The following is a 57,671-nucleotide window of genomic DNA, read 5'->3' as shown; positions in this document are numbered from 1 at the left end:
TTCAGCTTGCCTGGCTTGCTGCTATCATTTACAAGCAGCAAGCCATTCCTTTTTTATTACTTTCTGTATTGATCCATTTGTGGGTATCACCAAGTCGAAAACAAGATGCCATGATGATCACGGTTATTGGTATTATTGGTGTTATTAGTGATTCCTTCTTATCGTTAATCGATATCTTTTCTTTTGCCAATAATGCCATTATTCCTATTTGGTTAATTATGGTTTGGGCTCACTTCTCTATTGCGTTAAATCACAGCTTGAAATGGTTAAGCCGTTTTCATATCGTCGCTATCTCTTTATTTGGTGCCATTGCGGGGCCTTTAAACTATCTTGCAGGACAACGACTTGGCGGTGTTGAGTTTGTCTATTCATTAAATATCACTTTATTTGCCGTTGCGGTGATCTGGGCTGTCAATTTACCCGTATTTATTATTATTCAGAAACGAATAAATCAAAGAATACAGGAAAGGGGGAGTTCACATGTCGAAGCAAATCAACATGCTCATTCTAGCGGGGCTGTTAATAACAAGTAGTGTTCAATCCGCGCCATTATCTGGGTTAGAAAGTAGCGGTAAATCGGAATTAACTTGGTATCTCATTTCAGTTTATCAGGCACAACTTTTTACTTCATCAGGTGAATTTACTTATGGTGAATACCCACAGGCCTTAGAAATAGAGTATTACCGTAATATATCCAAAGAAAACTTAATAAAAGCGACAAAAGAGCAATGGCAAAAACAAGCCATCAACCATCCAGACTTAAATAGTTGGTTAGAGCAATTAGAGAACGTTTTTCCTGATGTGAAACCAGAAGATAAACTGGTATTTACTATTGATGAAAACGGAACCAATGCATTCTTTTTAAATAATAAACCCATAGGAAGCATCGCAAATTCCGATTTCTCACAGCTGTTCTTGGATATTTGGGTGTCAGAAAAAACAACGTATCCCGATCTGCGATTAGAACTGATAGGAGCCGAGTAATGAAAAAGCTTATTTTTGTGCTGCTCAGTTTCGTTTTAATGGGGTGTTCATCTCAAGAGGTCAGTGATTACGCTGAAGTAACCCCATCATTTTCAATGAAAGATTTTTTTCAGGGTGACTTAAAAGCTGAGGGAATAGTAAAAGGATTTGATGGCAAAGTAATAAGAACATTCACGGTTGATTTGCAAGCCAGTTGGAAAGAAAACACGTTAACGTTAGATGAACAGTTTTTATTTAACGATGGTGAAAAACAAAATCGCACTTGGGTTATTCAAGATTTAGGTAACCAAACCTATACAGGAAAAGCCAATGATATTCTTGAACAAGCCACCGGAGAGAGTGCAGGTAATGCGCTACATTGGAAATATGCCATGGTATTGGAGGTGGATGATTCACTGTATGAAGTTGAATTTGATGATTGGATTTATCAAATATCAGAGTCAGTGGTGATCAATCAAACTGCCATTTATAAATGGGGAATACAAGTAGGTGAAGTTGTACTTGTTATCCGAAAATAGCGCACTCAAAAAATACCAAAACCACTTACCTTTTTACTCCCCCGTCAAAGGTAGGTGGTTTTTTTATTGAGCGTTATAACAATGCAGATAATTGGTTTACGTATTTATTTAGTTTTCTGATTTAGAAAATAGAGTTCATTAAAGCGGTCTATGTCGTATGACATGAACTATCTCAATGGACAATGAAGTGATACAATAGTGATACTTTATTCTTTTGATAACGGAAACAGAGCATGAAAGTTGAATTAGTTACTACATTAAAGCGTCAAGCTACCAAAATTCTTTCTGAGCTTCATGCCTCAAAAGAACCTGTTTTGATAACAGAGCATGGTCAACCATCAGCTTATTTGTTAGACGTTGAAGACTATGAATTCATGCAAAAACGTATTGCAATCCTTGAAGGTATAGCTCGCGGTGAAAAAGCAATTTCAGATAATCGTGTTGTTTCACATGACTTAGCAAAAGAGAAAATGAATAAATGGCTGTAATTAAGTGGACTGAATCAGCTTTATTGGATTTGGACGAAATTGCAGAATATATCGCTATAAATAATATCTTGGCTGCCAAAACGTTAGTACAAACTGTTTTTCGTAATGTTGAGCACTTAGAAAACTTTCCATTATCTGGTCGTAGTGTTCCTGAATTACCACATTTGGATTATCGAGAGCTTGTATTGCCACCATGTCGAATTTTCTACAAAGTAACAGAAGATGATATTGTTTATATCATATATGTCATGAGAGAAGAGCGTGAGTTACGCAAGTTTGTTCTTAACGACCGTGGGTTACAATAAAGCATTTATTTAATAAGCAGTTTAGAGGAATTCCCAACGATGGGCATTTTTATTCCATCGTTGGGTTTTGCATTTTAGCTAGGTATTTATTGAGAATGGTATTATTTACACACCAGATCTTTATTACGGTTTTTTAGATCTTTATAAGCGTTCATCATGTTCTCTTTTTTAATGAAACGCTTAGGCGGTGTTAATACCTTTAATTGATAATCTTTACTCTCTGGGCTTATCGCTTCAGTTGGTGTCACCACAGCCACGTTCAGGTTTGGGTTCAGTTTTAGAATCTGCGTTGCGATCCCTAATCCGTTTTCAATATGAAATTTACCAGCAATATGCATGACTTGTGAATTTGGGTGTTGATCGATGTAGTTAACAATGCTTTCAGCCATAGTTGCGTCCCATGTTATTTGAGCTGCATACTGTTTTTTGGTTTGAGATTCATCTCCATGGTGCATTGAATTAAAGAATTTCGTTTTATATGCAGAATTAGCCGTATCTATGTTAGCGGCAAGCCATGTACGCTCGGTGTCATTGAGTTTATCGAGATAATCAATACCTTGCTGACCGATACATTTTACAATCGGTTTTGGTGCGTTTGATGCAATAACATCACGTTGATAATATTTGGCTAATTCAACTAACGGACGGTAATCACTTTCATAATTTGGCCAAGCGTTCGCTTCTTTCATTAAGGTTTGTTCACCAATTTCCCCAGACAGATATTGAGTGAGGATATCTTGTTTATCACGGGTAAATTGTTCCATCGATAACGCTAAATTTGGGTTTTCTTGCGCTAATTGTTTAAATAAATCCGTTTGGAAACGATGGACACCCGCATGTGTGTGCCATTCACCAATCAAAACAACATCAGCATTGCGTATTTCATCAGGTAGAGAGGTAAGCGCAATGACGTCACTACTAGGAGAAAGCAGTTGATAATCGTAAAAGCTTTCTACAGAAGGTTCAACTTCAGCCTTTTGGTGAATGTTTTGACTACATCCTGACAAAAGCAGTAATGAAATAAGTGACAGTAGTGGTGTGGATTTCATAATAAGAATTCATTAGATAACAAACCTATAGCTTAGGTTAAATGGAAATGATTATCAATATAAATAAGAATCATTCTCAGTATGTGTGATGAATTTAAAATTTACAGAATGGTAGTTTTAACTCTGTCACAGTAATGTCATAGCAGGTTTGTATAATCAGAACACTCATATACTCAAATAAGGAAATGATAGATGAGTAATAATTATCTCGATAAAATAAAATATCGTGAAGAGATGGAATTAGAATGGCTAGATGCAATTGAAGCCGGTCTGTATTTCCATAATTCAATGGAAGTTGAGTGCGACTTAGACGCAACACTCAACGATTAATTTCCCCAAGCTAGTTTTCTAGCGTTTATTTAGGCAAGAACGAGATAGATTTTCCTTCTGCAGTCAGAATGGATATCTGTGTTGGCTTGCCTTTATCATCTAACTTTAACTCTCCAATCGCACTTTGATTAATCAACTTATGCTGATTTGATGTTGATGGATCTCGTTTTGATACCAATAGATTTTTTCGCTTTGTAAACCAGTTTAAAGGTGAGTGCGGACTATAAAGAATACGGTCCATAAAATCACAAAAACGTAAGAGAGCATTAGGGAATTCATTTTTGAATCCACTGCACGTAATTTGGTAAATATCAGGGCTTGATTTGCTGTGACGTACATTAATATCATAGGCAAATGAGTAGTGCACATCGCCAGATAGAATAACAAAGTTTTGTGGTGTTTTAGGGTGAGTTAAAATACTCAGTAAGGTATTTGCAGAGCCTGGGTGTGCCATCCAGTTTTCAGCATCAATAACCAAAGGTTGACCTAGTAATGTCATGGTTTTTTGTAATGCTTCAATAAATTTAACCCCAAAAATGGGTGCCGCTGACACAATAATGATCGACTCTTGATCAATTAACTCATGTTGTAAATCGAGTAAAGCCTCCCAATCCATTAATCCAGAAGGTTTATTGGTATTTGATTCTGATCGCCAACGACGAGTACGAGTATCCAGAACCACAACTTTCGGAGTGGTATGAATTGAGTAATGCCATTGTTCAAAGCGAGTTAGAGTCCAAATTAATTTTTGATGTTGTTCATTGTTATATTGAGAAAAAAGATCTCTAAATGCATCTAAAAATTCAGCATCAAACTGCTCTGGGTTATTTCCCCAACCTTGACAGAGAAAGTAGCTAATTAACCCATTACCAATGACTTGAGAGGCGAGTGGATGGCCGTTTACGGCATTCTCCCAACCAATGGTTAGATTCCAATCGTCAGTAACATCATGGTCATCAAAAATCATATAAGTCGGTATGTGCGCAAATAATTGCTGCGCATCAGTTAGTCCATCGACAAAAAGATCAATTTGTTGCTTCTCTTGCTGCCACATCTTTTGCCATTTACCGTCTAAATTAGGGTGTTTTTCTGGTAAAGAAATCGTTTCCCAAAGCGTTGGAGACCATACTAATAAGTACATAACAAAGAACTCAGAGATACTTATTAAATGATTTTCATGCTTAGTCGAACTGAATATTGGACGAGAGCGATACAAATTGCAGCGGGATAAGAAATTATTCTTCTCTACATAATGAGGTAGGATTTTATCTCTATGATACAAATTATGAGGGTGCACAAAGAGTTCTGAGCAATTTTGTATTTCAGAATGGGGCAAGGTTTCTTCAAATAAGCCCAGTTTAGGTATCACTTGCTGAATAGCGTAAAGCATTGGTCCTGCCACATCATCGGCATAGATTTGGTCACCACTCATCATCAATAGGCTTGCTCTTTCTTCTGGTTGCCGCGCTTGATGCTGTTGATTAGCAATAACTAAACTGTCTTTACTTGCATAGTGTGGGTTGCGGCACGAGCCATGTAACACGTAGTCGGCTGTATTTTTGATGATGAGTGTAAATGAAGATTCATTATCATACAGAGCATGAGGTAATAGTTTTGAGAGCAATCCATATTGAGTATCAATATCGTAAGAGATAGCTTCGTTTGCAGGGAATGTGGCTTGGCAATGTAAAAGATAAACCCATGCGTTGGTTCCTAATTGGATGCCTTGCGATGGGGTTATATCGAAGCATTGCTGATGCCCTTTAACAGTAATGAGTACTTTCCCTGTTAATTTTTGAGATGTTGAAATCCACAAATTAATTTCACTTTCTGAGGATTTTCGAACAATAGGACCTGCGAGAACAAAAGGTAAAGGCATCGATTAATACATCTCTTAGTAATAGATGTATTAATCATACTCAAGCGTGGTTAACTTGCAATATCCAGTTGTTTTGCCTGCTTATAAACCTCGATAACTTTGATTCTTTGCTGAGCGTGATCAACAATTTGATCAGGATAGTTATCCGATTTCAATAACGGTGCAGGATTAGGATTGTGAATTTCTTTGTTGCTCAGCGTTTTTAATTCAGGAAGCCAATGCTTAATAAAGGTGCAATCTGCATCAAACTTTTTCCCCTGAGTTATTGGGTTAAAGATGCGAAAGTAAGGAGAACTGTCACATCCAACAGACGCACACCATTGCCAACCACCATTGTTCGATGCAAAATCACCATCAATTAACTTTGACATAAAGTATTGTTCGCCCCAACGCCAATCAATGTGTAAATCTTTAACTAGAAAACTGGCGGTGATCATGCGTAATCGGTTATGCATCCAACCTGTGGTATTTAACTGTTTCATTGCTGCATCAACAATCGGGAAGCCCGTTTCACCTTTACACCAACGTTCAAAATTGTCTAGGTTGTTATCCCACTTAATGTATTTATCATAAGAAAGAAATGCCTGATTTTTTGATAAATTAGGATAAAAATGAAGTAGGTGCGTATAAAATTCACGCCATATTAACTCATCAAGCCAAATGTCCTCTCCTTGATTTAATTCATAATTCGCTTCTAGGTGCAAACGCAACGCACATTGTTTTGCAGATATAGCGCCGATGGCCAAATAAGGGGATAACTGACTTGTGCCTTGTATCTCGGGATAATCTCGATTGTTATGGTATTGGCTTACTTTTTGACGGCAAAATTGACGTAATATATCAATAATTGCTTTTGTCGAAACCGTCCAACTTTTACTTTCATTTGAAGATGAAAAAGCAAAAGAATCATCATTATTTAGGGATAGCTTTTTAATCAATTTGGGGTCACACAGAACGGATCTCCCGGTTTTGGTAATGTGTGGCTGTTGTTGATAAAACGAGGCTTTCCACGCTTTTTTAAATGGCGTGAACACTTTATAAGGCTGTTGAGTTCGGTTAATGATAGTACCAACGGGTAGTATGCATTTGGCGTCGAAAAAAGAGCAGTTTGTATTGAGTAATGATTCGTATACTTGAGTATCACGAAGTCGTTCATCATGCTCGTATTCTTTGTTTGCAAATAATGCATTAACACTGAGTTCGCTAAATAGCGCAGTTATCTTTGCTGGTATCTCTGAAAATAAAGGGCTAGAAATAACGATCAACGGAATATTGAGTTGCTCTAATTCATTTTTTAATTCCACTAACCGCCTTTTGATTAAATCGATTTGAATCGGCGCTTTATTGTGTTTTTTCCATTGAGATTCAGAATAAATAAATAGAGCAAAAGTAGGCTGCTGATTCTCAATAGCAGCCTGTAATGCTGGGTTATCAATGGTTCGCAAATCGTGTCGGAACCAAACACATTGTAAGTTGTGTTTATAATCCATAGCGTAATCTTAGCTCTTGTGGGTAAGGGTTTAAGAAGGATTGTTGTTTTAAGTAATCATTATTGTGCATACTTAAATGGTGTTTAATCAAAGTGATAGGAGACAATAAAGGCAATAAACCTTGATTATACTCTTGAATGAGCTCAGCTAAAGCCTGCTTCTGAGGTGAATCTAGATCTTTCTTGAAATAACCTTGTAAGTGCATTAATACGTTGGTGTTATTTTTACGGGTAGCTCGAATACTCATGGTTTGCATTAGCTGAGTTCGGTATAGATTGAAAAATTCGTGAATATCGTATTCAGCAACACGAGCCACTAATTTACCAAGGTTTTTATAGCCGACAGTAGAGTGGGACATTAATGTGTATTTATAACGAGAATGGAAAGCGACAATTTTTCCTGCGGTAGGTTGTCCATCCATAGATTGATATAAATCGTGTAAGCAAAAAACACGTGTAATGAAGTTTTCTTTTAAAACGGGATCATTTAATCGACCGTCTTCTTCAACAGGTAACCACGGCATTTTTTTCATTAGCGTTCCGGTATACAAGCCAATGCCATTTTTAGTGGCATTGTTCTTACTGTAAACTTTAACGCGTTCCATGCCACAACTTGGTGAATTGGCACAGACAATGTAGCCACATAGCTCTGCATCCATCAGGGCATCAACGGTTTTATTTGAGAATTCAAGCATGGAATCCGTGTAATCAATGCTTGAATCTTTAGAATCAACTAAGGCTATGCGTTCATCGTTTGTCATTAATCTGATGGTTGGTCGTGGTACAGACATACCGCTGCCTACTTCTGGGCAGATTGGTATGTAATTAAAATATGGTGATAATACTTTTGATGCGAATTTATTGCTTTTGTGTCCGCCATCAAAACGAACACTTTCTCCGATAACACAAGAACTGATGCCAACATTAATAGTCATGATAATTTCCCCCCATCCATGTACTAAAAAGTATAACGAATTAAAACAGTTTTTAGATCACTTCTTTCTTGACTCTTTTTTTTCTCTCACGCAAACTGGTGTAAACATATTTTGACACCCTTATTATTGAGGAATTTTTGTGCGTCTTGAAGTGCAATGCAAGGATCGCTTAGGTCTTACTCGTGAGTTATTAGACATTTTAGCTTCTCAACATATTGATTTACGTGATATTGAAATTGATAAGTCTGGCTTAATCTATCTTAACTTTCCTGAAATCGATTTCGATGAGTTTAGTCAATTAATGGCGAAAATTCGTCGACTTGATGGTGTGATGGATGTCAGAAAAATTCAATTTTTACCAAGTGAACGTCGAAATACTGAGTTATTAGCCGTATTAAGTACCTTGCCAGACCCTGTTTTCTCTATCAATTTAAAAGGCAAGATAGACACAATTAATGATGCGGTAGTGTCACTCTTTAAATTGGATAAAATGTCGCTTATTGGCCAATCAGCAACGGTTTTATTGCCAGACTTTAATGTTCAATTATGGTTAGAAGAATCTCGTATTCGACAGCGTGAACCTATGTTGATTGATGGTATGAACTACATCATGGAGATCATGCCGGTTTATATTACAGATGACAGTAATACCTCCATTTTGACCAGTGCGGTTGTCATTATCAAACCCGCTATCGAAGCGCAAAACGCACGCCCATTTATACCTGAATCATCAAATTTAGGTTTTGAGCACTTTGTCGGTTCATCAACTAAATATAAACAACTTATTTCTCAAGCTAAAAAACTGTCTGACATTGATCAATCATTATTGATCCAAGGTGAGACAGGAACGGGTAAAGAGATGTTGGCTCGCGCATGTCATAATGCATCTATCCGTTCAGGTAAGGCTTTTATGGTAGTGAACTGTGCAGCGATGCCTGATGATGTGGCTGAAACTGAGTTGTTCGGTTATGCACCAGGTGCGTTCCCTAATATGCCAGAAGGTAAGAAAGGCATCATTGAACAAGCTGATGGTGGTACGGTTTTCTTTGATGAAATCAGTGAGATGAGTCCGCTACTTCAAATTAAACTTTTACGCTTTATTCAAGATGGTAATTTCCGTCGAGTAGGTGAAGAAAAAGAGATCCATGTTGATGTAGGTATCATCGGTGCAAGTAAAAAAGAGCTACTTGAGTTGGTAGAGCAAGGCTTATTCCGTGAAGATTTGTATTACCGTCTAAACGTGCTGTTTTTAGAGATACCGCCATTGCGTGATCGTATTTCTGATGTGGCAACCTTGTTTGATTTTTTTGTAGCGCAACTAAGTAAAGAGCTAGGAATTGTTAAGCCAAGCATAGACGAAGAAGTATACGATTATTTAGTCAGTTACACATGGCCGGGTAATGTACGCCAGCTTAGAAGCACAACATTAAAAGCATTAACGCAAATGGATAGAAATCAACTATCTACCTCTCATTTTATGCTTCCAATTGTTGATAAAAATGCGCCAAGAAGTCTTAATATTAATACTGATGGTTCACTGGATGAAATCATGAAATCTTATGAGTCGAGTATTTTATCTAGTTTATATAATGAGTTTCCATCAAGTCGTAAGTTAGCCAAGCGTTTAGGTGTATCACATACTGCAATTGCAAATAAATTGCGTGATTATGGAATTGGTAAAAAATAGAGAGAAACGACATGGATGTAAGTTTTGAGTTTGAGCATTACCAAGTTCGTTTAATAAAAAGCAGTGACGCAGTGACGATTGCCAACTATTTTATGCGTAATCGTCATCATCTTGCTCCGTGGGAGCCTAAACGAAGCCACGCTTTCTTTACTCCTGAAGGCTGGAAGCAGCGTTTATTGCAGCTTGTGGAATTGCATAAACATAACTTGGCCTTTTATTTTGTGGTGGTTGATAAAAATGAGCATAAGATAATAGGGACGGTGAGTTACAGTAATATCACTCGTTTTCCTTTTCATGCTGGGCATGTTGGCTATTCTTTGGATTCAGAGTATCAAGGAAAAGGGATCATGCGACGAGCGGTGAATGTCACTGTGGATTGGATGTTTAAAGCTCAAAATTTACATCGAATCATGGCCGCTTATATTCCACGTAACGAAAAGAGCGCAAAAGTACTTGCTGCACTTGGTTTTGTTAAAGAAGGTGAAGCGAAAAAGTACTTATATATTAATGGTGCATGGGAAGATCACATCTTAACGTCTAAAATTAATGATGATTGGAAGCCAGAGTAATACGTCATAAAAGTAAGAAAAGTCGCTTCTAAAGGAAAAGATAAAGCATCTTATTGAAATTAATCATTATGTCATCACTGTTTTGGTGTACTCTATAAAGGTTGATTTCAATTATTTAAGATAATGATAAAGAAGGAATTTAAATGCTGAAGTTTATTAAATTTTTACAGCTGTTGATTTTAGGCGTAGTTGGCGCGTTTGTTATTCAATCAACAATCTTACACGGTATTGGTGTTTTTGCTGAGCGCTACGTGATCATGAGCTTGATTCTTACTGCATTACTCGAGCTTGCTATCTTTATTATTTATAAGTTAGTAGAAGATGATTTTACTAATGAGCCTAAAGTTAAATAACGACAAATATCGACGTTGAATTTGAGCGTCTAAAAAACCGATACCTTTATTGTAAAGGCATCGGTTTTTTTATTATTAGAACAGAGTTTCTAGGGCACTATCAATGGCGTTAACAAGCTTAGTAATGTGCTCAGGTTGAGAAATGAATGGAGGCATCATATAAATGAGTTTCCCAAATGGCCTTATCCAAACCCCTTGTTCAACAAAGTGTGCTTGAATTTTCTCCATATCAACAGGCGTGGTTAGCTCTACCACACCAATAGCGCCTAACCATCTAACATCTGCAACAACGTTATGTTTTTTAAGTTGAGGTAATAATTCAGAAAAGCAGGTTTCTATCTGTTTGGTTTGAGTTTGCCAATGATTTTGTTGGATTAGATCTAGGCTGGCATTGGCAACGGCACAAGCAAGTGGGTTGCCCATAAATGTAGGACCATGCATAAAACATCCTGCATCACCACTGCATACCGTGTCTGCAACCACTTTACTGGTGAGTGTTGCTGAAAGCGTCATGTAGCCCCCAGTGAGTGCTTTACCAATGCACATAATATCGGGTTCAATCTCGGCATGCTCGCAAGCAAATAACTTTCCTGTTCGACCGAAGCCTGTTGCTATCTCATCTAAAATCAAAAGTAAGCCATATTTATCACACAAGCGGCGTACTTCTTTTAAATATTGAGGGTGGTATAAACGCATTCCGCCAGCGCCCTGAACAATAGGCTCAAGGATCATGGCGGCGATCTCTTCATGGCGTTCTGCCAGCATTTTTTCTAAAGGAAGAATATCTTCAGGGTTCCATTCACCATCAAATTTACTGGTTGGTGATTCAACAAATAGATGCTCTGGTAAAAAACCTTTATATAGACCATGCATTGAATTATCGGGATCAGTTACCGACATCGCGGCAAAGGTATCACCATGGTAACCATGTCGAACGGTAACGAATTTCGAGCGAGGTTGTCCTTTGGCGTGCCAATATTGCAGAGCCATTTTTAAACTAACTTCAACCGCGACTGAGCCAGAATCGGCTAAAAAGACTTGCTCTAATCGAGAAGGGCTTAATTCAACTAATTTTTTACATAGATCAACCGCAGGTTGATGCGTAATACCACCAAACATCACGTGTGCCATTTTATCGGTTTGATCTTTAAGCGCTTGGTTAAGGTGAGGATGACAGTAACCGTGAATGGTAGACCACCATGACGACATGCCATCAACAAGTTCAGTCCCATTTTCTAGGTAAATATTAACCCCTTTTGCATGAGTGACTGGATAGCAAGCCAGTGGGTTTAATGTTGAAGTATATGGGTGCCAGATGTGTTGACGGTCAAAATCCAAATCGATGCTAATGCTCATTTATTCACCAGTTGTAAACTTTATTCTTTTCTTTAGGTTGACAGTGTATCGTTTAACCGTAGACTAGCCAAGTATAAAAACAGTCATTATATGGTTGTTGAGCCATAAAATAATAAAGGAATTTACACGTGGAAGTGAGACATAACTGGACCGTAGCTGAAGTACAAACCTTGATGGATAAACCGTTTATGGATTTGATCTTTGAGGCTCAATTGGTACATAGAAAATATCAACAAGCTAACCATGTACAGGTGAGTACACTACTTTCAATTAAAACAGGAGCCTGTCCTGAAGACTGTAAGTATTGCCCACAGAGTGCTCACTACCGCACTGATGTTGATCGTGAACGTTTAATGGAAGTTGAAAGTGTTTTAGACGCTGCGAAAAAAGCAAAGAACTCAGGTTCTACTCGTTTCTGTATGGGGGCTGCTTGGAAGAACCCAAAAGAACGTGATATGCCATATCTATTGGATATGATTAAAGGCGTGAAAGAAATGGGCCTTGAGACGTGTATGACGCTAGGTATGATCACCGCCGATCAAGCGGGTGAACTGTCAGAAGCTGGCTTGGATTATTATAACCATAATCTCGATACCTCTCCTGAATTTTACGGCAATATTATTACCACTCGAACTTATCAAGATCGTTTAGATACGCTATCTCACGTTCGTGATGCTGGGATGAAAATTTGTTCTGGTGGCATCATTGGTATGGGGGAAAGTGCAAGTGATCGTGCTGGCCTATTTGTTGAATTAGCTAATCTACCCCAACATCCAGAATCTGTTCCTGTGAATATGTTGGTAAAAGTAAAAGGAACCCCATTAGAAGACGCTGAAGACGTTGACCCATTTGATTTCATTCGTTTGATCGCCGTTGCTCGCATCATGATGCCTGAATCTGCGGTACGTCTTTCTGCAGGACGCGAAAGCATGAATGAGCAAATGCAAGCGTTATGCTTTATGGCTGGTGCCAACTCGGTTTTTTATGGATGTAAGTTGCTAACTACGCCAAATCCAGATGAAGACACAGACATGCAACTTTTCAAAAAATTGGGTGTGAACAGTGAGCAAGTAGCGCAAAAACCTGATCAAATTCAAGAGCATGAATTGCTTGATAGAGTGGCAGAACGTGTTGCAGCTCGTCCAAATAAAGATGACTTGTTCTATGAAGCAAGCGTTTAATCAACGTATTAGCTCTGCACTTAATCAACGTAAGCAAGCAGGGCTAAATCGCTCACGTCGAGTGGTGTCGCAAGGAAATCAGGCCACATTAATTGTTGATGGTAAAAGCTATTTGAATTTTTCTGGAAATGATTATTTAGGCTTGGCGAGTAGCAAAGAGTTGATGGAGGCGTGGCAAGAGGGACTATCTTTATACGGAAGTGGTAGTGGTGCGTCACCTTTAGTTACTGGGTATTCTAAACCTCATGCCGATTTAGAATCTCAGTTGGCGGAATGGCTTGGCTTTGATTGTGCTATTTTGTTTACTTCAGGTTTTAGTGCGAATCAAGCGGTACTCTTTTCATTATTAGAAAAGGGCGACATCGTATTACAAGATAAATTGAATCATGCATCACTAATGGAAGCGGGAATGTTATCTCCCGCAGTGATGAAACGCTTTAAACACAATGATGTTGACCACCTAAAGAGTTTGTTAAAGCGTTCATCAGATGAGCCAACATTGGTGGTGACGGAAGGCGTATTTAGTATGGATGGGGATCTTTCTCCATTAGCCGATATTGCAACACTCACTAAGGCAAATGATGCTTGGTTAATGGTGGATGACGCCCATGGGTGTGGAGTGTTAGGTAGTAATGGTAAAGGCTGCTGTGATGTTTATTCGATAACGCCGGATATATTAATTGTGACTTTCGGAAAAGGGTTCGGATTGTCTGGTGCGGCTGTGCTTTGCAATCAAGAGTGTGGTGATTATTTATCGCAATTTGCACGTCATCATGTTTACTCTACGGCAATGCCTCCAGCTCAAGCACATACGTTGTCACACGCTTTATTGATGATCCAACAACAAGAATGGCGACGTGAAAAACTCAATGAATTAAGCCTGCAATTTGAATCTGAATTAATGAATTTTGTAGGCGCAGAAAAAACACCAACGCCAATTAAGCCTATCATTATAGGTGAAGCAAGCGATGCGATAATACTCGCCGATTCGTTAAAAGAGCGGGGGTTATGGACAACAGCAATTCGTCCACCAACGGTTCCAGTCGGTTCAGCTCGCATAAGAGTGACCTTAAGTGCAAATCATTCATCAGCAGATATTTCAGCGCTGACACAAGCGATAAACGAATTAGGATGAGGTGTTATGGTGAATCCAGCAGTTGCCATCGATATGTTTAATCCAACATCAAATAAAGAAAAACAAGCGATTCAAGCCGCATTTAGTAAAGCGGCGCATACATATGATCGTTCAGCAGAATTTCAACGCCAAGTGGCAGATACGCTGTTGTCTTATTTACCAACCGATCTAACTGGTCTACGAATTTTAGATGTGGGGTGTGGAACCGGTTATTGCTGCGAAGCCTTATTAAAACGTGGAGCACGTGTCGTAGCGTTTGATTTATCGTCTGTCATGTTAGAGAAAGCGAAAGAACGATGTGGTGATCACAACATTACCTATATTCAAGGTGATGCTGAAGATCTTCCGTTCATAGACGATGAATTTGATGGTGTCGTATCCAGCTTAGCACTGCAATGGTGCCAAGATTTATCGGTACCACTAAGAGAAATGAGACGAATTAGCCATAATAAAAGCAAGGTTATTTTCTCAACTTTGCTAGATGGCTCACTGTTTGAATTGAAAAAAGCATGGTCAAAGGTTGATTTATATCAACATGTTAACGATTTTATTACGCCATCTATGGTAAAAATTGCGTTAGCGCAATCTGAATGCAACAACTTTACACTACACTGCACGTCTGTCGAGATGACGTATTCTTCCGCTCTTGCTTTAATGAAAGATTTAAAAGGAATTGGAGCAACGCATTTACCTAATGGTCGCAGCTCAGGATTATTGAGCAAAGAAAAGCTATTAGCAGTGGAAGAAGCGTATCAAATATTTAGAAGTGAATTAAACCACTTACCTGCTACATATCAGGTAGGCTACGGAGTTATAAGTAATGATTGATGCATTTTTTATTGCAGGAACAGATACAGATGTGGGTAAAACCGTTGCTTCAAAAGCGATTTTAGATGCGTTAAACATGAAAGGTTTACGAACTGCGGCTTATAAACCAGTAGCAGCAGGCTCTGAAGACAAAGGCGAAGGTGTTCAAAACTCTGATGCAATTCATTTACGTGCTGTAGCCAATGTTGAATTAAGTTATGAAGAAGTAAATCCATACGCGTTATTAATGCCAGCGTCACCACATATTGCAGCAGAAGCAGAAAATGTAGTTATTGATTACTCCGTATTATCTGAAGGTTTAGCTTCATTAAAAGAGAAATCAGATGTTGTTTTGGTTGAAGGTGCTGGTGGATGGCGTGTTCCTGTGTCTAAAGATGATTGTTTATCAACATGGGTACAGCAAGAAAAATTGCCAGTGGTATTGGTTGTTGGGATTAAACTCGGTTGTTTAAGTCATGCAATGCTAACAGCTGAAGCGATTCAACATGATGGTTTAGAGATTATTGGTTGGGTAGCTAACCGAGTAAATCCAGGTACAGAAAACTACGCTGAAATCATTAAGATGCTAGAAGATAAAATGCCTGCACCAAAATTAGGTGAAATCCCATACATGCCAAGTGTTAAACGCAAAAATATGGGTAAATACATTCATCTTGAAGCTCTAGATAATTAATTATTTAGTTTACTGTTTAAGTAAAAAGAATAAAGCCAATATCATTTGATGATATTGGCTTTATATTTAGGGCTCACTTGGGCTAGTTGAGTAGTTATAATAAAAAATAACGTGCCCTAAATTTGGTTATCTTTCTGACAAACTGTCAAAAAAATCGTATTTTTGAGACAAAGGTTGTAGCATTTATGGACATTTATCTCCGTTTTTGCTAACCCGTCCTATTCATGTGGTTAATAATATATTGATCGAAAATCTAGGACATAGCATTTTAAAATTCTATTATGATTAAAATGCTAAATGTTGAGCGATGTGTCCTTATTCTTTTGATTTTTAAGGTAAATCATAGAATGTATCTCGAAATAAATTTACCATTGATCGTGTTTTTTCAGGTAAATAGTGTGGTGTTGGATAAATTAAAGTAATAGTTAAATCGGTAAATGACTTTCTTGGTAATACTTCAACAAGCGATCCTTGCTTAATATTTTCCTCAATTAGAATAGATGGCAGTAAAGCGATTCCTTTTCCTGAGATTGCTAACTTTTGTAATAAGTTCAAATCATCACTAAATAGCTGATAATTTAATCCTTGAGGCAATAAACTTTTATTATATCGACTTGCCAATAAGTGGAATTGATCCAATTGAGTAACATTATCTGGGTGACCATTAACACGTAAATAATTTGGAGAAGCAACCATACTATATGGGATTTGAATTAAACGTTGCTGGATGTAATCGTCATGCAGTGGTTCGATGTAACTTGGCAATATTTGTAAGTCTATATTGCTTCTGCGTAAGTCTAATGATTGAACATGATGCTCAATTTCTAATTTAACCTCCGTGTTTTCTTCTATGTATTTTTCAATCAATGTTGAGAATACCTCTGTCATACCAAGAGCAGGAGGTATTGCGATTCTTAATGTTCCTCTTGGAGTTATATGGTGATCTTTCATCAATAAACTTGCATCAACCAAGGTGTTTATTGGATTGGATGCTTGCTGATATAACCATTCTCCTTGTTTGGTTAATTCAATTGATCTTGTGGTTCTGATTAATAATTGATGACCTAATGCTTTTTCTAATTCTTGTAACCGACGGCTGACTTTTGAACGTTGTAAGCCTGAAAATTGTGCTGCCGCACTTATCCCTTTATGTCTTACTACAAGGACAAAGAGATAAATATCATCAAATGAAGGCAAAGATTTACGGTTTTCGTACACATTATTGTCCTATTTATAGGTCTTATGTGTTCTATTTTGCCATCTATTCGTTTTGAAATCACGCCTTATAATGAGAACTAGATCACGTCAATTTTGATTTTATTGAGAATATATATGCAAGCTGCAGAACAAAAATTTAAACAATGGATGCGAATTCTAATTGTATTGTTTCTTATCGTTACCGCTTATTTAGTGATGGCGGATAGACTCACACCATTAACGACTCAAAGTAAAGTTCAAGGGTTTGTTGTTCAAATTTCTCCTGAGGTGTCAGGCCGTATTGTCGAAGTTAACCATACAAATAATCAGTTGGTTAAGAAGGGAGAGTTGTTATTTAAAATTGATGATGAAAAATATCTACTTGCTGTGCAAAAAGCGAAGATAGCGTTAGCGCAAGCAAAAGAACAAGAAGCGTCGTTAGTTGCAGATATAGAAGCTGCACGATCAAATGTAAAGACAACACAAGTGACAGCGAATAATGCCAATCGTGAATATCATCGTATTAAGCGTTTAGCGAATTCTGGCGCAGTTTCAGCTTCAGGTTTGGATTCAGCACTAACTAAACGAGATCAAGCGGCGGCGAACTTAATGGCAGCCCAGCAGAAAGTTCATGCCCTTGAAGTGAAGTTAGGCAAAGGGAATGGACAAAGCAGTGCTGTATTATCAGCGAAAAATAGCTTGAAACAAGCCGAGTTAGATTTAGAGCATACGCAAGTGGTTGCTCAGAATGAGGGGATCATCACCAATATGCAATTACATGTGGGTGTGTTCGCAAATGCTAATCAGCCATTATTGACTTTTATCCCAACGGATTCACTGTGGGTTTCTGCCGATTACCGTGAGAAAGCGACTTCAGAAATGGTTAAAGGAATGAGAGCAGAAGTTGCTTACGATGCGATGCCTGGCGAAGTCTTTCCATTAATTGTAGAGAGCCGTGATTATGGTGTTGCTTCTGCACAACAAAAAGCGAATGGTCAATTAAGTAGTGTTGAAGTCAGTAATCGTTGGGTGCGTGATGCACAGCGTGTACGTGTTAATTTAACGAGTGATACACCATTGTCTCCGAGATTGTTTGTTGGTTCGCGTGCAACCGTAATTATTTACACTTCAGGAAACAGTGTGATTGATTACATTGGGCATAGTTTAATTACCATGATCAGCTACTTACATTACATTTATTAGTGTGAGGCTTACATGAAAGCATTACGAATTTGGTTTGGTTGTGTTGTTGGATTTGCCATGTGCACGGTATTTGGCTGGTCGAATGGTATGTTTGGTACCTTGTTCCCATTGTTCATTTTATCTAATCTGAACCGCTGGAATGCCCAGATGTTCATACAGCTGTTAATCAGTATTTTTTGGGTAGGGATCCAAGTGTCATTGATCGTTGGTTTTTTACAGCCATACCCATTATTGATGACGGTTGCCGTTGGTATAATGCTGCTTTTTAAATGCCATGCTATGCACTATAAAGCGAGTTATTTATTCGGATATACGGGATTATTGGTTGGTTCAATTTTGTTGCATTTTGGTTCATATCCTACCTTTGATTTAGAGAATTTTATTATTGGTGTATGGGTTGCCGCCATTATGATGGTGCCAATTTGTGCCATGGCTTTCTATTTGTTTCCTGATCCAATTGAAGAGCATACACCAATCTTAAAAGTAGAAGGGCAAAGTAAAGATCCAAGAGACATGCTAGAGCAAACCGCTTTGGGGTGGATGGTCGCCATGATTGTGTTTTTGATTTTCGAAATCGCAAATTTAAATGATTCACTATCCGCTCAAGCGTCGATGCTAATTATGCTTTCGCCAATGACATTAGTGGGTTCATTGATGATGGCTCGTATCCGAATAGTAGGAACGTTAGCCGGTTGTGCGGCAGCCATGGCTATTCAGTTAGTGTTATATGATTTATACGATAATCCAATCTTATATATATTAAGTTTTGCGATTGCATCAGGGTATTTTTGTAAATGGCTAGCCAGTGAAAATCCTGCTATTAAAGGAATAGGGTTCTCTGCGATGGCAGCATTAACAATACCTATTACAGGTGCAATTCCGGGACAAAAAGACGCATTCTTCTCTATTTTATATCGAGTGTCGTCTATTGTTGTTGCTGTTATTGTCACTAGTATTTTAATTTGGATTTGTTATCGATTAATTAAGTTGTTTCCTATTTTCTTTCGAGGTGTCGAGCGAGAAGAGAAAGCGCATTAAGATATTGAATGATTGAGTAAATAACCAAGAGGTGTGTAGATTATTATGAACCTCTTGGTTTTTTTTGTTTATGTGATAACGTCTGTGTAGTTGAAGATTATAAAGAAAATACAAGGACAGTCATGAGCTCAATTATAGAATGCATTAGAACCGTAGGCCGTGGTGAACGCAGCCGTAAACCATTGACGTTTGAACAAGCTTATCAAGTGATGAAAGAGTATCTTTCCGGCGATATTAGTAACGATAAAATGGCGATGTTGATGATGCTTATCCGAGTTCAGAATGAAACGGTTGATGAGATAAGTGGCTTTACCACGGCTATTCGTGAATTTGTTCGTAATGTTCAGACACCTGAATTAAAAGATCTTAATGTTGATATTGATTGGGCGTGTTTTGCAGGTAAGCGTCAGGTTCAAGGTCCTTCGTGGCAGTTATACGCGGCACAAATTCTTGCGAACAAAGGCTTTAGAGTGTTAATTCATGGTCACTTACAGCTGGGCAGCACTCGAGAGCACGTATCTCAAGTAATTGATAAATTAAACATTCCAAGTTGCACAAGCATTGCAGAAACACAAAAAGTACTAAATGAAGGCAATATCGCTTATTTGCCTCTATCGGTTTATGCGCCGCAAGTAGAAACCATGCTGTTATGGCAACATGAATACGGTTTACGTACCCCTGCGAATACCTGTGCGCGTATGTTAAACCCTGCATCAGCGCCAATTTCATTACGTGGCAGCTTTCATCCTGGTTTACCGCAACTGCATGGCGAAGCAGAGTCTCGCTTACAACAAGCAACAGACGACTGCTCTGAATTGGCATTGTGCTTTAAAGGTATGGGTGGAGAATCTGAATTTAACCCTAAAGTCAGCCAATCACTGTGGTGTGCATCAAAAGGAGAGTGTGAAGAACTGTATTGGGAAGAAGCTCTAATTAATGACTTACCAGTCCCTCAATCTTGTTTGTTAGGTACTAAATCAGAACAATTACAGTTAATGGCGAACACCGTTATTTTTAATGTCGCTAATGTATTGTGGGCAAATAAACGAGCAGAAAACTACCCAAGAGAAGAGGCGATTAAGGTTGCTACTCAATATTGGGAAGAGTACGTAAAAACTATCGCTTAACTACATATTTAATGCTCTAGCTATGAATGAAAGCCGTAAGTTAATTTTGCGGCTTTTTTAATATCCCCTTAATTTTGTTTATTACACAGCTGTAATAGTAATTCACATTTAGCGATATTATCAAAATACCGTTAATAATAGATAATGCTCTCCTAGTCGTTATTTCATTAACTGGAGACCATTATGGCTAATGGATTTACAAGAGATGGTGGCGTCCAAGAACAAATAGATGCCACCGTAATTGATGCAATTAACCGTGCTCGTTCGCATCTTCATCATGAGCACAATGATACGAACTATTGTTTGGAGTGTGGGGAATTAATACCTGAAGGTCGTCGTAAGATCATCCCTGGTGTTGAATTGTGTGTGGAGTGTCAGTCAAAAGAAGATGCGCGTGAAAAAGCATTCAGTGCTTATAACCGCAGAGCAAGTAAAGACAGTCAATTGCGTTAAGTATGGCGGTGCTTCTAATATCTAGAAACAGTCCGCCACGTTTAATTAAGTTTTGCTACTAAAGAAAGGAGAGGTTAATTACGATTAATGCGAGCCAAATAATAGGTGTTAATGAATTCACCATTTCTAAACGCAGAATCAATCGCTTCTCCTTCAATAACAAATCCGAATTTTTTATATAACCTTAGGGCTGCGTGATTATCGACAAACGCATCAATTTCAATGCGTCTCACATTGAGCCAATTGTCAGCAAGATCTAACACAGTTTCTAATAATTTACTTCCAACACCACGACCGTGATAGGCATCGTGAACCCCCATACCAAAGTGCGCAACATGTTGGGTTCTTGGGCGTGTTACGTGCTCAAAGCCAATATTCCCCACAATTTTCCCATCAATAAGGGCAACATAGCTGTAAACATTGTCAGGTATTGCTGAGAGTCGTTTTTCCCAGAGTGCACGTGATGGAATAGGGATCTGGAGAGTTTGCGCCTGAGCTTGAGGTTGGCTGTATAATTCACACAACCCATCAATGTCTTTTACTTCTGTTCGGCGAATCACTATTTCCATTACACGCATCCTTGTTTAATTAGTAAGCATTAAACTTAACCAGAATAGGTATCGATGACAAGTATTTAAACTCATTATTACCATTCATCCTCTCTATTTACCGTTCGTCGCATTCAACGTTTTTTTGTTTTTGTCTTAGTTAATCTGTGAACATCAAACAGGATCATTTAATTAAGGACAGACAGATGAAACGAATAACAGCAACGGTAAGTTTATTAATAAGTGTAATGACGTTTTCTACTCAAGCAGCGTTAACGGATGAAGACATTTCAACATATAACCAAGCTGCGGCTGGAAATGAAGATCTTGTTGAGCCGGCTTATGATCGTTTTGAGGAATTGATTCAAACAGATGGAGCAACACCACTGACACTTGTCTATTTAGGAAGTGCAGAAACCCTAAAAGGTCGAGATGCCATGATGCCATGGACCGCAATGAAATACGTTGAGCAAGGACTAGCGAAAATAGGGAAAGGGTTAAATTTACTCGCGACAGAAGATGCACCAATTGAAGAACAGCCGATAATTTCAGGTTTGCCTGAGTCTTATCTCACTCGTGCGTTAGCGGCGGCAACGTATTCACAACTTCCTGATATGTTTAATCATTTTGAGCGTGGTTATGATCTCTATTTAGCTCTACTTTCAGAGCCAACATTCCAACAGCTGCCTTATGAAGCGACGGCTTGGGTATACGGATACGCAGTACAAGCAGCACTTAGAGCAGAAGACCCAGCGCAGGCCAATCAATGGCTCGCCCTGATGTTAAAGCAAGATAATACTCACCCAGAATCCCTTAACGCTCAATTACTTATTACCGCAAGTAATTAGGAGATAATGATGATCAGTTTTAAAGGTATAGAAAAAACGTATCAGCTTGGCTCTCAGAGAGTGGAGGCTCTGAAAAAAGTAGATGGTTTTATCATAAAAGGCAGCATGGTGGCGTTATGCGGGCCGTCCGGATCAGGTAAAAGTACCTTATTAAATATCTTAGGTTTACTTGATATGGATTATCAGGGAGAAATAAAAATGGACGGTGAGTTTTACCCTAAAGATCCTATTGAAGCCGCTAAGTTACGACGTCACCAACTGGGCTTTGTGTTTCAGCGTTTTAATTTAGTCCCCGTGATGACCGCATTAGAGAACGTAGCATACCCACTAGTGTTAAATGGATACAGCAGTAAAGAGCAAATGCTCCTAGCCACTGAGATGCTAGAAAAAGTGGGGCTAGGCGATTTTATTCACCACAGACCTGATAACCTTTCTGGTGGACAACAGCAACGTGTCGCCATTGCACGTGCTTTAGTTCATAAACCAAGTTTGGTTATTGCGGATGAGCCAACAGCCAGTTTAGATAGCCAAACCGCAGAGACCGTGATTGATATTATGAAAGCGCTCGGGAAGGAAATTGGTACCACCTTTATTGTTGCAACGCATGATTATCGAATGGCGCAACATTGCGATACGTGCATTAACTTACTGGATGGAACCATCAGCAAGGAGGCCGTGTCATGGGCAAGTTAATCTCACAATTACCTTATTCTCTGCGCTTAGCGTGGTTGAATTTATTGCGAAACGGCCGTCGTAGCGCACTTTCTATCTTAATTATTACGATTGCCGTATTTGCATTAACCAGTGCGGGTGGATTTGGCTTATATACTTATGACTCATTGAAAGAATCCACAGCAAGAGATACCGGCCATCTTACATTAAGTCAACCGGGTTATTTTGAAAGTGATGAAGAGATGCCATTAAGTAATGGATTATCTGATACATCAGAATTAATTCGCACCATGATGAAATACGATGAAGTAAGAGGCGTACAACCTCGAATTGATTTTACTGGGCTAATTTCTAATGGCGTAAAATCGACGATTTTCATGGGAACTGGGGTGAACGATCGAGAGTTTGATATGAAGGGCCCATTTTTGGACATGAGATCAGGAAAAACGTTAACCGACATTACCTCAAGTCGATACGATGTCATGGAGCCTGAAATCATGCTTGGGATCGATTTAGCGAGAAACCTCAACGTCAGTGTGGGTGATTGGGTAACTTTACTGGCAACCACCAGTGAAGGGGCGCTTAATGCGTTTGATTTTAAAGTGCATGGCACCTATTCAACAGGTGCTCCCGAGTTAGATAAACGTCAGCTATATATTCATATCGATTCTGCACAAGAGCTGCTGCTATCAGAGAAAGTAAGCACCTTATCGGTCTTTTTATTTGATACTGAAAAAACTGCAGAGTTACATCAACGATTAGATCAAGAGTTAGAAACAATGCCACTTGATTACGACGTTGAAATCACACCATGGCAAGAGCGTGCTTTTTTCTACAACAAAGTAAAAGATTTATATGATCTTATCTTTGGTGTGATGGGCTTTGTGATGGGGCTAGTGGTATTTGTGGCGTTATTTAATACCATGACGATGTCCGTAACAGAAAGAACGCGTGAGATCGGTACGTTATCCGCATTAGGCAGTTATCCTAACGAGATCATTCACTCATTCTTACGAGAAGCGGGCTTACTTGCAGTTATAGGTGTGGTTCTTGGTGCAGTAATAACAGCCTTAACGACAATACTGCTGTTAGTGGTTGATGTGCAGATGCCACCACCACCGGGAAGAACGGATGGGTACTCACTGAATATTTATTTCTCATTTGAATTAGTGGCTTATGCAGGCGTTGGTGTTGTGTGTATTTGTTTACTGGCAGCGTACTTATCGGCCAAAAAAGGCGTGAAAAAACCCATTACGGAGGCGCTTATTTATGTCTAAATTATCTCACTTATTTATTCTGTTTGTGCTTGTTGGCTTTCAATCGACCGCAATCGCAACAACGCAAAATATGGATAACACGCACAACCTGACTGGAGCCCAAGTTCAACAACTGGTGAAAAAGGCCGATGATTTTCGCTTAGGTGAAAGTTCAGCAAAAGTGGTTTCAGAGGTTAAGCTATACAAAAATGACGAGCTAGATAAAACTCGCCAATACACGGTATACACACGAGAAGATCGAGAATCTTTGGTGTTGTTTAATTCTCAAGTGGAAGCCGGGCAAAAGATGTTGATGCTAGGGGATAACTATTGGCTACTCATGCCCAAAAGTCGCCGCCCAATCCGCATTACACCGATGCAAAAATTACTCGGTGAAGCCTCAGTGGGTGACATTTCAACGTTAACGTGGAGTGAAGATTATCAAGGTGAGTGGGTCGAATCGACAACCACCGAGCTAACCGATGGTCAAGCGATTCAAAGTGAGAAGATTAAGCTAAAAGCGACAACAAAAGGCGCGAGTTATTTCATTATCGATTTATGGCTAGAACAAGGAACGGGTTTTCCGATTAAAGCCGATTTGTATTTGCGGTCAGGAAAAATGGCCAAAGAAGCGTGGTTTATTAAAGGGATAAGAGAAGGCGAAACCAAAGTGATCTCAATGGTGTTAAATGATCAAATTCAAACCAATCAAAAAACGGTGATTGAATATAAAGACATTACACCAACAGAGATTGCCGATAAATATTATAACCCTGCTTATCTGTCACGCACCAAACAGTTGGATTTGTGATCATGAAACCTTGGCTAGAACGGCTAGTATATTGTAGTGCTTGGGTGGCTTCTTTAAGTGCTCAAGCTTCTGAGATGACTTTCGAGTGGGATTGGATGCTGAGTGCCGAAACGGTTCAACAGCGAGAGACGGTTTTTTCTCCAATGACAGACAATGAACACCAAGAGTCGTTTAACGGATTACTGGATGTTCAAATAGGTTATCAGAACTGGAATGCGGTGGTGGCTCTTAAAGGTAATGATCTTTATTACCAATCTAGCAATCAATCAGAAGATAAAAGTGCAGAAGGTGAGCTGATTGTAAGTGAATTATTTTGGCAAAGTAGCATTGATATTGCGGATATTCCATTGGATCTACAATTGGGTAAAGTAAGAGTCGATTGGGGTGTGGGTTATGGTTATCGTCCGTTGGATATTTTTACGCCTTATCGTCGAAATCCTGTTGGTATACAAGTAGAGGAAGGGGCGGGTGTCGCTTCGGTCTCTTATTTTGATGACCAAGGTGAATGGTCATTAATTTATACCGACTCATCATGGGCACAACAAGAAGGCAGTGAATTAGAAGAACAAAGTGAACAGCAAGGGATTGGCATAAGACGCTATGCGTTAGTGGGAGATACAGAATACCAATGGGTTGCTTATTACGATGATGTTCGACAAGGGTTGTTGGGCGCAAGTGTCGTTACTGTGCTAGATACCGCGTGGGAGTTTCATGGCTCGGCAGTGTATCAATCAAAGTACCTTTCTTATCAGCAGTCAAGTATCACACGTTATCCTGTCACGTTAGAAAAAGAAGAAAATGCCTATCAAGCGCTGGTAGGGCTAACTTGGGCAAATGAAATCGGAAGCAGTGTCGTTGTAGAGTATTGGTATGACAGTCGAGCATGGAGTAAAAACGAATGGAATAATGCGCTTACTGTAGCAACACCGTCATATCAACAAGGCTTTAATCATGTCAATATGGTTCAACATAACATGATGTTTCATTGGAGTTTGGATCCTAACGCATGGACAACGTGGCAGTGGAGTAAAAACATCTCATGGTTAAGTCAGTTTACCCCAACATTTGATGCCTTGTATTCACCAGAAGATAACGGAGTGATAGCAACGCAATGGCTAAATTATTTGCTTCATGATTCAGGTGATTCAAGTGTAGAAATGGAATTTGCCGCGCGTTTTTTGACAGGAAAAAGCGACTCAGCGTATGCAAATTTATCCGATAAGCATATGCTGTTACTGAATCTAAAAGGGCGATTTTAATGAGTGAGCGAAAAGAAACGATAATGCAATTAGTGAAAAGTTTACTTATCACAACGGTATTCTGTGTGGTTATCGCCATGATGACGAGCAATATTTGGCCATCACCATTTTATGAGCACGTCATTATTAGTTTGGGTTATGGCTATAGTGCCGTTTTATGCTCATTTGTCTTAGAGAATAACTTTCCCACTTTAAAAAAAGCGTATTCCACCGTTTTAGCCATGGTGCTTTCTATCACATTGGGTACATTTCACGCATCATTATGGCTAAATAAATATGACGATTTCGCCACCTTAGAAGCACTTCAGCCCATTGTATTATTAGGGTTAATCTTTACTGCTATTTGTTTCTATTACTTTCATGCAACTGAGAAAACCATGTTAGCAGAGCAAGCGTTAGCACTCTCTAAGCGTAAGCAGTTAGAGCAAGAAAAGGCGCTAGTATTAAGCCAGTTAAGTCAGCTTCAAAGTCAAATTGAGCCACATTTTTTATTTAATACATTAGCGAATATCAGTGCGTTAATTGAGTTAGACAGCAACAAAGCACAATTGATGCTAGAGAAGCTGACGGATTTACTCCGAGGATCGTTAAAAACAAACCGAAATCCATTAATTACTATTGAGCAAGAAATTGAGTTATTAAATGCTTATTTATCGATTCAGCAGATCCGTTTAGGGGATCGTTTAACGTATGACATCGATAATCAAATCATTGAGTCTATTTCTCTGCCTCCTTTGTTAATTCAGCCTCTGGTTGAAAATGCCATTACCCACGGTATAGAGCCGAGTGCGCAGGGAGGGCATCTTATGGTTCAGTTTAAGCAAGAGAATAACCAGTTTATTGTTGTTATCTCTGATAATGGCATTGGATTGGAGTCAGTACCACCAAGTAAAGGACATGGAATGAGCTTAAATAATATCAAACAGCGATTGCATGATTTGTTCGATGGCAGTGCTTCCGTTCGTATCACTGAAAATAAAGACGGTGGTGTAAATGCAGAGCTGATTATTCCATCGGATAAATTACTTCAATTAAATAGGGAGTATTCATGAGTCAATCCATTACCGCCGTTATTGCCGATGATGAGCCATTATTACGCTTTCATTTAGAAAAAATGTTATCCGATCTTTGGCTTGATTTAGATATTGTAGCGGTATGTGCTAACGGTAAAGAAGCGCTTGATGCAATAGAGCAACATCAACCGGATATCGCCTTTTTGGATATAAAAATGCCAGAGCTAGATGGCATGGCTTTGGCGACAAAATTACAAAAAAGTACCGTAGCGCCGTTAATTGTTTTCATTACCGCTTACGACGAATTTGCGGTAAAAGCGTTTGAAACTAATGTGATTGATTACGTATTGAAACCCATCTCTGAAACCAGACTTGAAGCTACCTGTGAAAAACTAAAACAAAGGTTAACTCAGCAAAATAAATATTCAGAGCCTAACCAAAATCAAGAAGTATTGAGTGATCTTTTTGCTCAGATACAGCAACTGTCTTCACAGCAACAGCCAGAATATTTAAGCTGGATTAAAGCGTACAAAGGTGAGGATCTGCATTTGATTTCTGTTGCAGATGTTTTGTATTTTAAAGCAGAGGATAAATACGTTTCGGTTTATGCCAAGCAAAATGATATCGATATAACGGAGTACCTTATTCGCAGTTCGCTAAAAGAGTTACAGCAAAAGATCAATCCTGATCATTTTTGGCAAATTCACCGTTCAAGCATCGTTAATGTTGCTCAAATAGAAAAAGTGAAAAAGGATTTACTGGGGCATTTGTGTGTTCACATTGGTAGCGCGAAATTACCCGTAAGCAGAAGTGCTCAAAGTTTGTTTAAAGGGATGTAAAAAATTCACATTGAATAAATATAGAAAATAAAACCGTCCACGTACTGTGAACGGTTTTATTGATATTAATGACTACTATTATTTATATAGTGGCAGTGGTTTAAAGTCTGTATTTTCAATAATTGATTTATAGTTCCACTCTAAATTATTCCATGTGTCATTGAAGTGATAAGAAAATATAGTTTCACCAGTAGTTAGATTTGTTGTCATTTGCCATTCAGTAGCATATGTCGATTCCTTACCATTTAAGATATTAGCAGCATCTTGTGGAATTATAGGTGCAACACTAAATACTTTTAGCATTGCATTACGTGAAGAAGTTGCATCTTTAAGTTGAGATCTAAAGTAAGTCGCTTCTTTAAATCTATCTTCAGGGTTTGTATTTCCTTTTGAACCAAAATCAATTCCGGGACCAAATTTTTTGATTGTTTTAACATTATCTAAATGAATTTGCTGAGAAGGTTGATTTGTCATTACCATTGCATCTTCACCTCGGTAGATTTTTAAACCATCGGCGTCATATTCAATAACTGCACGGTCTCCAGTTTTATCAGTTATAGCCCAATGGAGAAGGATTGGAGCTGGAGCCCCTGGCATAGAAACCGAACCAACTTTTAACGTTTTAAGATGAGTTACCGCTTCCTCTACACTCGAATACATTGCTAAAATATACCCGCCAAGTTCTAATTGGCTAACAGAGTCTTTTTCAGCTTTTGGTAGAGTCATTGGTTTGTAATAAAGCCCATTCATCTGCAAGCCTTTTTCATTTACAGCATCATGTATAAGACCGCTATAAGCTAAAATGCCAGCAATTGTATATTTAGTTTTATAAGTATCGCCAGTTGGTGTTCCATGTAAATTGCGAACTGTGCCTGCTTCGATACGAGTGAGTGTTGGGAAAGAGTTTTCGGACCAGTCTTGAGTTCGGCTAATAATCATACCATAGTCGGATAACCACCCTACAGTTGTACAAGCAAAACTAATGCTACTGAATAATGCGGCAATACACATTGTTGTTTTGATGAATTTATTCATTTTTGCTCCATATATATTATTTTTTATTAAATACTTATTAGTTGGTTTATGAGATAATTAAATTAAATTAAATTTATTTAATGGTATTAGTTAGAGTTAATTTTTATTTTATCAAACTCGAAGCTCATTGGTATTTCAAATGTTTTTACTTTCCCATCTTTAAAATTAATTTCATTTAAATCAATCAACTTTACACTAGGGCTATAAAAAGAACGGATATACATTTTTTTATTTCTTAAATCACTAACTGTTGTCCATTGAGAATACATTGAATATTCTTTTCCATCAGAGTGGCGATAACGTTTAAACCCTTTAGGAATATCAAAGTTATTTAAGATATTAAATGCGGCATGAACGCCTTCTAATGCTGTATCAAAGGGTTCTGCTGTTTGGCTATACATAGCAGCTCTTATAAATCTAGATTCAGATGTTATTTCGCCAGATATACTTTCTAGTCTATCAATATCGAGACCTGTCCTCATTACTTCTTTTGATTTATTCTGAAAAGGTACGGGCTGGTCAATTGGCAAGTTGGTGAATTGTTTTAAATTTTGTTGATGCCAATCAAATCTTGGTTTATTGGTTATCGCTCCTAATGGGTTATCAAAAATATGTAACTCACCATTTAAATACTCAATGACAACAGAATTACCTTGTGCATCATTGACAGCAAGGTGGATCTTAGGGGAAACGTTCCAGTCTTTATAATAAGGATAAGGTATTGCATCAACCACATTTACTTTACTAAGTAGCCACCTTACTTCATCAACATTTTTTGCTTGAGATATTATATAAGTAGGAAGTTGCCAGCCACCGATTGAATTTTTGGCTTTTGAGGGGATATACTTTTGATATATTGCTTGCTCATATGGTTGAAAATAGAATACACCAACTTGAAGGCCATGCTCATTAAGCCCTTCAACTGCTTGTTCAACTTCAAATGGAGTAGCTGCTACAAAACCATATTTACTTTTCCACTGTTTTCCATTGCTACCATCTGGCGTATAACCTTGAAATGTGTAATCTCGCGGGAAAATTTTCCAGTTAACTTCGAATACATCATCTCCAAATTCTTCGGTTCTACCAAATATTGGTGAACCATCGTTAGCAACTAGTCTTATTCCAGTACATGCTTGTGCAATACCAGTTAGGAATACGCTAGTGAAGATTAAAAATATCATTATATTTTTCATCGTAGTACCTTATTATTTAAAATAAATTAATTTACTGTAATAACCGATTTTTATTCTAAATAAAATTTTAATAATATTTGTGATGCAAGTCTTCTGATAAAAAAATGGCACGAGCTGCTAAATCATTGTCTGATTTAGTTAATTATTAATAATTGATGAAGTATGTAATTTAGTAGGGCAATCTCCAGTCCAACGTTTAAATGCTCGAGAAAAACTACTTAATTCAGAAAATCCTAATTGGTAAGTAATTTCAGTCATGCTTATTTCAGGATTTTTTAATAATCGAATTGCTTTATCTAAGCGATAGCAATTGAGAGTATTAGTAAAATTAGTATCAACACTCGCAAGGCGTCGATTTAAGGTTCGAGTACTTGTATGTAATTGTTCAGCAACGGAATTGATATTAATATCTTTTAGAGATTCATATTTTTCGAAAATATCACATATTTGTAAGCAAATATCACTTTTATTTAGTTTTTCAACACGTTGATGAACAAATGATAAGTTATGTTGGTGTATTTCTGGATGATAGTTTTTTACGGTATGAATAAGATCTTTTTCTTTGAATTTTAATTTAATAATTGCTTTATTAATTAGTTTTGTACAGTTATACCTTTGCTCTAAGTATTTTTTTTCATCATTTTCATAGTTTAAATCTGGAGCATATAACTGAAATGGAATAGATTCTTTATTGTTTAGATTACGCATCATTTCTAATAATGTACAAATAATGATCACATAACCAGATTTAGTGACTCTCGAATCTTTTGGGGAATGGTTTTGAATGAGTATAAGATCAATATCACCATTACTCTGGCTTAGGGATAAACGAATTTGAGGGGCGATATAAATGAAGTTTTCACATGCTATCTTGAGAAAGTCATAGAGCGAACGACATGTAGAAAGAGCGATTGAATAACATCCAAAAGTAAAAGGGGTTACATGTTTTGCCGCTTGAATTGACATTTTAAAGTTTTGATAATCGTTAATAATTTCACTATGGAGAGTTCGCAATGAACGAATGTCATATTCACCATCATTATTAGCCGTAATATCTTTGTATGTATTATATTTTGTTATATCAACATTGGATTCTTTTATCTGGGTTGCAAGTAGTTTGTACCAACCAGCATGCAAAAAATAGTGATTAGTGTTTGTTTGGTTGAGCATCTTTTCACCTTAACCTACTGATAATAATTATAAAGTTAGTATGAGCTACATATGGTGGCATTTTAATAAAATTGTCAATTGTTGTCGGTGAACTAAATCACATCTATGCTCTATGGCGCAGTAGGTCAATTGTATGGCGCATTTAGTTAATATTATTTGATAATTGAATTTTTTAATTGGTTTATGTGATCAAAGTCAGAAACAATATCATTGGCAAATTTAATCAAATTATTGGCTTAAATTGGCAAGAATATAAAAAGTTAAATTAATATTATATTAATCATCGCAGTGGCATGAAAAAAATATTAGCTTTTATTACTTTTTTATTTTCTTTTGAAATGAGTTAAATTTTTTTCGTGTTAAATTTATAATATTAATTAAGGTTTAATTATGAACAAATTAATTCCATTAAGTTTACTTCTTACATTCTCAAGTGCAGCGTTTTCTGAAGATGCACCAGATCCTGCTGATGTTACTCGTCTTATGTCTTCACTTCAGGTTTATGTAGGCACAAATAGCAATGATAATGATTTTGCTGTGCAATCAATATTTAATGTAGGTGGTTCATTTAATAAAGACAATCAGTTTTTAACAATGTTATCAGCGACAGTAGCTGAAAAAGAAAGCGCAGAGCAATCTGGTTATGAAAACGGTATGGATTTACGTGAGTTCCGAGCGCGTTGGTATCAAGTGTTTGGGACAGGTTATGAATGGCTACCAAAAGCAGGTTATTCCTTAGATTATCTTGACCAATCAAATGATGATTCGACGTCAATAGACAATATAGTAGCCGTTGGTGCTATTTCAAAAATACCAGTGTTAAGTAATTGGTCTCTTTTCCCAAATGTGGCTGTAGTTAAGGCCGACGTAAATAATAGCGCAAAAAGAATCGGTATGGATGATGGTACTGGTATGCAATTAAATTTGTTTAATTCCATCTATCTAGGTAAGAAAGGGACATATATGATGATAAACCCTCAATACTCATACCTCGATTTTGATAATGTAGTTACACAAGATCTATTAATTGAAACTATGATAGGAACACCTTTAACTGATAATAAAAAATGGTGGCTAATGGGAGTTTATAAAGAAACATTTAGTCATGTTAATAATAAAGGGTCTCACTCAAGTAGCTCGTTTAAAGTAGCAGATGATAAACGACAATTCCGTATCGGTGTAACGTATTATTTTTAGTTATCTATCTAAATATGGAGAATAATATGAATAATTTTGACTTTGATAATCAATGGCATGAGGATTATTTAAGAAAAAAAATATCGTTATCTCAAGCTATGCAGGTTATTGATGAACCAAATGATAATAAATATATTATTAATATAACTAAACCAAATAAGAATGGTTATGTATGTATATTAGACCATGAAAAAGTTGATGTTAGTAAATTAAACAATAGTAAATTAATTGTCGGTGTTATAAATGAAGAAAAAGAATTTACTTTTGATAAAGATGAAATTTTACATGTAAAGCAAATTGATTATTTCTTTGAGGATGTTCAATTTATCTAGATTTTTAATGGTTGTTTAGTTACTGGTTGACATTCTAAGCCACTTATTTATCTATGACAGCCATTAAAATTCAAATGAGATATAAGTCATATTTAAGTGTTGTGTAATATGTTTTTATAATTGTAGTTATGAAATTTAATTTTATATTGGAGTTATTATGAGTGATATTAAAATAATCAAAGGAGTCGTTGCTGCTAATTGTCATCCGTTAGGGTGTAAAGAACAAGTTAGGCAGCAAATTAAAGATGTGAAAAATTTGCCTCAAATAAATAATGCACCTAAAAACGTTTTGGTTCTTGGAGGTTCTTCAGGATTAGGGCTTGCCTCAAGAATTTCATTAGCTTTTGGTGGAAGAGCGAATACTTTAAATGTTTCTTATGAACGCCCGCCTACAGAAAGTGATACGGGTACCGCTGGTTATCATAATAATTTATCTTTTCAACATTTCGCAAAAGAAGAGGGATTAATTGCTGAAGATTTTATAGGTGATGCTTTTAGTTTAGAAATGCGAACTAAGGTAATTAATTATATTCGACAAAACTTTGGGAAAATTGATTGTTTAGTATATAGCTTAGCTACAGGGATCCGTCCTAAGCCAAATGGGGAAGGTAAGTGGAAATCTGAACTAAAAGCTATTGATTCTCCATTCACAGGTAATTTTATTAGTTTTGAGCCTGAAATGATGATTCCAGTGACTTTAGAGCCGGCAAATAACGATGAGATAGAGGCTACTGTTAAAGTGATGGGTGGAGAAGATTGGCAAGAATGGGTAGAAGTATTAAAAGAAGCAGATGTTTTAGATACGGATTTTAAAACTATTGCATACTCTTATATAGGGTCAGAAGTTACTTATCCTGTTTACTTTGGCGGAACGTTAGGTAAAGCGAAAGAACACTTACATCAAACTGCTGATTTATTAGATACCAAATTATCAGATATTAATGGCCATGCTTATGTTGCTGTTTGTAAGGCTATTGTCTCTAAGGCTTCTGTATTTATTCCAGGTCTATCGACTTATGTTTTGGCTTTAATGAAAGAGCTAAAAGAGCGTGGTGAAGATGAAACTGCAATTCAGCATATGCATCGTATTATGCAAGGTTATTTATATAACCCAAATGGAACGCCTACTGACGATCAGAGATTAATTCGTGCAGATAACTTCGAACTTAATCCTGAAGTTCAAAATAAAATAAAAGAAATGATTAAGAATATTAATTCATCTAACTATAAAGATCCAAGCGTAGGTGATTATGAAGGATATAGAAAAGAATTTTCTCAAATAAATGGATTTGAAATTGAAGGAGTGGATTACAAATAACGATTAACGCTATTCATCAATAAAATTAGTAAAAGAGTATGTTATGAATAAATTAAATTTTGTATCGATGTCAGAGGCTGTATCTGAAATAACATCAGGTGATCGTCTATGGGTTAGTGGTGCTATTGGTGTTTCTTATGAGTTTTTGACGACTCTCGAAAAAATGAGCTCAAAACTTAAAGATGTTGAAATAATCAGTGGAATGATTTTAAACCCTAAACAAGAATTCATGTTACCAGAATATAAAGGACGTATTTATTATCGAAGTCTTTTTTTAGGTCCATTAGAGCGTGCTATGCGTTCACTAGGAAATATGGAATTAAATACAACACATTACAGTAGTATGAAAGACTTATTCCTAGAATTAAAACCAAATGCTGTGGCATTAGAAGTATCACCACCGGATGGCGAGGGTTTTTGTAGTTTGGGTCCCATTGGTGGGTTAGGTTCCCAATTGATGGCAAGCCATGCAGAGAAAGTGATTTTAATTGTTAATGAAAACGTGCCTCATTGTGGTGGTTATCGTAACTGTATTCATCTTGATGAAGCAACAACTGTTACAACGTCAAACCTTCCACTAATTGCAATTCCAAGTGAGAAGGTCAGTGATACTGATATTCAAATTGGTGAAATTGTTGCTGATATTGTTGATGATGGATGTACGTTACAAATTGGAATTGGTTCAATTTCTAATGCAGTCGGGTATGCCCTTAAAAACAAGAAAAACATAAAGATCCATACTGAAATGCTTACCAGTTCAATGGTTGAATTAATTCAAGCTGGTGCTGTAGATCCGACAGCCAATGTTACTTGTACATTAGCTATGGGTGATCAGAATTTATTAGATTACTTAAAAACAGCGGATAATTTAGTTATAGAACCATGTTACGAAGTGACTGACCCATATCTTGTTTCTAAACATGATTGTTTTACCTCTGTTAATACATGTATTGCAGTAGATTTAACAGGTCAGGTAACTGCTGAAGGAATGGGATATCGACAAATTTCTGGTACTGGTGGAGCATATGATTTTGCTCGTGCAGCGAAAATGTCCAAAGGTGGCAAATCTATTATTGCGCTTAAATCAGCATATACCAATAAAGAAGGCGACCTAATTTCAAATATTATGGTGGGTTTTCCTGAAGGAACGCCGATTACCTATTTACGTTCAGATGTTGATTATATTGCGACTGAATATGGCGTTGTACGTTTGATGAATAAGTCATATGAAGAACGAACTGAATTACTAATTAGTATTGCTCATCCAGATTTACGAGAACACTTAAAATCGGAAGCAATTAAAAGCGGTTTAATTCACTAGAATTTTAAATGGGAAGTGATGATGAATTGACTTCCTATTTCATATCATAAAAAGGATATTATTATGTTGTTTAACGGTGCTCATTTTAATCTTACTCTTGCTGAGAAAGACATCGCTGTTTTAGATTTTTTTTCGCCGGCTCGTTTAATGTCAAAAGCAGTCATCGAAGAGTTAAGTACTTTACTTGACCAACTACTCCTTACTGCAAAAGTTAATGGGTTAATCATTACCACTTCAACGGACAATTTTGCTTTTGGTGCTGATATTAATGAGTTTTTACCTTTATTTAAAGGCGGTGCTAGAGAGCATCTAGCTTATACGCACTCTGTTTATAATAAACTCGAAGATCTTCCATTTCCGACGGTAAGCATTATTAAGGGCCATTGTTATGGTGGCGGCGCTGAATTTGCTCTTTCAAGTGATTTTCGTTTAGGTACACCTGATATCTCTGTTGGTTTTCCTGAAGTTAAGATTGGTATTTTCCCTGCTATGGGAGGGGTAACACGCCTGCCTCGTCTTGTAGGTCTTGATACGTCATTGACTTGGTTAACTTCAGGTCGAAATTTTAAAGCAGAAAAAGCATTAAAAGATGGTTTTATCAATGGCATTGTTGAAAATAAAGACGCGATGACCTCGGCGGTTAATTTGATTACTGAATGCGTAGATGGTAAACGAAATTATAAAGTTATTCGTGAAATGAAAAAGGGAAGAATTCCTTTATCTAGTTATGAATTAAAAATGTCCATTGGTATTGCCAAAGGAATGATAGCGAAAGCCGCTGGTCCTAATTACCCAGCTCCAATGACGATTGTCAATGTGATTGAACAATCAGCAAACGAGAGCCGTGATGAGTCTTTGAAAAATGAAATTGAAGGTGTCGTTGAGCGCCTAATTAATACTGGTCATTCAGCAGCAATGTGCCATGTGTATCTGGCTGATTTAGCCGTAAAAAGTAAGGCAAAAAAATTAGCTGGAGAAAAAACGGTTGAATGTGCAGTGATTGGTGCTGGGATTATGGGGGGAGGCATCGCTCATACTAATGCAATTAAAGGCATTCGTTCACCATTAAAAGATGTTAATCAAGCTGGTTTAGATCTTGGCTTAAGTACAGCGGTTAACTTACTTGAGAAGCCAGTTAAGCGTGGAAAAATTAACTTTAAAAAAGCAGCAACGGCATTAAATAATATTATACCAACATTAACATACGACTCTTTGAAGCAAGCAGATATGGTGGTAGAAGCTGTAGTAGAAAACCCAAAAGTGAAGAGTATTGTTTTAAAAGAGTGTGAGGATGCAACAAAAGAAAATACCGTTATTGCTTCTAATACCTCGACAATCAGTATTACACAGTTGGCTTCTTCTTTAGATTATCCTGAGAACTTCATTGGCATTCATTTCTTTAATCCAGTTAATAAGATGCCTCTTGTTGAGGTTATTCGTGGAGAGAAAACTAGCGAAGAAACAGTGAAAAAAGCAGTTACATATGTAAATCAAATTGGGAAAACACCAATAGTTATTAATAACTGTGCTGGTTTTTTTGTAAACCGTATATTAACACCATATATGCGAGCTTATTCTAATTTATTGGCGAAAGGTGCTGATTTTAGCTTTATTGAAAAAACAATGAAGAAATATGGTATGCCAATGGGACCTGCTGAATTGATTGATGTTGTGGGAATGGATACCTCTGCTCATGTGCTTGAACTGATGTCTCAAAACTACTCACATATGCCTCTGCCTGAGAATAATATTGTACAAAGGTTGTTTGATAATAATTTGCTAGGTCAAAAAAATGGTAGTGGATTTTATAATTGGTCAACAGATAAACGCGGTCGTCCAGTTAAAGAATTTAATGAGAAAGCTTCCACATTATTTAATAGTGTAGGGACCTTAGAGTTAACAGAAGAGCAAATTATTAATGCATTAATTTTACCTATGATGTTTGAAGCCAAACGTGCACTTAATGAAGATATCATCGCCTCTAAAGAGGAAGCGGACTTAGCTATGATTTATGGTACTGGCTTCCCACCATTCCGCGGTGGTTTGGTTTACCAAATGGATATGAAAACACCAGAAGAAATTCAACAATCTGCGGCAGAAATGTCAGAAGTTCTTGCTGATAACATTACTTACACCGTCCCTAACATGCACGCTTAATTGGAGAATAGATCATGACTAAAGCAGTAATTGTAGATTTTGTACGTACCCCAATGGGTAAATCAAAAAATGGTGTTTTCCGTAACATTCGTGCGGATAAATTAAGTGCTCATTTGATCAAAGCTCTTATGGAGAGAAACCCAGAGGTTGATTCATTAGATGTAGAAGATGTTGTGTGGGGCTGTGTACAGCAGACTTTAGAGCAAGGCGCTAATTTAGCTAAAATAGTTGCACTTCAAGCCGGGTTGCCTGTTGAAGTAACAGGAACAACGGTGAACCGTTTATGTGGTTCGTCAATGGATGCTCTACATATCGCAGCTCGTCAAATTAAGGCTGGTGAAGGTGATGTCTTTATTGTTGGGGGTGTTGAACATATGGGACATGTTCCTATGACACATGGTGTTGATTTATCGGGACCATCCGATTTTGTCATGGCGCAAGCATCGGCAGCTATGGGACTAACGGCAGAAGCATTAGCAAAATTGAATCATATTTCACGTCAAGAACAAGATGAACTTGGTGTGCGTTCACATAAGTTGAGTCTTGAAGCTCAAAATAAAGGTTACTTTAAAGATCAAATTGTTCCTACACCTGGTCATGATGAAATGGGAGCACCTATTATAGTAGATAAAGACGAAGTGATTCGTGAAGATGCAACCATTGAATCATTTAGTAAATTGCGTCCATGTTTTGACCCTTCACCTGCTGGTACGGTTACACCAGCAACGTCATCAGCACTATCGGATGGCGCTTCTGCATTGTTGGTAATGAGTGAAGAAAAAGCAAAATCATTAGGTTTAACTATTCGAGCAGAAATTGTTTCAATGGCGACTGCTGGTGTACCCGCTGCAATTATGGGGATTGGCCCAGTACCTGCTTCAGATAAAGCGTTAAAACGTGCAGGATTAACGTTAAATGACATTGATAAATTTGAACTAAATGAAGCCTTTGGCGCTCAAGCAATCAGCTGCATTCGAAAAATGGAATTAACGAACCGAATGGATGATATTAATATGCATGGAGGGGCAATTGCACTAGGGCACCCACTTGGTTGTTCAGGTTCTCGTATTGTAGGTAGTGTTATTAATGTACTAGAAACTCATGGAGGAGAATACGGTTTAGCAACAATGTGTATAGGGTTTGGTCAGGGAATAGCTACAGTGGTTAAGAAATATAAAAATTAGCATGATATAAATCAAGAGCCACCTTACTTTCTGGACTAGTTAATAGTAAAAGAAGGTCAGGTGGCTTTTTTGTTTTTAATAATCTTTAAAGAGCTAAAACCAAGCTTTGATAAGGTGCTAGTATCAACTCAGAGCCTAATTGTGTTGTTGGCTCAAGATTGCTGATCAAGCACTCTACAGAGCGGTTAGCAATATGCTCAGGCAATGCTAATGTTTGTGGCTCTGCACTAAAGTTGTTTAATACAATGAAGTGTTGTTCATTATCTTTACGCTCATAAGCAAACACGGCAGAGTGCGTTTCAAACAGAGGAATAAAATCACCATAGACAATCACTGGGTTCTGCTTTCTCAGAGCGATCAGTTTTTGATAGTGATAGAAAATCGAGTTTTTATCTTCTAGCGCTGCGGCAACGTTGATCTCAGGGTAATTCGGGTTCAGTTTGATCCAAGGCGTACCTTGAGTAAATCCTGCATTATCAGAGTTATCCCAGTGCATTGGTGTACGAGCATTATCACGGCTATTGGCGTGGATCCCTTTCATCATACTTTCATGACTTACGCCTGATTCGGTTTTTACTCGATAGAAGTTCAACGTTTCAATGTCTTTGTACTCTTCTAACGTATCGAATGCGACGTTCGTCATGCCGATCTCTTCACCTTGGAAAATATAAGGCGTGCCTTTCATCATATGTAGAGTGGTTGCCAGCATTTTTGCCGACTCAACACGATATTGGCCATCACAACCGTATTTAGAGACAACTCGAGGTAAATCGTGGTTATTCCAAAATAGCGAGTTCCAACCTTTATTGTTTAGTTCTACTTGCCATTTGGTCATCACTTGCTTAAATAAGGTGAGATCAAGCGGCTTAGGCTTCCATTTATCGCCATCTTCCCAAAGTAGGGTAATGTGCTCGAACTGGAACACCATCGATAGCTCATGACGAGCAGGGTCACTATAAAGTTGAGCACTTTCAGGTGTTGCTCCCCATGTTTCGCCCACCGTAAGCAGATCTTTATCACCGAATGTCGCTTGGTTCATTTTTTGAAGAAGCGGGTGAAGACGCTCGCCATCACCTGTGATTTTCTTGTCGACTTCTTTGCCGATTAAATCGATAACATCTAGACGGAAGCCACCAATACCTTGGTCAATCCACCAGTTCATCATATCAAATACTTTTTGGTGAACTTCTGGGTTCTCCCAGTTTAAATCTGGTTGGCGTTTAGAGAATAAATGGAAATAGTATTGTTGATTCTCTTCATCCCATTGCCATGCAGAACCACCAAAAATGGATCCGATGTCACTTGGTGCTTCGCCGTTTTCACCTGCATCACGCCAGATATAAAAATCACGGTATTGACTATTTTTATCGCTTTTAGCTTCAACAAACCAAGCGTGTTCGTCCGATGTGTGGTTAACCACTAAATCCATGACCACTTTAATGCCGCGATCTTCTGCTTGCTGCATTAAACGCTTCATGTCTTCCATGGTGCCAAATTCAGCCGCAATCGCTTGATAATCAGAAATGTCATAACCGTTATCATCCATTGGCGATTGGTAAACCGGAGAAAGCCAAATTACATCAATACCAAGACCTTGCAAGTAATCCAGTTTACTAATAATGCCTTGTAGATCACCAATACCATCATTATTTGAGTCACAGAAGCTACGAGGGTAAATTTGATAAACAACACTGTTATGCCACCAACGCTTTTCCATATTTGTATTCCACTAACTAAAAGAAATTAAACGCAATATAGCGAAAAAAAACGGTGATGAATAATTGATAATTTGAACTCTGATATAGAAAAAATTTATATCATGGGTATTGTGAAGTCAGAATAATTACTGAGTGTTTATTATGGATAAATCATCACGCTATTTTTATGAAGTGGCTCGGCAAGGCAGCATTAAAGGTGCTTCTGAAAAACTGTTTATTAGCCAACCAACATTAACGACAGCAATTAAGAAACTAGAAGAAAGTTTGGATGTGATTTTGTTTCATCGAAAATCCAAAGGAGTTGAACTGACTAGTTCTGGCTGGCTTTATTATCGTTATGTACAAGATTTGTTTGAAAAACACAGTCAAATGATGCATCAACTGACCGACATGAAAGCCAGAAGTCAGGGTAAGATAAAGTTAGGAATTGGTGAGGCGTGGTGGGAGTGCTTTGCTTCTGAAGTGATTAAACAATTTGTAGAGCAGCATCCAAATAATTCAATGTATATCGAGTTTGGTAATGGTCTCTCTATGCTAAATCAATTACTCAATGGTGATATTGATCTTTTTATCGGTCATGAAATCGAAAATATCGATCCAAGACATCGTGTATTGTTTATGCCTTTATTTATCGAACAAGAAGCGTGGTTTGTAAGGGAAGGGCATCCATTGTTATCAAATGATCTAGCATCAAATGAGTTGGATAATTACCCTTTAATAAAAGTCACCCCAGATCACATCAGACACACGAAGATTTTGAATGATGAAGGTATGGAAGCGTTCAATCTTAAACAGCAAAAAACAGGGGTTGTGTATGAACTTAACTCCTTAAAAGCCAGTATTGATATGCTAAAAACCAGTGATGCGATCATGCCTTATACCGATCAAGTTAAAGATAAAATGGCGGAGTTGGGAATTGTGACGCTTTCACAAGGATCAGAAAAATCAGGCAGTGTTGGGATTTATACCAAAACAGAACAAGTGTCAGAAACTATTCAGTACTTAGTCTCATTATTAAAAGGTAAATAAAGTAAAGATCGCCATGGGCTAAGACGATGTTTCAACGAAATATGTTACAGTGTGTAAATCTAAATATTAATAAGAGTCACTATTATGTCGAGTCTAGCTCAGTGGAGAAATCCCAAAACGTTTTTGATTTTAATATCTATTGTTGTTCCTATTGCTTTCTCTACGTGGAATGCACTGTTGAATAACTTTGTAATAGAAAAAGCGGCTTTTACTGGTGCAGATATTGGGCTATTGCAAAGTGTGCGTGAGATCCCAGGTTTTCTAGCCTTTACTGCTGTTTTCGTCCTTCTTTTTATTCGTGAGCAGAAGTTCATGATCCTCTCTTTGGTGATGTTAGCGGTAGGTGTTGCGATTACTGGGTTCTTCCCAAGTGTATATGGCTTATTATGCACAACATTATTGATGTCGGTAGGTTTCCACTATTTTGAAACCTTAAAACAGTCTCTATCACTGCAATGGTTAACCAAAGAAGAAGCTCCAGAGATGCTCGGTAAGCTTATCTCTATCGGTGCACTTGCTTCTTTATGTACTTATGGCGTGTTATGGGTATTGCTTGAATTAGTGCAATTAGAATTTAAATGGATTTACTTCATTGCAGGCTCAATTGCATTAATAGTGACGATCTTTATGTGGTTATCGTTTCCAAACTTTGAAACCGAAACACAACAAACTAAGAAACTGGTACTACGTAAACGTTATTGGTTGTATTACGCATTAACCTTTATGAGTGGTGCTCGTCGTCAGATCTTTATGGTGTTTGCTGGCTTCTTAATGGTTGAGAAGTTCGGGTATTCGGCTTCTGAAATCACGTTATTGTTCTTAGCCAACTACGTATTTAACTGGTTATTTGCTAAGAAGATAGGACGTTGGATTGGTGTCGTTGGTGAGCGCAAAGCTCTTATGTTCGAATACATCGGTTTAATTTTTGTTTTTGTTGGTTATGCATTGGTACAAACTTCAGAAATGGCGGCAGCACTGTACATTATCGACCATCTGTTTTTTGCTTTAGCATTAGCGATTAAAACCTATTTCCAAAAAATTGCCGATCCGGCTGATATGGCATCAACGGCGGGTGTGGCCTTTACTATCAACCATATTGCAGCAGTGGTTATCCCTGTGAGCTTTGGTGTGATATGGCTTGTGTCACCAGCAGCGGTGTTTTACGTAGGCGCAACAATGGCCTTTATTTCATTCTTATTGTCGTTAAATATCCCAGAAGCGCCACAAGAAGGAAACGAAACTCGCATTTTTAAGTGGAACTGATTAAAGTAGTTGTACTTGAGAAGGAAGAGGGAATGTAGGCATGAATATGATAACTCATGATCCTGATAATAAGTGTTATCGCATAGCGCTTGAGGGAGAGACTGTTGCTAAAGTGTATTACGAAAAGAAAGGCAATATTCTCGATGTAATAAGTACTCGGATCCCTGATGAGCTACAAGGAAAAGGCTATGGCAAAGTAATGATGGAGTCATTCTTACATGAGATGAGAGCATCTAATTTATTGATCGTGCCTGTCTGCTCTTATGTGGTTCATTACATGAATAAAAACCCACAGTGGCAAGACCTATTAGCGAAATAATTGAAACCTAGGTAGAACGTCTATCTAGGTTTTTTTGTATTGGATCAGATAGAAACAAGTTGATAAAAGGAAGTCATGATGACGTTAAACGCATTTATTGAAAAACTAAGCACACAGCCTGAATTGATTGAATTTACCGAAACCATGGCCGTGATTGAGTCTCACTATGACTTTACGCCAACAGAATTTGCGAATGGTAATACGGTTAATTTGGCTGATCAAAATAATGGCTCATGCAAAATTTTTGCTTTCGCATTATTGAATCAACTCAGTGTAGAGCAAGCATTAGCGTGTTTTGGGCAATATTATCGTCATGACGTATTAGAGAATCCACAAGGGGATGACCATCAAAATATTCGCAATTTTATGGTAACCGGTTGGGCGGGTGTTCAGTTTAAAACTCAAGCACTTCAAGCGAAATAAACAACAGAAAACCAATAAAGAGATTGAATCATGATAAAACTTGCTGTTATTGGAACCAATTGGATCACTGAACGATTTTTAGCGGCTGCACTAGAGAGTGGCAAATATCAAATATCTGCAGTGTATTCGCGCTCAATTGAACAAGCTAAAGCATTTGCTGATAAATTTAGCGTAAGTTTAACCTTTGATTGTTTAGATAAATTAGCGGCGTGTGATGAAGTGGATGCGGTGTACATCGCAAGCCCAAATTCATTTCATGCTCCACAATCTATTAAGATGATGAAGCAGGGTAAACACGTCATTTGTGAAAAACCAGTCGCCTCAAATTACCAAGAGGCACAACTCGCTTATCAAACCGCACAAGAGAATAACGTGGTGCTGTTTGAAGCCTTTATGTCGCCATATATACCTAACTTTCAGCAAATTAAGTCGCACTTGCCAAGTTTAGGAGCGATTCGAAAAGCGCACATCACCTATTGTCAGTACTCTTCTCGTTACCCTAAATACCTTAATGGTGAAAACCCAAATACTTTTAATCCTGAGTTTTCAAATGGCTCGATTATGGATATCGGTTTTTATTGTGTTGGTTCTATGGTTGAGTTATTTGGTGAGCCAACATCCATTCAAGCACAGGCACATCTGCTAGATTCTGGTGTTGATGGTAACGGCAGTATCATTTGTGGCTATGATGGCTTTGATGTGGTTGTTATGCACTCTAAGACCAGTAATTCTTATGTACCCAGTGAGATCCAAGGTGAAGAGGGGGCGATCTTAGCTGAGATGATATCTATTGGCCAAAAAGTAACGAAAGTGAATCGTGGTGGAGAAACAGAAGACTTGACCCTTGAACAAAACGCCAACCCAATGTTTTATGAAGCGTTTAAATTTGCCGAGCAAGTTGAATTGAATCAAATGGATATGCAAGCGGTTGAGCGTTCATTGCTTATATCAAAAGTAACCACTGAAATCCGCAAACAAACTGGTGTGGTTTTCCCTGCTGATAGTTAATTTTTACTTTATTGTAGTAACAAAGCCGAATGTATTATGCATTCGGCTTTTTTCTTATGTATGGTATTAGCTAAAACTATTTTGCTGAATGAATCGCTTTTTCCGTAATATCTCCAGCTAAGTTTGGCGTTGAAATATTAAAGTTAACAAATTTTCCTGATTGCTGGATTTCTTTAACGTTGTATTGCACTTGATTAAATGCATCGCCCCACTGATAGCGGACTACTGTTTCACCAGAATCAAGGTGGCGATTTACAGAGTACTCCGTCGCATAACCCGCCATTTTTCCATTGATCATTTTATTTGGTGCATCGTGAGGTATTTTAAAACTTGTTGAATCTAACTTTAAAATACCGTTAATTACGCTTGTTGGTTCATTTAAGTGACCAGAAAAGTAAGTTGCATGAATAAAACGGTCTTCTGGATTGGTATTGCCGCCAGTCCCAAGGTTCGTTTGACTCCATTGTTGTTCTTGTTCACCCCAACCACGTTTTGAACGCTCTACATTAGCAAGATGCTGCGCGTAACCTGGTTGATTTGTCATTACAGTGTATTGTTTACCATGCCATACTTGAGGTTTTCCATTTCTCCATTCAACAATGGCGCTATCACCAGTGGTATCTTGAAATGAGATGTGAAGAGCAATACGAATCGGCACACCTTCAACAAATTCTATAGAAGGTGCTTCTTCATTGATAGCGGCAACCACTTCATTAACGGATTTATACTGAGATAACATATTACGTAAGTAAGTTAATGAACCATTTTTACTAGATGATTTAACCGCTAAGTCCATTTCGCCGTCGTACAAAACATTACCGCTTAAGCCTTTTGAGTTAACGCCATCAGTAATAAAACCATAGGTAGTTAAGCCTGTTACATCGTATTTAGATGTCACTTTATTTGATTTTTCACTGTGAGTTAAATAAGAGCTGCCTGCAGGGAAATTCATTAAATGTGGATGTGTTTGTTCTGACCAATCCATTGTTCTAGTGACAAACGTACCGTGATCTTGTGTCTTCCAGAGTATACGAGTACATGCTTGTGCGGCTGGAGCAATGGTCGATAAAGTAAGTGCACCAATTAAAGCAGTCGAAATAAAAGAACGTTTCATCATTGTTTCTCCTTAATGGAAGAGGATGTGTTTCATCAATATGGTTATTATTGCGTGCTTTATCGCACATGTAATCTCTGGTATGTTGGGATTAACCCAACAAAAGGTGAAGAATTATGGCGACATTTACGTTTGATCAATTAGAAGCATTTGCAACGGTGGTAGAGCAAGGGTCTTTTAGTGCTGCAGCAAGAAAGCTTAAAAAAGACAGATCAACGGTTCATCAATTGGTTGCATTTCTTGAGATAGATTGGGGTGTTGAGCTATTTAATCGAGAAGGAAAAACGCCAAAGCTATCCCCAGATGCTACCCGTTTATATAAGTACGCTACCTTACTGCTTGAACAACGTTTAGAAGTTCAAAATATTGCAAATAATATAGGTAGCGATATAGAAGATAGTTTGACCATCAGTTATGACGAAACAATGCCGGTATCAGTATTGTTTAAAACAGAACAAGAGCTATCAAGTGCATTTCCATATACGAGAGTGAATTACTTATCGCAACAAAAGGATCTCGCTATCCAATCAATTCAAGAAGGGAGAGTAGATCTAACGTTGCAGTTAATATCTTATCGCAGTAAGCCTCATAAAGGTCTGGCAGGGATTAACATTGGTTCAATACATTTTGGTGTATATGTAAGTGCTGATTCTGAATTACTTGATCATGAGCCATGTTCACTTCAATTAATGCAAACAAAGAAACAGCTAATATTGCAAAGTTTACTCTCCGCTGAACTTGATAACGTGGCGATATTCAGCGCTAATTATCAGGTCTTAACACGCATTGATTTTCTTGTATCGTGTTTGGAAAAGTCACCGTTTACTTGGAGTATTTTACCTACACACCTTGCGGAACCGTATGTAAAGTCCAAACAAATAAAGCGATGTGATGTTGCATTTTTTGATGGTGATATCTCATGGGGATGCGGGCTAATCAGTAGCCAAAATTCAGATAAAGGCCCTGTTTTTCTAAAAGCCGCTGAATGTCTAAAGAAAGCAATGAAAGAATCCCATCATTATTAGTTAGCTATTATCTTGCAGCGAATACTTTTCTCGATTTTTTAAGCAAGTTGTGAGTCTATGCTTCATTGCTTGAGAGTAATATTGAGTCGTGAAATAGTAGCTATCACCAAGAGTATCCGTTAAATGAATCGACTCTTCTTGTCTAAACTGATCCAATAACAGTTCTTCTGCTGTTTCATTTTGTGGTTTGTATACGGCATACCCATAATAATTCACACCAAATTTATTGAGCTTAATTTTTTTGTCATTAATCACAGCCGTTAAAGAGGATTTAGGTGCTTCATTAAACCCGACTGAAATCTCGATCTTCTTACAATCATAAGTTACTACGGATTGAATAAAAGCATCATCAGAATTTTGAGCGTAGATTAGAGAATTGAAATGAATATTGTCATTTGTCCAAATGGTTTCCTTTGCATAACTATTAAATGCTAAACATAAGATAATCATTAACGTAATTAATCTAGGCATATCCTTGCTCTCTTAATTAAGCAGCTTATGAATGATTGAAGAATATCTGTAGCTAATAGAAAAGAGGTGAAAGCCTAAAATTGCTGCAAATCAAGCACTTTTATAAAATAAAGTATCGGCGACCCTTCATTTATATGTTCTGTGAATGGTTTTTTGCTTGGAATGCTTTTTGGTGAATACCTTGTGGTTTCTAAAATGAGACTCTCGATACATGTGTGAATTTAAACTCATAAAAAGTGAATAAAAAACTATACATTTGCTGTTGTGAAATATATAGTCAATTTAATTGAATAAGTATTTGCTCTTTTGCAGTATAAAAAGGAACGTTACTATGGAACAGACAGACATTACTTCCCTTATCCCCATTGCTATAACGCTGATTATCTCGTTAACGACGCGTAATGTGGTGGTTGGTCTTTTTGCGGGTGTTTTGAGTGGAGTAGCAATGCTAAACGGTTTGTTTACCACGCTTGACCCGTTTGAAACATTTGGTGTTATGGTTAAAAGTTATATCTCTCCTCAACTAACAGATAGCTATAATGCCGGAGTGATTGTATTGCTGGTTTTCATTGGTGGATTTGTTGCGCTAATGGAGAAGTCGGGTGGTGGCCTTGCGTTTGCAGAAAAAGTAACGCTTTGGGTAAAAAGTAAATTTCAGGCACAAACCTCGGCATGGCTAGGGGGGATCATCATTTTCTTCTCTGATTTAGGTACGCCATTAATTGTTGGTCCAGTTTTTCGTCCTCTTTTCGATAAATTAAAAATCTCTCGTCAAAAACTGGCCTTCATTATTGATTCAACCTCATCTCCTGTGGCCATTTTAATTCCATTCATTGGTTGGGGTGTGTATATCATGGGGTTAATACAGAAAGAATTTACGGCATTAAATGTCACTGATATTACGGATTGGGATGCATTTTTAGGCGCTATTCCATATCAATTCTACGCAATTTTAGCGATAGCGATTGTTCCACTTGTCGCATTGAAGAAATTGGATTTTGGTCCAATGGCAAAAGCTGAAGCGATAGCAAGTAAGGGGGAACTTCATGCATCATCTGATATTTCAAAAGAAATATTCACGCATAAAAATGCAAAAGCCTCGTTTGTATGGGCACCATTATTGGGGATGGGTGCTGTTCTGGTATTTATGCTTGCGCCTCTAGGTTTCCCATTTGAAAAAGTTTCTGGTTCAGTGTTTCGTTCTGCTTTGTCTACCGCTTACTTTTTTGCTGCATTTACACTAATTATTTTAATGGCAATGAACAAAGTAAGAAGTCTATCGGATGGTATTTCTGTGTACATGAAAGGGATGGGTAACATGATGCAAGTTGCAATCATCCTTATTCTTGCATGGACTCTGAGTTCAGTTGGTAAAGAGTTAGGTGCGGCAGCTTATATTGCAGAGCAAGCTCAAAACGGCTTTCCATATTGGTTAGTGCCAGCGGTATCTTTTTTACTGGCAGCGATCATTTCATTTGCTACGGGATCGTCATGGGGAACATTTGCAATTATGATGCACTTGGTTATCCCGACAGCTATCGCAATTGATGCGCCACTGTTCGTTTGTATTGGTGCTGTTCTTTCTGGAGGTTTGTTTGGCGATCACTGTTCACCAATCTCTGAAACAACGATCTTGTCTTCAACAGGAGCAGGATGTGATCAGTTCGAACACTTTAAGACACAGCTTCCTTATGCATTATTAAATGGTGGAATCGCACTTGTCAGTTTTCTAATTGCAGGTATTTTTGATAACCCACTTATTTTCATATTAGCGTTAATAGCGCAGGTTACATTGGTAGTAACACTCGCTAAATTAACTCCAGAGAATATGTTTAATAAAAGCAAATTGGTGGCTGGTAATCAGTTAGGCTAGACGTTTACTTAAAGATTACAGCAATGAAACGGTCCTTAATTGGGCCGTTTTTTGTTTCTCGTCCGTACAGGAGAATTAAGTACAAAGCTAAGAATGTAACTAAGAGGTTGGATATTTACAAAAACAAGAGATGTCGACCTAGGAAGATAAGTGTGAAGGGCAATAGGGTTTGACTGAGTTCTCTGTTCATATTTATATAGCAGGCAATTTATTTTTAGATACTTTCAATACACTGAATGTGGAGATGCAGATGCTCTGCCAATTTAAACTTATCCCCGGTCGCCTACTTACCCAAAAAGACTTACCGTATATACTCACTCCCAATGAATTACTGAATCATCTTAATCGTTTTACCGATCTGTCTTCATTAAAAGCGTCGTTACCTATTAATTTACAGCGTCATTCTGCAATTAGTGATTCACAAGGGGTATTTCAAACCGTCAGTCGTATTCGTCAATTGGTCGAACAGGGAGAGTGGGCAGCATTATCGTTAATGAACCAACATAGAAGTATCGATACTCTGCATTTAGCTCAAGGAAGTGGTCTAAAAAAACGTATTGACAAGGTGGTTAACCCCTCGGTTACTCGTTCTCGTTTAAAAGTAAAACCGACCTTACTTCGTTCAAGTTCAAACGCCTCATCCATTACTCCTATTTCTGAAAAAAAGAATGATAATAAAATCGTCATCGAGTTTGCAGGACAATGGCCTAATAACGCCGCATCCATCTCGATTTCAAAATTAAAAAACATCAATGAAAAGACAGTAAAACCGAAAAAAGACTGCAAAAACGGACACCGGAGTCTCGTCGAATTTACGTATTTAGATGATAGAAATCGATCACTGTATTTGACGTTACCAAGTATGAACTCAGCCAAAGAGATAAACCTGTTACTGAGCGAATCATTACCTCCTGTAACCAAAGAAACAGAAATGGCTGAGTGGGATAATGTGTTAGTGCCTGTGGTGCCTTTTAAAGCAAAAAATAGTGATTTTCTTCCTCAAGAAGCTTCTCTTTACCCATCCGGTTATATTTATGTTGTGTGGAATAATAACGTTTGGCGAGAATTAAAAATTACTAAAGATTACCAGTTTATGGATATCGATTTAACGAGTGAAAACAAAACCAATTCTGGTGAAAAAGTCGCTAATCGATATGTAGATATTGCCTTAACACATCCAGAGTATGGCTGTTATTTTTCAGATGAACCTTTTGATGTAAAACAAAATGGAAAAACGGTTTTTAGTGGTGTGCTTGATGTTTATGGGCAGGCAAGAGTTTTTGATTTAACGGAAGATAAAGTCATTATTGAGTTGCCTCAAACTCCAACTCATTATTCAATCGAGTTAGAAACGACAGAGAGTTTATTTGGCTCAAAACAGAGTGAAATACGCCCCGTTTCTGGGCACGCATTACCACATATTTGGGTGCCTTACAAAATCGCAGGTCAACCTCAAACCCTTTATGCATATCATAGTTTGCCTCAGCTGACTGATGATCAATTATCTGAGTTAGCCAACAATCCAGAGACCATGGCACAGCGTATAGAAGGGCTTGATAACTATACTGAATTACAACAATTTAGTGATGATGGAGCGTCTGTTATTGCACTTCAATCGTCAGTTTCAAGTCAAGCTTTACCAGCGTCAATTGCAAAGCAAAGCGAGCAAGGTATTGCCGCTTTACTTATATCATCACCACAAGATGAGATTGTTTTTGCTTATTGTCAACATCCTACTGTCGATGAGCCTGATGACTACTTTGAGTTATTTAATACAGAACATAAATGGTCGCAAAAGGTGTACTTAGGGCAAGTATCTGCACTTAGTGACGGTTATCAATCTATTCGATTTACGGGGTGGTCAAGTGAGGTTAAAACCGTCACGTTAAAACGAGTAAACAAAGGGAATGAGTATTACCCTGAGCAACCGCCAATCATCATTTATCAAGACATTGCAATCAGTGAATTAGTGTAGGGACACCATGAATTTAAAATACCTATGGACAGCATTAGCAGCGCTTATTTTCCTAAACGGATGCAACCAAGATGAATCCTCAACACCAAGTGCGGTAGTTGAACCGACAAAAACTGACGTCGAATTGCTTAACGAGCAAGAGTGGGATGATAACCGTGTTTATGTCACTAAAGATAACTACATCTTAATGAAAGAAGCCAATGGCACGATTCCGGGAATAATGAAGCCCTGTTTTGTGGTGAACAGCGCTAAAGAGTGGCCAAGAGAAGATTTATCAAATGCGGACTCTTACGACTTACCGAGAGTGGATTTTAGGTGGAATAACGGGAAACACGATGCGTATTCCGTAATGACTGAAAAACAGATTTATGAAGCGAGAGATAAGATTTGGAGCATAAAAACAGATGGTACGGATTTACGGTTAGTTACTGACTTTTTAGACGTTGTTCCGATGAATAAGCAGAATGAAGCCGTTCCAATACGAATGATGCGTCGTTCACCAAATAATCGTTATTTAGCTTGGAGTGACAGCGTTAATAAAGTCATTTTTGATTTAAAAACCCAAGAGTCGATAGTTTTAGGCTCTGATCTTGGTCATTCCCAATTTCTTTGGGCAGAAGACAGTAGCTATTTGTATTTTGAAGACAGAGCAAAATATTGGAAATACGATATTGTCTCAGGAAAAACTACCCAAATGGACGATGATTTTCATTTTTCAGAAGTGGGGGTGATATACGGCGGAAAGCGGTATGTTGTTGCAGGGTTAGGGGTTAGTGTTTATGACGAAGCTACAGGTAGAGAGCTATATGGGGTGAGTGTTTTACCTATAGAGTTAGCAGAACGTGATTATTTTAATATTAATCACGAACGTAAAATGAAATATGTTTTAAAGAATCGCTCAATCAGTCCTGATGGAAAGTATGCGTGGGGTGAGTCGGCACAATATCGTTATTTTATTAATTTAGAAACCAAAGAGGTTAAAAGTGAGAAAATTGTTCGTTCAGAAGTAGGTGACTATCAATACTTTGAGCAGTTAGGGCTGAATGCTAATTACGTAAGAGATGGTGCTGGTGGTGTAATATTTCTAAAATTAAATGAAGATAAAACCGTCCCTAAGGATAAATGGATGAATTGGCCACAGGTATGCTCAGGCCATTCCGCAACATTGTCATGGTTATACAACGGTTTTGCGAATAATGGTGCATTTATCAAGGAGGATAAATAATGGCTCAGGAAAAGAATACATTAGCTGATGGCTATTACTTATTCTCAACGTCTTTTAACTATGAAAAACAAAGAGGTAATAAACCAATCTTTGAAAAATGGCATCTTGTGCATAATATTAAGGATCTTGGTGTTAATCGAGAAAAAAAAGGTGTTGATAACATTCGCCCTGTTCCTTTTACTCCCTTAATTGCCAATATAAAAGAATTAAGCGAACAAGTAGAAGATAAAGAAACCAATGGCATTTGGGGAACAGATAAACATGGGCTGATCCATGCACTTGATACTGGCGTACAAGCGATTTCTGAAAGTGGTGACTTTGAATACCTTCAGCATAAAAGTGTGGTCAACCATTTAGATGATGGCGAGTATCCATTGTGTTTTCCGCCGTTAGCCATTTTAAGTCGTTTGGCGATTAGTAAAACCTCGCCAATAGAGATAGCAAAAGAGTTATATCGTTATTCTTCTACGGTAAAAAAAGACGGTGAAGTGACATTTTCTTTAACTGAGATAGGGATAGAGCAACTAGCCAAGCCATTTGAGCCATCATCAAATGAGGCGTTATCTCAGGAACAGAAAGAGTATAACCAATGGCATGAAGAGATATCTAAAAAAGGAGAGTCTTTAAAAGGGTTCTTATTGCCATCACAAGCGATCTGTAGTGTCGTTTTTTCAAGTGATGTGTATACAAATGCACGAGTGACTATTTCTAGATTTATTCGAGAAGATAATCAAAGTATTTGGGAACCTATTGCAGAAGATATCCCTGTTTTAGCTCCTAAAAAGGGTGTTGTTACACTACCAAGTGCACTAATCAATGTTAATCCTGAATCTTTCCAAGAAGGGTATTACAGTATTAAAGTAACTTTTGACCCTCGTAACTTTGAAAACCAAATAATTCCAGAATATATCCAAAATAGTAATATCGACAAAATTAAATTTGGTTTCTTAGATGGCTACCAATACGAACTCCGAGAATACATACGTTTTGATAATCACACTCCATTAGGAAAAATGGCCATTGTGTGTGGGGATATGATCTCCCTTGAAGAATCTTTAATCTGCCAATTTCCACAATATCTTTCGCATCTTACTGCGCATTTAAAAGGAAAAACAACCAATACAAAAGCCCTTGAAAGCCCTGCTTTAACTAGCCTTGCGGTATTAACCGGAGCTAACAAAGTAAGCATGATGCTTGGTATGGATTTATTGGCGGATGGCTTAACGCCACAGCTAGATAATGGCCCAACAGCAATGGTAAATAATATTGCCAAGCTGTATTGGGAAGAGATAAAAAATAAGAATTTACCAACAGCAATGCAAGCCACAGGAGAAATTTTATTTGGCTTGCAATCCATGGGAGAAGGGCTTGGTAAATTAAAGGAGCTAACCGCATTACAAGCAGGTAGTGCTACTTATCGTGCTGAATTTGGTGCATCGGCATTATTTAAAGCCACCATTTTTGATAAAGAGAAGTACGGTAAATTCACCGAATATCTCGCTAAGGCAAACCAAGAATTTAAAGATGGAAAATACAAAGCCGCAGTTGGGCGATTATCAAAAACATGGCTGCAAGGTGCGGATTTGGCTGGGCGAGGGTTAGTTGCCGTTGATACATTAAATAATATTGCATCGCTTTTTAATCACGGAGAAGAAATTGTTGAGCAAAAGAAAAAAGCAGAAAAAGCGCGTGGCAATATGGCTGAGGTTGCGAGTGAATATTTGAAACATATTCCAGTCTGGACGGAAACGCAATTAGAGATAAATAAAGAAAATAAACAGGCTTTTGAGCAATTAACGATTCAAAATAAGACCTTGTTTAATGACGACTACGGCTCTGGAATTGAAGTGGTTTTTGAGTTTGATAAGAAAACCGCAGATACATCGATGGTTCGTCAAGGCATTGCAGAAATTGTCTCTTTCTTAGAGAAGCAACCTGATGTTCATATCGTTATTGAAGGCCACACCTGTCAGGTCGGCACCAATCAATATAATATGAATTTATCGCAGCAACGGGCACAAAATGTTGCTGATCTATTCCCTAAAAAACTTCAAGAAAAAATAACGGTGATTGCCTTTGGTGAAACTCAGCCATTAGTAGAGGCCACAGGACGAGAAGTTTCATCAGATAATCTTAAATTAAAAGTAAACCGCAGAGTAAAGATAAAAGCTTACTTAAAGGTTCTTGATATTGTGTATGCACCAAGTAGAAGTGGAATGGGGGTGCTAGAACGTTCTCGTCTAATTACGCTAAATGCAATGCAAAAAGAGGATGATGCAATATTAGCTGCCCAACTTGCGTTGTTAGAATCACTCGTAGGTGTTGCTTGTTTTATTCCTGTTATAGGGCCAGCAGCAAGAGGCATGTTATTAATAAAGGAAGGTTCTAATATTGTTCAATCTGGTTTGGCTTTCTTAGATGAAATGCTTTTTGATTACGCTTATGAAACCATTGTCAAAGCAGAAGATGCGAAAGACGATCTTGCTGATTTAGCCAAAATACAAATGGAATTATTAAGTCAGTTAAGACAGTGGGACAGTAAGTTAGAAACAAAACTCACGAGTTATGAGAGCTTAACTGCGTATTTAACTAAAGATGAAACTAAAAATGAAATACTAAAGCGTTATCAATTACGAGCACTGGCTTTTAACGGATTGATGATGGTTTTGCTGTACGCTCATAGTGAAAACCAGAAGATGCAATCAGGTGAAAATTTAAATTTAACGTTAGATAAATACGATATTAAGGGCTATATCGAAAAGTATCTGCAAAATGATTCATGGTCAGTCAATACGATTAAAAGTAATGATTTAGGGACCGATTGGATCAATCAGTGCAAACAGAAACAGAAGCAAGATATCCCCCTACATTATCAAACCTTACCTACACCGGTTCCTGCATTCAATTATCTGCAATATCAAGCGCCACAAGATAGAGGAACAGTGAGCGGAAAGTTTAGTCGTGCATTTCCTGTTCAGGGATTATTGTATGAACTACCAAGTGAAAACAAAGAAAGAAACAATTTATTTGAAGAATTTGCACAAAACTTTTCTCCATTACCGCCAGCCATTGATTTAGATGAGATAGCTCTTCAACGAGTATTAGTCTCAGATCAAGAAGGTAAAGATTGGGTTGAGTATTCAAAATGGAAGAAAGAAAATCAAAGAGTTAAGATTAATCGCTTATCGCCATTCCACCGTTTAAAAATACAAATTGTTTTAAGTGGCGAAGATAAACCTGTATTCCCTTATGAAATAGGCTATCAACGAGTTGATGGTGTAAATATAGATGGACCGAAATTCAGTGTGTTATTTAAACCAATGACATTATCTGATTTTACCTATCAAGATGAGAAATTAAAGGCTGTATTTGGTCAAGAAAAAGCGTTGACTGCGATTGAATTTGAGCCTTTCTATTATTTTGGGAGCCAACGTATTTATGGTTTAAAACCGATAGTAAGTAAACAGCGAGTAGGTTCATTATATACATTGCATTGGCTTGGGCTTCATAAAATAATAAAAATGAAAGAGAGTGCTTTTGAAGAATATGTATCTAGTGGTGGTTTTAGACATATGCGCTACGAATTGCAACTGCAAAAGCCGAATAGTAAGCATCATCAAGCCATATTGTTTGATGAGAATAATCATGATGAAATTCATATTGGTGTGCACAGCGAAAATAGTCACAAAGTCATACTGGAAGACAGCAGTAGTGGTTCGACACAAACCCTTAACTTTATTTCTGAAGGACGTTTATTAGAGGTTGAAGAGTTTACTTATTCACAAACTGTTGGTGAAAGCGTTTCTATAAATGTCATCGATAAAGTACTTTATCAAGCGGTAGGAGTTGATTACAAAAACAAATGCTACTTAGCTAAACCCAAGAATGAAAAGCAGACAATAAGTGGTTTTTCATGGGATAAAGCGGATGAATTAGAGACATTGCATATATTGGTTTGCGGTGAGAGCCATAAAGATGAATATGAAACCTTAAAGGTGGATTGGAAAAGCGTAGATGCCATGGTGCAATTACAAACAGCAGGTTATGTGTCAGAGGAAGAAAAAACATCGTACCATTATCACCAAGCGAGCAACCATACTGAAAATTCGTCCTCTTATACTGAAAGTTATTTGAATAAAAACGCAAATGTCAAAAAAGTGGGTGGGCCAATTTATCAATCAGCACTCAATTATGTTGGGGAGATTTGTCATAATGGTGCTTGGGATCTTTCAATAGATAAAGAAAGTAAAGAGGTATTAACCGATAAACTCAGTACCTTTTTAACTCTTTCTATTCATGAATTAAATAATAGCTCTTCTTCATTGGATAAGAAGAAAGCATACGCAGTGCATGTGATCAGCTTTAACCTTAAGTATATGACGCCAACAGGGATTAATGCGTCGGGGTTACGTCCATTTGGTGACATTATACAAAGTAAGGAGCATTTGTTTAATTTAAACGTGACTGAACTTAAGCAGCTTAATACAGAATCTGGCGTGTCTTTAGGTAGTAAAACGTTAAAGTTAGCCATGCCGACATTGAATCATAGTCAGTTAAATGATCAAACCATGCCGTGGATGGAGCCCGGAGCTAAGGGTAAACAGGGAGTCAGTGGAGATATTGCTAGTGAGTGGGATGGGTTAGATGAAAAACAACGCATACTGCGAATAAAAAAATGGATAGAGAAACAACCGACCGCCATTGAATTAAAGTCTAAGCAATTTTTGTAATGTAAAAAAGTAAGCATCGTTCAGATAAACTAGCAACAAATAGGCTGACGGTGCTTACTATTTATACTTGCCGTATGGTGTGAAGAGATTAAAATTTGCATATTATGCTTAAATATCATGCAATCAATTAGTTAAGTGTAAAAAAGTACTTTACCTCAGCGCTCAGTATGGCATTATCTATCTCGTTACAACGATGTGCGTACATCGTATAATGGCTATTACCTCAGCCTTCCAAGCTGATGATGCGGGTTCGATTCCCGCTGTACGCTCCAATCTCTTGCTTCTCCTCTTCAGAGATTGTCCTAGTTTCAAACTCCCAATTATTATTTGAAACTAAACGCTTTATTGCGTGTTTTTTCGTATCTGTCATTTTTATAAAACCACTTCTGATTTGTCCACCTCACTTTACTTTGTTTATTACAAAAAAAGAACCCCACTTCGAAAAGCTAATGCCGCTCGCTTAACAGCTAGTGGCTCTTTTTTTATAAGGGTAGCGCGGTGCTTTATAAAGCACTTGTCGCGGAAATGGTTTTCGCTTTCTTTTCTTTGGCAGGATTAGACGCTTTCC

General features: G+C 37.7%; 53 protein-coding genes and 1 tRNA gene (1 of these 54 running past the window's edge). 41 read left to right on the top strand and 13 right to left on the bottom strand.

What is annotated here, in order from left to right; translation table 11 throughout:
• The 5 genes from HC728_RS07945 to HC728_RS07925 all read left to right on the top strand — a co-directional run.
• A protein-coding gene (locus HC728_RS07945) for a DUF2878 domain-containing protein (RefSeq protein ID WP_012535183.1) crosses the window boundary here: on the top strand, nucleotides 1-533 show its 3' portion. The gene continues 37 nt to the left of window position 1, outside the view; only the last 533 of its 570 coding nucleotides appear in the window; the start codon falls outside the window, past its left edge; the stop codon is at nucleotides 531-533.
• Nucleotides 481-984, top strand: a complete 504-nt coding sequence (locus HC728_RS07940) for a chalcone isomerase family protein (protein ID WP_026029268.1) — start codon at nucleotides 481-483, stop codon at nucleotides 982-984. Before HC728_RS07945 ends, HC728_RS07940 begins: the two co-directional genes overlap by 53 nt.
• Nucleotides 984-1,502 carry a DUF3833 domain-containing protein gene (locus HC728_RS07935; RefSeq protein ID WP_005423136.1) on the top strand — a complete coding sequence of 173 codons (519 nt, stop codon included), beginning with the start codon at nucleotides 984-986 and terminating at the stop codon, nucleotides 1,500-1,502. Before HC728_RS07940 ends, HC728_RS07935 begins: the two co-directional genes overlap by 1 nt.
• 233 nt (nucleotides 1,503-1,735) lie before the next feature.
• Nucleotides 1,736-1,990 (top strand): type II toxin-antitoxin system Phd/YefM family antitoxin, encoded by a 255-nt coding sequence (locus HC728_RS07930; RefSeq protein ID WP_012535573.1) that lies wholly within the window; start codon nucleotides 1,736-1,738, stop codon nucleotides 1,988-1,990.
• Nucleotides 1,981-2,295, top strand: a complete 315-nt coding sequence (locus HC728_RS07925) for a type II toxin-antitoxin system RelE/ParE family toxin (RefSeq protein ID WP_012534975.1) — start codon at nucleotides 1,981-1,983, stop codon at nucleotides 2,293-2,295. The genes HC728_RS07930 and HC728_RS07925 overlap by 10 nt, the downstream gene beginning before the upstream one ends.
• Nucleotides 2,296-2,396: 101 nt before the next feature.
• On the opposite strand, the gene HC728_RS07920 is transcribed toward HC728_RS07925, so the two are convergent.
• The gene (locus HC728_RS07920) at nucleotides 2,397-3,344 is read right to left on the bottom strand and encodes a ChaN family lipoprotein (protein ID WP_017018780.1); all 948 of its coding nucleotides are present in this window, start codon (nucleotides 3,342-3,344) and stop codon (nucleotides 2,397-2,399) included.
• Nucleotides 3,345-3,536: 192 nt separating this feature from the next.
• Here HC728_RS07920 and HC728_RS07915 point away from each other — a divergent pair, with 192 nt between their 5' ends.
• Nucleotides 3,537-3,674, top strand: coding sequence for a hypothetical protein (locus HC728_RS07915; protein WP_011263582.1), 138 nt, complete (start codon nucleotides 3,537-3,539; stop codon nucleotides 3,672-3,674).
• A gap of 25 nt (nucleotides 3,675-3,699) precedes the next feature.
• Here HC728_RS07915 and HC728_RS07910 read toward each other — a convergent pair whose 3' ends face one another.
• From HC728_RS07910 to HC728_RS07900, 3 genes are read right to left on the bottom strand one after another with little or no spacing between them, the layout of a single operon-like run.
• A complete protein-coding gene (locus HC728_RS07910; RefSeq protein WP_065641587.1) occupies nucleotides 3,700-5,553 on the bottom strand; it encodes a hypothetical protein in 1,854 nt (617 codons plus the stop codon).
• Nucleotides 5,554-5,603: 50 nt separating this feature from the next.
• Nucleotides 5,604-7,043: a deoxyribodipyrimidine photo-lyase gene (phrB, locus tag HC728_RS07905; protein WP_190395276.1), complete on the bottom strand. Its 1,440-nt coding sequence runs from the start codon at nucleotides 7,041-7,043 to the stop codon at nucleotides 5,604-5,606.
• The gene (locus HC728_RS07900; RefSeq protein WP_190395275.1) at nucleotides 7,033-7,977 is read right to left on the bottom strand and encodes a DUF523 and DUF1722 domain-containing protein; all 945 of its coding nucleotides are present in this window, start codon (nucleotides 7,975-7,977) and stop codon (nucleotides 7,033-7,035) included. Before HC728_RS07900 ends, phrB begins: the two co-directional genes overlap by 11 nt.
• 139 nt (nucleotides 7,978-8,116) lie before the next feature.
• On the opposite strand from HC728_RS07900, the gene tyrR reads away from it, so the two are divergent.
• The 3 genes from tyrR to HC728_RS07885 all read left to right on the top strand — a co-directional run bounded on the left by tyrR (nucleotide 8,117) and on the right by HC728_RS07885 (nucleotide 10,586).
• Nucleotides 8,117-9,664: a transcriptional regulator TyrR gene (gene tyrR / locus HC728_RS07895; protein ID WP_017018776.1), complete on the top strand. Its 1,548-nt coding sequence runs from the start codon at nucleotides 8,117-8,119 to the stop codon at nucleotides 9,662-9,664.
• Nucleotides 9,665-9,675: 11 nt separating this feature from the next.
• Entirely contained in the window at nucleotides 9,676-10,233 is a 558-nt protein-coding gene (gene rimJ, locus HC728_RS07890; protein WP_005423121.1) for a ribosomal protein S5-alanine N-acetyltransferase, read from the top strand.
• A gap of 143 nt (nucleotides 10,234-10,376) precedes the next feature.
• Nucleotides 10,377-10,586, top strand: coding sequence for a hypothetical protein (locus HC728_RS07885; RefSeq protein ID WP_005423119.1), 210 nt, complete (start codon nucleotides 10,377-10,379; stop codon nucleotides 10,584-10,586).
• 75 nt (nucleotides 10,587-10,661) lie between these two features.
• On the opposite strand, the gene bioA is transcribed toward HC728_RS07885, so the two are convergent.
• Nucleotides 10,662-11,930, bottom strand: coding sequence for an adenosylmethionine--8-amino-7-oxononanoate transaminase (gene bioA / locus HC728_RS07880; RefSeq protein WP_170618939.1), 1,269 nt, complete (start codon nucleotides 11,928-11,930; stop codon nucleotides 10,662-10,664).
• Between the two features lie 140 nt (nucleotides 11,931-12,070).
• On the opposite strand from bioA, the gene bioB reads away from it, so the two are divergent.
• The 4 genes from bioB to bioD are packed head-to-tail and all read left to right on the top strand — an operon-like array spanning nucleotide 12,071 to nucleotide 15,759.
• Nucleotides 12,071-13,123, top strand: coding sequence for a biotin synthase BioB (gene bioB, locus HC728_RS07875; protein WP_011263575.1), 1,053 nt, complete (start codon nucleotides 12,071-12,073; stop codon nucleotides 13,121-13,123).
• On the top strand, nucleotides 13,107-14,258 hold the full coding sequence (gene bioF, locus HC728_RS07870) for an 8-amino-7-oxononanoate synthase (RefSeq protein ID WP_065596890.1): 1,152 nt from the start codon (nucleotides 13,107-13,109) through the stop codon (nucleotides 14,256-14,258). The genes bioB and bioF overlap by 17 nt, the downstream gene beginning before the upstream one ends.
• A gap of 6 nt (nucleotides 14,259-14,264) precedes the next feature.
• Nucleotides 14,265-15,086 (top strand): malonyl-ACP O-methyltransferase BioC, encoded by an 822-nt coding sequence (gene bioC, locus HC728_RS07865; protein WP_065624253.1) that lies wholly within the window; start codon nucleotides 14,265-14,267, stop codon nucleotides 15,084-15,086.
• Nucleotides 15,079-15,759 (top strand): dethiobiotin synthase, encoded by a 681-nt coding sequence (gene bioD / locus HC728_RS07860; RefSeq protein WP_017018771.1) that lies wholly within the window; start codon nucleotides 15,079-15,081, stop codon nucleotides 15,757-15,759. Before bioC ends, bioD begins: the two co-directional genes overlap by 8 nt.
• Before the next feature lie 330 nt (nucleotides 15,760-16,089).
• Here bioD and HC728_RS07855 read toward each other — a convergent pair whose 3' ends face one another.
• Entirely contained in the window at nucleotides 16,090-16,977 is an 888-nt protein-coding gene (locus tag HC728_RS07855) for a LysR family transcriptional regulator (RefSeq protein WP_017018770.1), read from the bottom strand.
• A 114-nt stretch (nucleotides 16,978-17,091) separates the two neighbouring features.
• Between HC728_RS07855 and HC728_RS07850 the strand changes: the two genes are divergently transcribed.
• From HC728_RS07850 to HC728_RS07835, 4 genes are all read left to right on the top strand, one after another.
• Nucleotides 17,092-18,159, top strand: coding sequence for an HlyD family secretion protein (locus HC728_RS07850; RefSeq protein WP_065596260.1), 1,068 nt, complete (start codon nucleotides 17,092-17,094; stop codon nucleotides 18,157-18,159).
• Between the two features lie 12 nt (nucleotides 18,160-18,171).
• Nucleotides 18,172-19,197 (top strand): DUF2955 domain-containing protein, encoded by a 1,026-nt coding sequence (locus HC728_RS07845; protein ID WP_065596888.1) that lies wholly within the window; start codon nucleotides 18,172-18,174, stop codon nucleotides 19,195-19,197.
• Nucleotides 19,198-19,319: 122 nt separating this feature from the next.
• Nucleotides 19,320-20,324 carry a glycosyl transferase family protein gene (locus tag HC728_RS07840; protein WP_065641583.1) on the top strand — a complete coding sequence of 335 codons (1,005 nt, stop codon included), beginning with the start codon at nucleotides 19,320-19,322 and terminating at the stop codon, nucleotides 20,322-20,324.
• A 183-nt stretch (nucleotides 20,325-20,507) separates the two neighbouring features.
• A complete protein-coding gene (locus HC728_RS07835; protein WP_190395274.1) occupies nucleotides 20,508-20,777 on the top strand; it encodes a DksA/TraR family C4-type zinc finger protein in 270 nt (89 codons plus the stop codon).
• Nucleotides 20,778-20,851: 74 nt separating this feature from the next.
• Here HC728_RS07835 and HC728_RS07830 read toward each other — a convergent pair whose 3' ends face one another.
• Entirely contained in the window at nucleotides 20,852-21,346 is a 495-nt protein-coding gene (locus tag HC728_RS07830; protein WP_190395273.1) for a GNAT family N-acetyltransferase, read from the bottom strand.
• A 185-nt stretch (nucleotides 21,347-21,531) separates the two neighbouring features.
• On the opposite strand from HC728_RS07830, the gene HC728_RS07825 reads away from it, so the two are divergent.
• From HC728_RS07825 to HC728_RS07795, 7 genes are read left to right on the top strand one after another with little or no spacing between them, the layout of a single operon-like run.
• The gene (locus tag HC728_RS07825; RefSeq protein ID WP_190395272.1) at nucleotides 21,532-22,173 is read left to right on the top strand and encodes a hypothetical protein; all 642 of its coding nucleotides are present in this window, start codon (nucleotides 21,532-21,534) and stop codon (nucleotides 22,171-22,173) included.
• Between the two features lie 9 nt (nucleotides 22,174-22,182).
• Entirely contained in the window at nucleotides 22,183-22,866 is a 684-nt protein-coding gene (locus HC728_RS07820; protein WP_190395271.1) for an ABC transporter ATP-binding protein, read from the top strand.
• Nucleotides 22,854-24,122 (top strand): ABC transporter permease, encoded by a 1,269-nt coding sequence (locus HC728_RS07815; protein ID WP_190395270.1) that lies wholly within the window; start codon nucleotides 22,854-22,856, stop codon nucleotides 24,120-24,122. Before HC728_RS07820 ends, HC728_RS07815 begins: the two co-directional genes overlap by 13 nt.
• The gene (locus tag HC728_RS07810) at nucleotides 24,115-24,912 is read left to right on the top strand and encodes an outer membrane lipoprotein-sorting protein (protein WP_190395269.1); all 798 of its coding nucleotides are present in this window, start codon (nucleotides 24,115-24,117) and stop codon (nucleotides 24,910-24,912) included. The genes HC728_RS07815 and HC728_RS07810 overlap by 8 nt, the downstream gene beginning before the upstream one ends.
• A gap of 2 nt (nucleotides 24,913-24,914) precedes the next feature.
• A complete protein-coding gene (locus HC728_RS07805) occupies nucleotides 24,915-26,171 on the top strand; it encodes a hypothetical protein (protein WP_065622589.1) in 1,257 nt (418 codons plus the stop codon).
• Nucleotides 26,171-27,223 (top strand): sensor histidine kinase, encoded by a 1,053-nt coding sequence (locus HC728_RS07800; protein ID WP_065621431.1) that lies wholly within the window; start codon nucleotides 26,171-26,173, stop codon nucleotides 27,221-27,223. The genes HC728_RS07805 and HC728_RS07800 overlap by 1 nt, the downstream gene beginning before the upstream one ends.
• A complete protein-coding gene (locus HC728_RS07795) occupies nucleotides 27,220-28,023 on the top strand; it encodes a LytTR family DNA-binding domain-containing protein (RefSeq protein ID WP_065622590.1) in 804 nt (267 codons plus the stop codon). Before HC728_RS07800 ends, HC728_RS07795 begins: the two co-directional genes overlap by 4 nt.
• 78 nt (nucleotides 28,024-28,101) lie before the next feature.
• On the opposite strand, the gene HC728_RS07790 is transcribed toward HC728_RS07795, so the two are convergent.
• The 3 genes from HC728_RS07790 to HC728_RS07780 form a co-directional block, all read right to left on the bottom strand.
• Nucleotides 28,102-29,058 carry a linear amide C-N hydrolase gene (locus tag HC728_RS07790; RefSeq protein ID WP_065622591.1) on the bottom strand — a complete coding sequence of 319 codons (957 nt, stop codon included), beginning with the start codon at nucleotides 29,056-29,058 and terminating at the stop codon, nucleotides 28,102-28,104.
• 86 nt (nucleotides 29,059-29,144) lie between these two features.
• Nucleotides 29,145-30,251, bottom strand: a complete 1,107-nt coding sequence (locus HC728_RS07785) for a linear amide C-N hydrolase (RefSeq protein ID WP_017018757.1) — start codon at nucleotides 30,249-30,251, stop codon at nucleotides 29,145-29,147.
• A gap of 138 nt (nucleotides 30,252-30,389) precedes the next feature.
• A complete protein-coding gene (locus HC728_RS07780; RefSeq protein WP_065603702.1) occupies nucleotides 30,390-31,421 on the bottom strand; it encodes an AraC family transcriptional regulator in 1,032 nt (343 codons plus the stop codon).
• Between the two features lie 390 nt (nucleotides 31,422-31,811).
• On the opposite strand from HC728_RS07780, the gene HC728_RS07775 reads away from it, so the two are divergent.
• From HC728_RS07775 to fadA, 6 genes are all read left to right on the top strand, one after another.
• A complete protein-coding gene (locus tag HC728_RS07775; RefSeq protein WP_065622593.1) occupies nucleotides 31,812-32,618 on the top strand; it encodes a hypothetical protein in 807 nt (268 codons plus the stop codon).
• Nucleotides 32,619-32,644: 26 nt separating this feature from the next.
• The gene (locus HC728_RS07770) at nucleotides 32,645-32,950 is read left to right on the top strand and encodes a hypothetical protein (protein WP_065622594.1); all 306 of its coding nucleotides are present in this window, start codon (nucleotides 32,645-32,647) and stop codon (nucleotides 32,948-32,950) included.
• A gap of 157 nt (nucleotides 32,951-33,107) precedes the next feature.
• Nucleotides 33,108-34,268 (top strand): enoyl-ACP reductase FabV, encoded by a 1,161-nt coding sequence (gene fabV, locus HC728_RS07765; protein WP_065622595.1) that lies wholly within the window; start codon nucleotides 33,108-33,110, stop codon nucleotides 34,266-34,268.
• Between the two features lie 43 nt (nucleotides 34,269-34,311).
• A complete protein-coding gene (locus HC728_RS07760; RefSeq protein WP_065622596.1) occupies nucleotides 34,312-35,589 on the top strand; it encodes an acetyl-CoA hydrolase/transferase family protein in 1,278 nt (425 codons plus the stop codon).
• Between the two features lie 63 nt (nucleotides 35,590-35,652).
• Nucleotides 35,653-37,746, top strand: a complete 2,094-nt coding sequence (locus tag HC728_RS07755) for a 3-hydroxyacyl-CoA dehydrogenase NAD-binding domain-containing protein (protein ID WP_065622597.1) — start codon at nucleotides 35,653-35,655, stop codon at nucleotides 37,744-37,746.
• Between the two features lie 14 nt (nucleotides 37,747-37,760).
• The gene (fadA, locus tag HC728_RS07750) at nucleotides 37,761-38,930 is read left to right on the top strand and encodes an acetyl-CoA C-acyltransferase FadA (protein WP_017018750.1); all 1,170 of its coding nucleotides are present in this window, start codon (nucleotides 37,761-37,763) and stop codon (nucleotides 38,928-38,930) included.
• An 85-nt stretch (nucleotides 38,931-39,015) separates the two neighbouring features.
• On the opposite strand, the gene HC728_RS07745 is transcribed toward fadA, so the two are convergent.
• Nucleotides 39,016-40,647 carry an alpha-glucosidase gene (locus HC728_RS07745; RefSeq protein WP_065622598.1) on the bottom strand — a complete coding sequence of 544 codons (1,632 nt, stop codon included), beginning with the start codon at nucleotides 40,645-40,647 and terminating at the stop codon, nucleotides 39,016-39,018.
• Nucleotides 40,648-40,789: 142 nt separating this feature from the next.
• Between HC728_RS07745 and HC728_RS07740 the strand changes: the two genes are divergently transcribed.
• The 5 genes from HC728_RS07740 to HC728_RS07720 all read left to right on the top strand — a co-directional run bounded on the left by HC728_RS07740 (nucleotide 40,790) and on the right by HC728_RS07720 (nucleotide 44,690).
• A complete protein-coding gene (locus tag HC728_RS07740) occupies nucleotides 40,790-41,677 on the top strand; it encodes a LysR family transcriptional regulator (RefSeq protein WP_017018748.1) in 888 nt (295 codons plus the stop codon).
• A gap of 84 nt (nucleotides 41,678-41,761) precedes the next feature.
• Nucleotides 41,762-42,940 carry an MFS transporter gene (locus tag HC728_RS07735; protein ID WP_017018747.1) on the top strand — a complete coding sequence of 393 codons (1,179 nt, stop codon included), beginning with the start codon at nucleotides 41,762-41,764 and terminating at the stop codon, nucleotides 42,938-42,940.
• A gap of 40 nt (nucleotides 42,941-42,980) precedes the next feature.
• Complete coding sequence (locus HC728_RS07730) at nucleotides 42,981-43,259, top strand: GNAT family N-acetyltransferase (RefSeq protein WP_065596876.1); 279 nt, start codon at nucleotides 42,981-42,983, stop codon at nucleotides 43,257-43,259.
• Nucleotides 43,260-43,334: 75 nt separating this feature from the next.
• Nucleotides 43,335-43,682, top strand: coding sequence for a HopJ type III effector protein (locus HC728_RS07725; RefSeq protein ID WP_065596875.1), 348 nt, complete (start codon nucleotides 43,335-43,337; stop codon nucleotides 43,680-43,682).
• 30 nt (nucleotides 43,683-43,712) lie between these two features.
• Entirely contained in the window at nucleotides 43,713-44,690 is a 978-nt protein-coding gene (locus HC728_RS07720; protein WP_190395268.1) for a Gfo/Idh/MocA family protein, read from the top strand.
• Between the two features lie 76 nt (nucleotides 44,691-44,766).
• On the opposite strand, the gene HC728_RS07715 is transcribed toward HC728_RS07720, so the two are convergent.
• Nucleotides 44,767-45,807 (bottom strand): linear amide C-N hydrolase, encoded by a 1,041-nt coding sequence (locus HC728_RS07715; RefSeq protein ID WP_072054232.1) that lies wholly within the window; start codon nucleotides 45,805-45,807, stop codon nucleotides 44,767-44,769.
• Nucleotides 45,808-45,920: 113 nt separating this feature from the next.
• Between HC728_RS07715 and HC728_RS07710 the strand changes: the two genes are divergently transcribed.
• On the top strand, nucleotides 45,921-46,829 hold the full coding sequence (locus HC728_RS07710) for a LysR family transcriptional regulator (RefSeq protein ID WP_017018742.1): 909 nt from the start codon (nucleotides 45,921-45,923) through the stop codon (nucleotides 46,827-46,829).
• Here the strand turns inward: HC728_RS07710 and HC728_RS07705 are convergent, their stop codons facing one another.
• Nucleotides 46,830-47,300, bottom strand: coding sequence for a hypothetical protein (locus HC728_RS07705; protein ID WP_190395267.1), 471 nt, complete (start codon nucleotides 47,298-47,300; stop codon nucleotides 46,830-46,832).
• A 331-nt stretch (nucleotides 47,301-47,631) separates the two neighbouring features.
• Here HC728_RS07705 and HC728_RS07700 point away from each other — a divergent pair, with 331 nt between their 5' ends.
• From HC728_RS07700 to HC728_RS07680, 5 genes are all read left to right on the top strand, one after another.
• Nucleotides 47,632-49,173, top strand: a complete 1,542-nt coding sequence (locus HC728_RS07700) for a Na+/H+ antiporter NhaC family protein (protein ID WP_190395266.1) — start codon at nucleotides 47,632-47,634, stop codon at nucleotides 49,171-49,173.
• Between the two features lie 169 nt (nucleotides 49,174-49,342).
• Complete coding sequence (locus HC728_RS07695) at nucleotides 49,343-51,148, top strand: hypothetical protein (RefSeq protein ID WP_238933796.1); 1,806 nt, start codon at nucleotides 49,343-49,345, stop codon at nucleotides 51,146-51,148.
• Between the two features lie 7 nt (nucleotides 51,149-51,155).
• On the top strand, nucleotides 51,156-52,373 hold the full coding sequence (locus HC728_RS07690) for a hypothetical protein (RefSeq protein ID WP_190395265.1): 1,218 nt from the start codon (nucleotides 51,156-51,158) through the stop codon (nucleotides 52,371-52,373).
• Complete coding sequence (locus HC728_RS07685) at nucleotides 52,373-57,103, top strand: OmpA family protein (RefSeq protein ID WP_017018737.1); 4,731 nt, start codon at nucleotides 52,373-52,375, stop codon at nucleotides 57,101-57,103. The genes HC728_RS07690 and HC728_RS07685 overlap by 1 nt, the downstream gene beginning before the upstream one ends.
• Before the next feature lie 197 nt (nucleotides 57,104-57,300).
• Nucleotides 57,301-57,375, top strand: a tRNA-Gly gene (locus HC728_RS07680).
• Nucleotides 57,376-57,671 lie beyond the last annotated feature (296 nt).

This window comes from Aliivibrio sp. S10_S31 (assembly GCF_014694495.1).
Classification (GTDB): Bacteria; Pseudomonadota; Gammaproteobacteria; order Enterobacterales; family Vibrionaceae; genus Aliivibrio; species Aliivibrio fischeri.
The sequence above is the reverse complement of the archived record's forward strand: the minus strand, read 5'-3'. Positions and strand labels throughout refer to the sequence as shown.

What these genes read in the sequence shown, in the direction of transcription:
- HC728_RS07940 (WP_026029268.1), top strand. Translation starts at nt 481, where the DNA reads ATGTCGAAGCAAATCAACATGCTCATTCTAGCGGGGCTGTTAATAACA.
- HC728_RS07935 (WP_005423136.1), top strand. Translation starts at nt 984, where the DNA reads ATGAAAAAGCTTATTTTTGTGCTGCTCAGTTTCGTTTTAATGGGGTGT.
- HC728_RS07930 (WP_012535573.1), top strand. Translation starts at nt 1,736, where the DNA reads ATGAAAGTTGAATTAGTTACTACATTAAAGCGTCAAGCTACCAAAATT.
- HC728_RS07925 (WP_012534975.1), top strand. Translation starts at nt 1,981, where the DNA reads ATGGCTGTAATTAAGTGGACTGAATCAGCTTTATTGGATTTGGACGAA.
- HC728_RS07920 (WP_017018780.1), bottom strand. Translation starts at nt 3,344, where the DNA reads ATGAAATCCACACCACTACTGTCACTTATTTCATTACTGCTTTTGTCA.
- HC728_RS07915 (WP_011263582.1), top strand. Translation starts at nt 3,537, where the DNA reads ATGAGTAATAATTATCTCGATAAAATAAAATATCGTGAAGAGATGGAA.
- HC728_RS07910 (WP_065641587.1), bottom strand. Translation starts at nt 5,553, where the DNA reads ATGCCTTTACCTTTTGTTCTCGCAGGTCCTATTGTTCGAAAATCCTCA.
- phrB (WP_190395276.1), bottom strand. Translation starts at nt 7,043, where the DNA reads ATGGATTATAAACACAACTTACAATGTGTTTGGTTCCGACACGATTTG.
- HC728_RS07900 (WP_190395275.1), bottom strand. Translation starts at nt 7,977, where the DNA reads ATGACTATTAATGTTGGCATCAGTTCTTGTGTTATCGGAGAAAGTGTT.
- rimJ (WP_005423121.1), top strand. Translation starts at nt 9,676, where the DNA reads ATGGATGTAAGTTTTGAGTTTGAGCATTACCAAGTTCGTTTAATAAAA.
- HC728_RS07885 (WP_005423119.1), top strand. Translation starts at nt 10,377, where the DNA reads ATGCTGAAGTTTATTAAATTTTTACAGCTGTTGATTTTAGGCGTAGTT.
- bioF (WP_065596890.1), top strand. Translation starts at nt 13,107, where the DNA reads ATGAAGCAAGCGTTTAATCAACGTATTAGCTCTGCACTTAATCAACGT.
- bioC (WP_065624253.1), top strand. Translation starts at nt 14,265, where the DNA reads ATGGTGAATCCAGCAGTTGCCATCGATATGTTTAATCCAACATCAAAT.
- bioD (WP_017018771.1), top strand. Translation starts at nt 15,079, where the DNA reads ATGATTGATGCATTTTTTATTGCAGGAACAGATACAGATGTGGGTAAA.
- HC728_RS07850 (WP_065596260.1), top strand. Translation starts at nt 17,092, where the DNA reads ATGCAAGCTGCAGAACAAAAATTTAAACAATGGATGCGAATTCTAATT.
- HC728_RS07845 (WP_065596888.1), top strand. Translation starts at nt 18,172, where the DNA reads ATGAAAGCATTACGAATTTGGTTTGGTTGTGTTGTTGGATTTGCCATG.
- HC728_RS07840 (WP_065641583.1), top strand. Translation starts at nt 19,320, where the DNA reads ATGAGCTCAATTATAGAATGCATTAGAACCGTAGGCCGTGGTGAACGC.
- HC728_RS07835 (WP_190395274.1), top strand. Translation starts at nt 20,508, where the DNA reads ATGGCTAATGGATTTACAAGAGATGGTGGCGTCCAAGAACAAATAGAT.
- HC728_RS07830 (WP_190395273.1), bottom strand. Translation starts at nt 21,346, where the DNA reads ATGGAAATAGTGATTCGCCGAACAGAAGTAAAAGACATTGATGGGTTG.
- HC728_RS07825 (WP_190395272.1), top strand. Translation starts at nt 21,532, where the DNA reads ATGAAACGAATAACAGCAACGGTAAGTTTATTAATAAGTGTAATGACG.
- HC728_RS07820 (WP_190395271.1), top strand. Translation starts at nt 22,183, where the DNA reads ATGATCAGTTTTAAAGGTATAGAAAAAACGTATCAGCTTGGCTCTCAG.
- HC728_RS07815 (WP_190395270.1), top strand. Translation starts at nt 22,854, where the DNA reads ATGGGCAAGTTAATCTCACAATTACCTTATTCTCTGCGCTTAGCGTGG.
- HC728_RS07810 (WP_190395269.1), top strand. Translation starts at nt 24,115, where the DNA reads ATGTCTAAATTATCTCACTTATTTATTCTGTTTGTGCTTGTTGGCTTT.
- HC728_RS07805 (WP_065622589.1), top strand. Translation starts at nt 24,915, where the DNA reads ATGAAACCTTGGCTAGAACGGCTAGTATATTGTAGTGCTTGGGTGGCT.
- HC728_RS07800 (WP_065621431.1), top strand. Translation starts at nt 26,171, where the DNA reads ATGAGTGAGCGAAAAGAAACGATAATGCAATTAGTGAAAAGTTTACTT.
- HC728_RS07795 (WP_065622590.1), top strand. Translation starts at nt 27,220, where the DNA reads ATGAGTCAATCCATTACCGCCGTTATTGCCGATGATGAGCCATTATTA.
- HC728_RS07790 (WP_065622591.1), bottom strand. Translation starts at nt 29,058, where the DNA reads ATGAATAAATTCATCAAAACAACAATGTGTATTGCCGCATTATTCAGT.
- HC728_RS07785 (WP_017018757.1), bottom strand. Translation starts at nt 30,251, where the DNA reads ATGAAAAATATAATGATATTTTTAATCTTCACTAGCGTATTCCTAACT.
- HC728_RS07780 (WP_065603702.1), bottom strand. Translation starts at nt 31,421, where the DNA reads ATGCTCAACCAAACAAACACTAATCACTATTTTTTGCATGCTGGTTGG.
- HC728_RS07775 (WP_065622593.1), top strand. Translation starts at nt 31,812, where the DNA reads ATGAACAAATTAATTCCATTAAGTTTACTTCTTACATTCTCAAGTGCA.
- HC728_RS07770 (WP_065622594.1), top strand. Translation starts at nt 32,645, where the DNA reads ATGAATAATTTTGACTTTGATAATCAATGGCATGAGGATTATTTAAGA.
- fabV (WP_065622595.1), top strand. Translation starts at nt 33,108, where the DNA reads ATGAGTGATATTAAAATAATCAAAGGAGTCGTTGCTGCTAATTGTCAT.
- HC728_RS07760 (WP_065622596.1), top strand. Translation starts at nt 34,312, where the DNA reads ATGAATAAATTAAATTTTGTATCGATGTCAGAGGCTGTATCTGAAATA.
- HC728_RS07755 (WP_065622597.1), top strand. Translation starts at nt 35,653, where the DNA reads ATGTTGTTTAACGGTGCTCATTTTAATCTTACTCTTGCTGAGAAAGAC.
- fadA (WP_017018750.1), top strand. Translation starts at nt 37,761, where the DNA reads ATGACTAAAGCAGTAATTGTAGATTTTGTACGTACCCCAATGGGTAAA.
- HC728_RS07745 (WP_065622598.1), bottom strand. Translation starts at nt 40,647, where the DNA reads ATGGAAAAGCGTTGGTGGCATAACAGTGTTGTTTATCAAATTTACCCT.
- HC728_RS07740 (WP_017018748.1), top strand. Translation starts at nt 40,790, where the DNA reads ATGGATAAATCATCACGCTATTTTTATGAAGTGGCTCGGCAAGGCAGC.
- HC728_RS07735 (WP_017018747.1), top strand. Translation starts at nt 41,762, where the DNA reads ATGTCGAGTCTAGCTCAGTGGAGAAATCCCAAAACGTTTTTGATTTTA.
- HC728_RS07730 (WP_065596876.1), top strand. Translation starts at nt 42,981, where the DNA reads ATGAATATGATAACTCATGATCCTGATAATAAGTGTTATCGCATAGCG.
- HC728_RS07725 (WP_065596875.1), top strand. Translation starts at nt 43,335, where the DNA reads ATGATGACGTTAAACGCATTTATTGAAAAACTAAGCACACAGCCTGAA.
- HC728_RS07720 (WP_190395268.1), top strand. Translation starts at nt 43,713, where the DNA reads ATGATAAAACTTGCTGTTATTGGAACCAATTGGATCACTGAACGATTT.
- HC728_RS07715 (WP_072054232.1), bottom strand. Translation starts at nt 45,807, where the DNA reads ATGATGAAACGTTCTTTTATTTCGACTGCTTTAATTGGTGCACTTACT.
- HC728_RS07710 (WP_017018742.1), top strand. Translation starts at nt 45,921, where the DNA reads ATGGCGACATTTACGTTTGATCAATTAGAAGCATTTGCAACGGTGGTA.
- HC728_RS07705 (WP_190395267.1), bottom strand. Translation starts at nt 47,300, where the DNA reads ATGCCTAGATTAATTACGTTAATGATTATCTTATGTTTAGCATTTAAT.
- HC728_RS07700 (WP_190395266.1), top strand. Translation starts at nt 47,632, where the DNA reads ATGGAACAGACAGACATTACTTCCCTTATCCCCATTGCTATAACGCTG.
- HC728_RS07690 (WP_190395265.1), top strand. Translation starts at nt 51,156, where the DNA reads ATGAATTTAAAATACCTATGGACAGCATTAGCAGCGCTTATTTTCCTA.
- HC728_RS07685 (WP_017018737.1), top strand. Translation starts at nt 52,373, where the DNA reads ATGGCTCAGGAAAAGAATACATTAGCTGATGGCTATTACTTATTCTCA.